This is a genomic window from Paenibacillus sp., from assembly GCF_048976745.1.
Classification (GTDB): Bacteria; Bacillota; Bacilli; order Paenibacillales; family Paenibacillaceae; genus Paenibacillus.
Map to the genome: position 1 here is coordinate 1 of NZ_JBHGUU010000003.1, position 57,671 is coordinate 57,671.

General features: G+C 46.9%; 48 protein-coding genes, 1 tRNA gene and 2 other annotated features (1 of these 51 running past the window's edge). Of the genes, 47 read left to right on the forward strand and 2 right to left on the reverse strand.

Features of this window, described 5'->3' with window-relative positions:
- Nucleotides 1-290 precede the first annotated feature (290 nt).
- Together ACE3K2_RS00640 and ACE3K2_RS00645 are read left to right on the forward strand one after the other, a co-directional pair.
- On the forward strand, nucleotides 291-1,061 hold the full coding sequence (locus tag ACE3K2_RS00640; protein ID WP_421885550.1) for a class I SAM-dependent methyltransferase: 771 nt from the start codon (nucleotides 291-293) through the stop codon (nucleotides 1,059-1,061).
- A 385-nt stretch (nucleotides 1,062-1,446) separates the two neighbouring features.
- Complete coding sequence (locus ACE3K2_RS00645; protein ID WP_421885553.1) at nucleotides 1,447-5,406, forward strand: S8 family serine peptidase; 3,960 nt, start codon at nucleotides 1,447-1,449, stop codon at nucleotides 5,404-5,406.
- 135 nt (nucleotides 5,407-5,541) lie between these two features.
- Here the strand turns inward: ACE3K2_RS00645 and ACE3K2_RS00650 are convergent, their stop codons facing one another.
- Both ACE3K2_RS00650 and ACE3K2_RS00655 read right to left on the reverse strand, forming a co-directional pair.
- Nucleotides 5,542-6,771, reverse strand: a complete 1,230-nt coding sequence (locus ACE3K2_RS00650; RefSeq protein ID WP_421885556.1) for a CynX/NimT family MFS transporter — start codon at nucleotides 6,769-6,771, stop codon at nucleotides 5,542-5,544.
- A 900-nt stretch (nucleotides 6,772-7,671) separates the two neighbouring features.
- A tRNA-Arg gene (locus tag ACE3K2_RS00655) sits at nucleotides 7,672-7,745 on the reverse strand.
- 233 nt (nucleotides 7,746-7,978) lie between these two features.
- Here ACE3K2_RS00655 and ACE3K2_RS00660 point away from each other — a divergent pair.
- The 45 genes from ACE3K2_RS00660 to ilvE form a co-directional block, all read left to right on the forward strand.
- Nucleotides 7,979-8,914 (forward strand): hypothetical protein, encoded by a 936-nt coding sequence (locus ACE3K2_RS00660; protein ID WP_421885656.1) that lies wholly within the window; start codon nucleotides 7,979-7,981, stop codon nucleotides 8,912-8,914.
- Between the two features lie 138 nt (nucleotides 8,915-9,052).
- Entirely contained in the window at nucleotides 9,053-10,393 is a 1,341-nt protein-coding gene (gene tig / locus ACE3K2_RS00665; protein WP_421885558.1) for a trigger factor, read from the forward strand.
- A gap of 379 nt (nucleotides 10,394-10,772) precedes the next feature.
- Nucleotides 10,773-11,363 carry an ATP-dependent Clp endopeptidase proteolytic subunit ClpP gene (clpP, locus tag ACE3K2_RS00670; RefSeq protein WP_036605886.1) on the forward strand — a complete coding sequence of 197 codons (591 nt, stop codon included), beginning with the start codon at nucleotides 10,773-10,775 and terminating at the stop codon, nucleotides 11,361-11,363.
- Between the two features lie 12 nt (nucleotides 11,364-11,375).
- A complete protein-coding gene (gene clpX / locus ACE3K2_RS00675; RefSeq protein WP_253440333.1) occupies nucleotides 11,376-12,629 on the forward strand; it encodes an ATP-dependent protease ATP-binding subunit ClpX in 1,254 nt (417 codons plus the stop codon).
- A gap of 120 nt (nucleotides 12,630-12,749) precedes the next feature.
- Entirely contained in the window at nucleotides 12,750-13,847 is a 1,098-nt protein-coding gene (gene ispG / locus ACE3K2_RS00680; protein WP_017692591.1) for a flavodoxin-dependent (E)-4-hydroxy-3-methylbut-2-enyl-diphosphate synthase, read from the forward strand.
- A gap of 167 nt (nucleotides 13,848-14,014) precedes the next feature.
- Nucleotides 14,015-15,769 (forward strand): ATP-dependent protease LonB, encoded by a 1,755-nt coding sequence (gene lonB / locus ACE3K2_RS00685; RefSeq protein ID WP_421885563.1) that lies wholly within the window; start codon nucleotides 14,015-14,017, stop codon nucleotides 15,767-15,769.
- Nucleotides 15,770-15,855: 86 nt separating this feature from the next.
- Entirely contained in the window at nucleotides 15,856-18,195 is a 2,340-nt protein-coding gene (gene lon / locus ACE3K2_RS00690) for an endopeptidase La (RefSeq protein WP_421885566.1), read from the forward strand.
- A 156-nt stretch (nucleotides 18,196-18,351) separates the two neighbouring features.
- A complete protein-coding gene (yihA, locus tag ACE3K2_RS00695; protein WP_421885570.1) occupies nucleotides 18,352-19,008 on the forward strand; it encodes a ribosome biogenesis GTP-binding protein YihA/YsxC in 657 nt (218 codons plus the stop codon).
- 267 nt (nucleotides 19,009-19,275) lie between these two features.
- Complete coding sequence (locus tag ACE3K2_RS00700) at nucleotides 19,276-19,863, forward strand: non-ribosomal peptide synthetase module (protein WP_421885573.1); 588 nt, start codon at nucleotides 19,276-19,278, stop codon at nucleotides 19,861-19,863.
- 334 nt (nucleotides 19,864-20,197) lie between these two features.
- Nucleotides 20,198-20,599, forward strand: a complete 402-nt coding sequence (speD, locus tag ACE3K2_RS00705) for an adenosylmethionine decarboxylase (RefSeq protein WP_421885577.1) — start codon at nucleotides 20,198-20,200, stop codon at nucleotides 20,597-20,599.
- Nucleotides 20,600-20,938: 339 nt separating this feature from the next.
- The gene (gene hemA, locus ACE3K2_RS00710; protein WP_421885580.1) at nucleotides 20,939-22,324 is read left to right on the forward strand and encodes a glutamyl-tRNA reductase; all 1,386 of its coding nucleotides are present in this window, start codon (nucleotides 20,939-20,941) and stop codon (nucleotides 22,322-22,324) included.
- Nucleotides 22,325-22,338: 14 nt separating this feature from the next.
- Nucleotides 22,339-23,166: a cytochrome c biogenesis protein CcsA gene (gene ccsA, locus ACE3K2_RS00715; protein WP_421885582.1), complete on the forward strand. Its 828-nt coding sequence runs from the start codon at nucleotides 22,339-22,341 to the stop codon at nucleotides 23,164-23,166.
- A gap of 5 nt (nucleotides 23,167-23,171) precedes the next feature.
- Entirely contained in the window at nucleotides 23,172-23,822 is a 651-nt protein-coding gene (locus tag ACE3K2_RS00720; protein ID WP_421885584.1) for a precorrin-2 dehydrogenase/sirohydrochlorin ferrochelatase family protein, read from the forward strand.
- 2 nt (nucleotides 23,823-23,824) lie between these two features.
- Nucleotides 23,825-24,781, forward strand: coding sequence for a hydroxymethylbilane synthase (gene hemC, locus ACE3K2_RS00725; protein ID WP_421885587.1), 957 nt, complete (start codon nucleotides 23,825-23,827; stop codon nucleotides 24,779-24,781).
- A 4-nt stretch (nucleotides 24,782-24,785) separates the two neighbouring features.
- The gene (cobA, locus tag ACE3K2_RS00730) at nucleotides 24,786-26,348 is read left to right on the forward strand and encodes a uroporphyrinogen-III C-methyltransferase (RefSeq protein WP_421885590.1); all 1,563 of its coding nucleotides are present in this window, start codon (nucleotides 24,786-24,788) and stop codon (nucleotides 26,346-26,348) included.
- 101 nt (nucleotides 26,349-26,449) lie between these two features.
- Nucleotides 26,450-27,451 (forward strand): porphobilinogen synthase, encoded by a 1,002-nt coding sequence (gene hemB, locus ACE3K2_RS00735; protein ID WP_421885594.1) that lies wholly within the window; start codon nucleotides 26,450-26,452, stop codon nucleotides 27,449-27,451.
- 27 nt (nucleotides 27,452-27,478) lie between these two features.
- Complete coding sequence (hemL, locus tag ACE3K2_RS00740) at nucleotides 27,479-28,783, forward strand: glutamate-1-semialdehyde 2,1-aminomutase (RefSeq protein WP_421885597.1); 1,305 nt, start codon at nucleotides 27,479-27,481, stop codon at nucleotides 28,781-28,783.
- Nucleotides 28,780-29,694, forward strand: a complete 915-nt coding sequence (locus ACE3K2_RS00745) for an RluA family pseudouridine synthase (protein WP_421885600.1) — start codon at nucleotides 28,780-28,782, stop codon at nucleotides 29,692-29,694. Before hemL ends, ACE3K2_RS00745 begins: the two co-directional genes overlap by 4 nt.
- A gap of 354 nt (nucleotides 29,695-30,048) precedes the next feature.
- Nucleotides 30,049-31,632, forward strand: a complete 1,584-nt coding sequence (locus ACE3K2_RS00750; protein WP_421885604.1) for a LysM peptidoglycan-binding domain-containing protein — start codon at nucleotides 30,049-30,051, stop codon at nucleotides 31,630-31,632.
- 154 nt (nucleotides 31,633-31,786) lie between these two features.
- Nucleotides 31,787-32,068, forward strand: a binding site (T-box leader).
- A gap of 61 nt (nucleotides 32,069-32,129) precedes the next feature.
- Entirely contained in the window at nucleotides 32,130-34,796 is a 2,667-nt protein-coding gene (locus tag ACE3K2_RS00755; RefSeq protein ID WP_421885607.1) for a valine--tRNA ligase, read from the forward strand.
- 78 nt (nucleotides 34,797-34,874) lie between these two features.
- Complete coding sequence (locus ACE3K2_RS00760; protein WP_421885610.1) at nucleotides 34,875-36,251, forward strand: bifunctional folylpolyglutamate synthase/dihydrofolate synthase; 1,377 nt, start codon at nucleotides 34,875-34,877, stop codon at nucleotides 36,249-36,251.
- A 56-nt stretch (nucleotides 36,252-36,307) separates the two neighbouring features.
- A complete protein-coding gene (gene murC / locus ACE3K2_RS00765; RefSeq protein ID WP_421885659.1) occupies nucleotides 36,308-37,627 on the forward strand; it encodes a UDP-N-acetylmuramate--L-alanine ligase in 1,320 nt (439 codons plus the stop codon).
- A gap of 117 nt (nucleotides 37,628-37,744) precedes the next feature.
- Nucleotides 37,745-38,974 carry an SPOR domain-containing protein gene (locus ACE3K2_RS00770; protein WP_421885613.1) on the forward strand — a complete coding sequence of 410 codons (1,230 nt, stop codon included), beginning with the start codon at nucleotides 37,745-37,747 and terminating at the stop codon, nucleotides 38,972-38,974.
- A gap of 145 nt (nucleotides 38,975-39,119) precedes the next feature.
- Complete coding sequence (locus tag ACE3K2_RS00775) at nucleotides 39,120-39,362, forward strand: DUF4321 domain-containing protein (RefSeq protein WP_047841183.1); 243 nt, start codon at nucleotides 39,120-39,122, stop codon at nucleotides 39,360-39,362.
- A gap of 93 nt (nucleotides 39,363-39,455) precedes the next feature.
- Nucleotides 39,456-40,067, forward strand: a complete 612-nt coding sequence (locus ACE3K2_RS00780) for a Maf family protein (protein ID WP_091037560.1) — start codon at nucleotides 39,456-39,458, stop codon at nucleotides 40,065-40,067.
- Nucleotides 40,068-40,104: 37 nt separating this feature from the next.
- A complete protein-coding gene (gene radC / locus ACE3K2_RS00785) occupies nucleotides 40,105-40,794 on the forward strand; it encodes a RadC family protein (protein WP_421885618.1) in 690 nt (229 codons plus the stop codon).
- 183 nt (nucleotides 40,795-40,977) lie between these two features.
- Nucleotides 40,978-42,012 (forward strand): rod shape-determining protein, encoded by a 1,035-nt coding sequence (locus ACE3K2_RS00790; RefSeq protein WP_063568116.1) that lies wholly within the window; start codon nucleotides 40,978-40,980, stop codon nucleotides 42,010-42,012.
- Nucleotides 42,013-42,197: 185 nt separating this feature from the next.
- Entirely contained in the window at nucleotides 42,198-43,070 is an 873-nt protein-coding gene (gene mreC, locus ACE3K2_RS00795; protein WP_421885621.1) for a rod shape-determining protein MreC, read from the forward strand.
- Complete coding sequence (mreD, locus tag ACE3K2_RS00800; RefSeq protein WP_421885624.1) at nucleotides 43,070-43,603, forward strand: rod shape-determining protein MreD; 534 nt, start codon at nucleotides 43,070-43,072, stop codon at nucleotides 43,601-43,603. Before mreC ends, mreD begins: the two co-directional genes overlap by 1 nt.
- Before the next feature lie 74 nt (nucleotides 43,604-43,677).
- Nucleotides 43,678-44,340, forward strand: a complete 663-nt coding sequence (minC, locus tag ACE3K2_RS00805) for a septum site-determining protein MinC (RefSeq protein ID WP_017692615.1) — start codon at nucleotides 43,678-43,680, stop codon at nucleotides 44,338-44,340.
- A gap of 3 nt (nucleotides 44,341-44,343) precedes the next feature.
- A complete protein-coding gene (minD, locus tag ACE3K2_RS00810; RefSeq protein ID WP_024633965.1) occupies nucleotides 44,344-45,138 on the forward strand; it encodes a septum site-determining protein MinD in 795 nt (264 codons plus the stop codon).
- 149 nt (nucleotides 45,139-45,287) lie between these two features.
- A complete protein-coding gene (locus ACE3K2_RS00815) occupies nucleotides 45,288-46,136 on the forward strand; it encodes a peptidoglycan DD-metalloendopeptidase family protein (RefSeq protein WP_421885628.1) in 849 nt (282 codons plus the stop codon).
- Nucleotides 46,129-46,989: a M50 family metallopeptidase gene (locus tag ACE3K2_RS00820; protein ID WP_421885632.1), complete on the forward strand. Its 861-nt coding sequence runs from the start codon at nucleotides 46,129-46,131 to the stop codon at nucleotides 46,987-46,989. Before ACE3K2_RS00815 ends, ACE3K2_RS00820 begins: the two co-directional genes overlap by 8 nt.
- A 107-nt stretch (nucleotides 46,990-47,096) precedes the next feature.
- The gene (locus tag ACE3K2_RS00825) at nucleotides 47,097-48,347 is read left to right on the forward strand and encodes an Rne/Rng family ribonuclease (protein ID WP_421885635.1); all 1,251 of its coding nucleotides are present in this window, start codon (nucleotides 47,097-47,099) and stop codon (nucleotides 48,345-48,347) included.
- Between the two features lie 56 nt (nucleotides 48,348-48,403).
- Nucleotides 48,404-48,488, forward strand: a sequence feature (ribosomal protein L21 leader region).
- Nucleotides 48,489-48,502: 14 nt separating this feature from the next.
- Nucleotides 48,503-48,814, forward strand: coding sequence for a 50S ribosomal protein L21 (gene rplU / locus ACE3K2_RS00830; protein WP_342570894.1), 312 nt, complete (start codon nucleotides 48,503-48,505; stop codon nucleotides 48,812-48,814).
- Between the two features lie 14 nt (nucleotides 48,815-48,828).
- On the forward strand, nucleotides 48,829-49,158 hold the full coding sequence (locus ACE3K2_RS00835; protein ID WP_036605912.1) for a ribosomal-processing cysteine protease Prp: 330 nt from the start codon (nucleotides 48,829-48,831) through the stop codon (nucleotides 49,156-49,158).
- 23 nt (nucleotides 49,159-49,181) lie between these two features.
- Nucleotides 49,182-49,493, forward strand: coding sequence for a 50S ribosomal protein L27 (gene rpmA, locus ACE3K2_RS00840; RefSeq protein ID WP_017692622.1), 312 nt, complete (start codon nucleotides 49,182-49,184; stop codon nucleotides 49,491-49,493).
- 150 nt (nucleotides 49,494-49,643) lie between these two features.
- A complete protein-coding gene (locus ACE3K2_RS00845) occupies nucleotides 49,644-50,381 on the forward strand; it encodes a Spo0B domain-containing protein (RefSeq protein ID WP_421885639.1) in 738 nt (245 codons plus the stop codon).
- Between the two features lie 17 nt (nucleotides 50,382-50,398).
- Nucleotides 50,399-51,709 (forward strand): GTPase ObgE, encoded by a 1,311-nt coding sequence (gene obgE, locus ACE3K2_RS00850; RefSeq protein WP_421885642.1) that lies wholly within the window; start codon nucleotides 50,399-50,401, stop codon nucleotides 51,707-51,709.
- A 227-nt stretch (nucleotides 51,710-51,936) separates the two neighbouring features.
- Nucleotides 51,937-52,374 (forward strand): ACT domain-containing protein, encoded by a 438-nt coding sequence (locus ACE3K2_RS00855; RefSeq protein ID WP_017692625.1) that lies wholly within the window; start codon nucleotides 51,937-51,939, stop codon nucleotides 52,372-52,374.
- Between the two features lie 58 nt (nucleotides 52,375-52,432).
- Nucleotides 52,433-53,719: a homoserine dehydrogenase gene (locus tag ACE3K2_RS00860; RefSeq protein ID WP_421885645.1), complete on the forward strand. Its 1,287-nt coding sequence runs from the start codon at nucleotides 52,433-52,435 to the stop codon at nucleotides 53,717-53,719.
- 113 nt (nucleotides 53,720-53,832) lie between these two features.
- Nucleotides 53,833-54,903 (forward strand): threonine synthase, encoded by a 1,071-nt coding sequence (gene thrC / locus ACE3K2_RS00865; RefSeq protein ID WP_036673546.1) that lies wholly within the window; start codon nucleotides 53,833-53,835, stop codon nucleotides 54,901-54,903.
- Nucleotides 54,900-55,868: a homoserine kinase gene (thrB, locus tag ACE3K2_RS00870; protein WP_421885647.1), complete on the forward strand. Its 969-nt coding sequence runs from the start codon at nucleotides 54,900-54,902 to the stop codon at nucleotides 55,866-55,868. The genes thrC and thrB overlap by 4 nt, the downstream gene beginning before the upstream one ends.
- Nucleotides 55,865-56,737, forward strand: coding sequence for a prephenate dehydratase (gene pheA, locus ACE3K2_RS00875; RefSeq protein WP_421885649.1), 873 nt, complete (start codon nucleotides 55,865-55,867; stop codon nucleotides 56,735-56,737). Before thrB ends, pheA begins: the two co-directional genes overlap by 4 nt.
- 149 nt (nucleotides 56,738-56,886) lie before the next feature.
- A protein-coding gene (ilvE, locus tag ACE3K2_RS00880; protein ID WP_421885651.1) for a branched-chain-amino-acid transaminase crosses the window boundary here: on the forward strand, nucleotides 56,887-57,671 show its 5' portion. It continues 100 nt past the right edge of the window; the window shows 785 of its 885 coding nt (coding positions 1-785); its start codon is at nucleotides 56,887-56,889; its stop codon lies off the right edge, out of view.

A 57,671-nucleotide genomic window follows, 5' to 3' on the forward strand; every position in this document is an offset into this window, starting at 1 on the left:
AAAAAAGAAGCTTCCTTCGGGAAGCTTCTTTTTGCGTTCAAGGGAAGAGAACCCCCACCGGTTCGTCGGAGCATCCGCTTCGTTAGCGCTACTTCGCAGTCTCGACTGCAAGGAGAGTATCCCTCCTGGGACGTAAAAAAAAGAAAACTTCCTTCGGGAAGTTTTTTTGCGTACAGGGGAAAATTGTTTTATTGGTTATACCTATAAATAATATAGCATTTATATATTTAAAGAATAAACAATTCTATGCCACAATGAGGATATCCATAACGAAAGCGACGGTGATATCCATGAAATCAATAAATCAATGGCAAGCGGATGAGTATGACAACAAACTGGCTTTTGTGTCAGGATATGGCAAAAACCTGATCTCTTGGCTTCAACCTCAAAAGGGGGAATACATACTTGATTTGGGTTGCGGGACAGGGGATTTGACGTATGAAATTTCTCTGGCTGAAGCTGAAGTGATTGGTATGGATGCATCGCCGGACATGATTCGCCGTGCGAGGGAGAAATTCCCTGAAATGGAGTTTGTGGAAGGAGACGGTCATCAATTTGAGACCAATAGACTGTATGATGCCGTCTTCTCCAATGCAGCCCTGCACTGGATGCGAAGTCCGCGATTAGTGGTGGATAACATATGGAAGTCATTGAAGCCCGGAGGGCGTTTTGTCGCAGAATTCGGTGGTAAAGGGAACGTGCAGACCATTGTGAATGCAATAGAGGAGGTTGTGGAGCGAAACACGGGCATTCGTGCTTCAGAACGCAATCCCTGGTATTTTCCGTCGATCGGAGAATATAGCCATATTTTAGAACAACGTGGATTTCTGGTGCGTCATGCCTATCACTATGACCGTCCTACCAGATTAGAGGATGGAGAGCAGGGTATAGTAGGCTGGTTGGCTCATTTTGGAGGAGACTATTTTGAAGGTTTCAGTCATGAAGAGATCCAGCAAATGTGTAAGGAAACCACTCAGATTGTGATGCCTTACCTTTGGAAAAATGATGCTCTGTATGCCGACTACAAGCGTCTGCGTATTGAAGCCGTGAAGCAAGTATAATGTTGATTTATGCCATAATCATCGATGTTAAACGAATTATATGAGTGGTTTTTACACTTCTCATACTTTACCTATAGACCAGGATTCTCTTTCTGCTAAAGAGGCTCTTGGTCTTTTTTTTGCTGTCTTATTTTAAAAATGAAATATTCAAACGACAAATAATTACAAATGGATATTTTTATCATACTCAAGACCCATATAAGTAATTTCTATATCATATTTGTAAGTATTTAGAAGGAAAATGTGCTATTTTGATAGAATAATTTACCAAGGGTCAATCTTCTTGCAGATAGGTGGTGAAATTGGAGTGCGTATTGCAGTACGCACAAACAGCAGGAACCCATCATTTGGTGAGGTATTCACATTTAAAAGGAGGGGCAAAGCCTTGAGTAAACGATTGATATCCACGTTATTAAGTGTTCTGATGGTCTTTTCCATTATTCTCCCCGCGGCTGGAGCCGCTCCCGCAGATTCAGGTATTCAGCTTGAGAATTTACCAAGTACGGCCGAAGCCAAACAATGGAGAGAGATTCTTGCAGGACGGGAAGCCAAACTTGCTGCAGATCCATTTTTGGATAAAAGCTTGGAAGGCTTGGGTGGAGAAAACACCCGAGTGATCGTTGAGCTTTCCAATAAACCAGTTGCAGTAGCGCAAGGTGAATCAACCCTCTCCGGAAAATCTTTTACCTCCTCTATGGAAACAAAGGCTGTGACTCAAGTTGAGCAACAACAACAGTCATTTGTACATAGCCTCACTCAGAAGAAAATCAAACATGAAGTATTGGAAGAATATGCATATGCCCTGAATGGTGTAGCGATTGAGCTTAAAGGAAACCAAGTAGGACAATTGCTTCAAATACCTGGCGTGGTCAGCGTATATCCTGACCTTGAAGTTACAATAGCGCCCGAGACAGATGAAGTGAACCCGTACATGAAAGACACAGCCCCTTTTATTGGTGCACCTGAAGTATGGGATCTGGGGTACAAAGGAAATGGCATCAAAGTGGGAGTCATCGATACCGGGATTGACTATGAACACCCGAATTTGCAGGAAGCTTACAAAGGTGGATGGGACTTTGTTGGTAACGACAATGACCCGTATGAAACAACATATCAAGAATGGAAAGGATCGGGCGAGCCTGAGCTTAACGAGCTTGGAAGCCCCTATTACACATCTCACGGTACGCACGTAGCGGGTACCGTTGCTGCTCGCGAAGCGGGGGACTACGGCATTGTTGGTGTTGCTCCTGAAGCGGATATCTATGCTTACCGTGTACTTGGCCCGTATGGTAGTGGTCAAACCTCATGGGTACTCGGCGGAATTGATCGTTCTGTTCAAGATGGCATGGATGTAATCAATCTCTCGTTAGGTAACGCCGCCAACGACCCAAGTTATATCACTTCGGTTGCCCTGAACAATGCCATGCTGTCTGGCGTGACAGCGGTTGTGGCAAGTGGTAACAGTGGACCCAACCGTTATACACTGGGTTCTCCGGGTGCGTCTGCAATGGCTATTACGGTAGGTAACTCTACAGGACCTAGCCAGCTGATTACCGCGGATACTCATTTCTGGATTGGTGAAGAGGGCGAAGAGGCACAGCCTGAACAACAACCGGTGCCGGAGGTTGAACCATCTCCTGAACTGGGGACGGCACCTGGAACAGAAGAGCCTGAAGATTCAGAGCAAGGTGTACCCGCAACTGCTATTGAAGAAAGTGCAGCAGCTGTGGAGGATGCAGTTTCTGACGAAGCTGGGGTTCCGAATGTAGAAGAAGCTACAACAGAGGAAAATACTCCATCTGCGTCACCTTCTGCACCAGTTGAGACTTCTCCTGAAACTGCTCCTGTGGAAGAAGAGTCTGTAATTGCTCCGACTGAAGCTCCGCTGACTATTACAGAGTCGGTTTACCGTCTGGATCTGATGGGATGGAGCCTGTCAGCAGACCCTGAAACTGTTTTGACAGGGAAATATGAGCTTGAATATGCAGCACTGGGTAAGCCAACTGATTTTGAAGGCAAGGATTTTACAGGTAAAGTGGCATTGATACAGCGTGGTGAACTCGCATTTGTAGAGAAAATCGCCAATGCAAAAGCGGCTGGAGCCGTAGCTGTTATTGTATATAACAACATTCCAGGTCCAATCGGTGTAAGTCTGGGGGATAACTTTGAACTCATTCCAACACTGAGCATGTCCAAAGAAGATGGAGAAGTAATTAAGGCTGAGCTGGACGCGGGACAAGCCGTTGAAGTGAGCTTTAGTGATTTTGAACGCAGCCAAACGCCGGGTGATGAGATGAATTCATCCAGTTCACGTGGACCTGCAAAAGTAACACTGGATATCAAACCGGATATTGTTGCACCAGGTACAAGCATCCTGTCTACCATTCCTGCCTACGGCAAGGATGAGCCAGATGCGGATTACGCACAAGCCTATGATCGTAAATCAGGTACAAGTATGGCTACACCTCATGTAGCAGGTTTGATTGCCTTGCTGATCGAGAAGCATCCAGACTGGACGCCATTTGATATCAAAGTTGCGCTCATGAACAATAGTAAGGTGCTGGATACGACGAAGTATGATGTTTTTGATCAAGGTGCGGGCCGTATTCAGGCAGTGAACACCATTGATCCTGCTGCTTTTGTCAAAGTGCTTGATGTAACTCAATACACAGAAAGTGGTTCTGTTGTTGAAAAGGAAAATATCACGGGAAGCATCAACTACGGTAATTTCCTGAGCACAGATGAAAAGACGATTACCAAAACGATTAAAGTTGAAGCGCTGAATGGTAGTGGCGGGGATTACACCATAAATGTGAATCCGACTCGTAATGTTGCTGGTGTATCTGTCGCGGTAGACAAGAGTTCGTTCACACTGAATGGTGAGGAAGAACTTGCAGTGACAATCACCGTTCCACGAGGGGTTACTGCGACTACAGAAGCACAAGGATACATTGAGTTGTCGAACGGAACAAATACCTATACTGTGCCATATGTTGCTCATTTCAACGTTACGTTAAGTGGAGTTAAATATATTGAAACCGTAAAAGGTACTGAAAAAAATCCATTCCACTATCCATTGAAGGCGGATGGTACGTTTGATACGCTGAATGTAGCAATGGAATTCTATAATCCGATGACATTTGCCTTGATTGAAATTTATGATGGTCTTAATCCGGAAGGTGGATATTATCAAGATGGTTATATCGGCTCCATTTTCGGTAACTATTATAATTTCAATGCAAATGCAAGATACAACCTTGCTTGGAATGGCACATATGCGGATTACACGACTGATGAAGTGGCTGAGATTCCAGATGGTTTATATACGGTAGACATCACTACCATTGGTACAGACGGCAAAACCTATAAGGAAGATACGCCCCCATTCTTGGTGAAAAAGACAGCTCCGACTGTAACTGCACCAGAAGCGTTGGAGTTCAAAGAGGATGAGTCTGCTGTTCTTAATGGTAGCGTGGAAGATTTGTACTTCCGTGTTGCTCCTGCACTTGCCAGTGGATGGGACATTGCTTTTGATGCGGCAGCTTCCCTGGAAGCAACGTATGTTGTGAAAAAGGAAGATGGTTCGATTCAAAAAGAGGGTGTTTTTGAAGTACAAGCTGATGGCACATTCAGCCTTCCTTTGGAAGGAATCGAAGCAGGCGAGTATATCGTTGAACTTACAGTAAAAGACCAACAAGGTCTTGCGGGTACAGCCAATACGGTTCTGAAGTTGGAAGCTGTGGAGACTGAACCTGAAACTCCGGCTACCAAGGCTCCGGGCACGCCTGTATTGTCTCATAATAACTGGGTAGGCAACGGCCTGCCAGAAGGCTCGTATATCGTTACCATGAACCTGTGGTGGGGCGAGAACGGGACTAGCTACAAGTTATATGAGGACGGGGTTCTGGTTGATACACAGAAGTTGACTTACAACGCGCCTTGGGCGCAGTTTGCACAAACGAAGATCACGGGTAAAGCCAATGGCACATATACGTACGTGGCCGAGCTAACCAACGACAAGGGAACAACGCGGAGTCAGACGTTGACTGTTCAGGTTACCAACGCATCGCCAGGCAAAGCAGTTCTCTCTCATGATAACTGGGATGGCGATGGCAATTATAAGGTGACCATGAACCTGTGGTGGGGCACCAATGCTAAAGAGTATCGTCTCTATGAAAATGATAAGTTGATCGACACGCAAGAACTCCTTGCGGTATCACCTCTTGCGCAAAGTGCAGTGACTAGACTGTCCGGGAAAGCATCGGGCACGTATACGTATCGGGCAGAGTTAATTAACGCAGCCGGAGTTACCAGCACAGACACGATTAAGGTTAAAGTGAAGTAAGTTCTTCCTTATTAAAGCTGATTCAATTAATGAAATAATTGTTCCATACTTAAATGACCTCCATCCTGATTTACAGGATGGAGGTCATTTTGTTTCTAATATAAATGTTGATTCCCAGATAAATGCGTGATATGACTAACCGATCATTCGATTTTTGCTGGCCTGAATCCCTGTGATGAGTAAAGCAATGGCAAGAATGACCTGGATTAGCAACGGGAGTGTCCATCCTTTTGTCCAGTCATGAAGCATACCGAACAGTAGAGGTCCCACTGCTGCCAGCATATATCCAAAAGACTGGGCCATACCGGACAGACTGGCAGCTTGTCTGGCATCTTTTGTGCGAAGCACGAAGAACATCGTTACCAGTCCAAACGAAGCTCCAGCACCTATTCCTGCCAACGTGACGCCGATGGTAACGAGCGAAGCGATGCCGCTTAACAATAACGCATACCCGACAATTAAAGAAGAACACGTAATCGCGGTAAGAACACGCTGATCTCGTGTTCGGCCGGCAAGGATCGGAACGATAAAGGTAGCCGGTACACTAACCATCTGCATCAGTGAGAGCATCCACCCTGCCGAGGTGGGGCTGAATCCTTGCTCGGCCAGAATTTCGGGAAGCCAGGTAATCGTTGTATAGAATATTAGAGATTGAAGACCCATAAATAAAGTAATGAACCAAGCCAGTGCAGAGGTTCTTAGACGCACGGGTGCTCCTTCGCTCTGGGAGGTCAGATATAACATCCGCTGGCGTCCTGCAGCAATCTGGGGGAGCCACAAGAGAAGCGCCAGTATGGACAACAAGGCCCACACGCCTAACGAAGCACGCCAACCCATAGATGTGGCTCCAGCTAAGGGCACACTGACACCTGATGCGATGGCGCCAAATATGTTCATGGATACAGAGTATAATCCGGTGACGATACCTACCCGCAATGGAAAATCACGTTTGATCAAACTTGGCAAAAGCACGTTGCTTAATGCAATGCCGCATCCCAATATTGCGGTTCCTGTATATAAGAAGAGAACGGAAGGTAACAAGCGTAAGGCCACTCCAATGGTTACGATGATAACAGCCAATAGCAGGGCAGATTCGAGTCCTAAACGTTTGGCAAGACGTGGTGCAAAAGGAGAAACTGCCGCAAAGGCGAGCAAAGGTAGTGAGGTCAGAAGCCCGGCCATCGTATGGCCGATACCTGTATCTGAGCGGATCATCTCCACGACGGGACCTGTTGCTGTAATCGGTGACCTCATCGTAGCGGCGATGACGATAATGCCTGCTAATAACAGACCGAATCTTTTGGATGTCGAAGAATGTTCTTCCTCGGCATGGATGGACGAGTGCTGCTGTATTGAAGATGACATTGATAAAGTCTCCTGTTTCCTAAGAAGTTAATATGTATGGATTGTTACATTATCCACTCCGCAAGCATAACATTCTATGTCAATATTGAGCAATGAAATGAAAAAAGCACCCACAAGAACGTGGTGCTCAATTATCTTGGACCTGAAGAGCTCTAACGAAACCAGGAGGTCTTAAAATGGAGATAACCGCTAATTTTTAGATTCTAACGAACCTCAGCAACGTTAATCAGGCTATGAAGTGCAATTAAGTGAGTTAATACCCCGGAATGGTGAAATAAGCTCTCTAGGACTCGTTAGAATTCCATATGCTGAATTTGGGTCAAATAAAGTGTCCCATGTTCGTTAGGACATCGATACTGCGACGTGTCACCCATGTGTAAGCAAATGAATACGTTTCAGTGCAACGAAATAGAGCGTGTAACGAAGCAAATGCTCCGACGAACCATGGGGTTCTCATCCCCAGAACGCAAAAAAACTTCCCAAAGGAAGTTTCTTTTAAATACGTCCCAGGAGGGATACTGTCCTTGCAGTCGAGACTGCGAAGTTGTGCTAACGAAGCAAATGCTCCGACGAACCATTGGGGTTCTCATCCCCAGAACGCAAAAAAACTTCCCAAAGGAAGTTTCTTTTAAATACGTCCCAGGAGGGATACTCTCCTTGCAGTCGAGACTGCGAAGTTGTGCTAACGAAGCAAATGCTCCGACGAACCATTGGGGTTCTCATCCCTAGAACGCAAAAAACTTCCCAAAGGAAGTTTCTTTTTAATACGTCCCAGGAGGGATACTCTTCTTGCAGTCGAGACTGCGAAGTTGTGCTAACGAAGCAAATGCTCCGACGAACCATTGGGGTTCTCATCCCTAGAACGCAAAAAAACTTCCCAAAGGAAGTTTCTTTTTAATACGTCCCAGGAGGGATTCGAACCCCCGACCGACGCCTTAGAAGGGCGTTGCTCTATCCAGCTGAGCTACTGAGACATGAATTTTTTCAAGCAAAATTGATTTTATCATATGCATACAGGAATATCAAGCATTTTATTTTAAAGTGTTTTTCGTATATGATATTTGGCGGCAGTAACGTTTTTTTCATTATATTTAAGGTTATGTTAGAATATCAGGAGAACTCAAAAATAGATCAACAATCGTTTTAACATATACATCTATTTAAGTTGATTCCAACTGGAGATTCAGGATATAGAGGAGGTGCTCCCATTAAGGAATCCACGACCCCGGAAACCGAGCATAACAACAATATTGTGCTGTTTCCTAAGACGCTGGACTATTACCAGATTCAATTGACAGTTATGCTTGAAAATGAACGGTATGGTGAAGCGATGAAATTGCTTCACTTTTTGCTGCAATGTCAGGGACAGGAAGAGCGCCACTATGATGAATGGCGAGCCTTGCTCGAATGGCTTCAGGCTGCGTTTCCTCAATATGAAGAAACCTCGCCTGCCGTTCTTGAAGAACGAGAAGAGGAAGAAGAGATTAGTGAGGAAGACATGGCACGGCAGCATGCCCGAATGAAGCTTGAACAGGATGATGGCTATGCAGACAAGATGCTTCGCACGGTCATGGAGGAGCCGCTGTCCGAACAGACGATGCTGGCTTTGGAGCAGCTGGCCTATCTTGATCTACCGAAGATTGACGAAGCACTTACGAGTTGGTTAAAAGATAAGTCCCTTCACCCTCTGCTTCAATTCCGTGTGCTGCAAACCTTGCGTCGCCGAGGTGTTCAAGGTATGATCCTGTTTACGAGAGGCGAAGAGCAGGTTGAAGTTGAGATCGATACCGTGCCTCTTAGACCAGAGGAATTCCCGCTCCAAATTGTTCAGATTCTGGAACGAGTAGCAGATCAGACGGAGGTTCATGAACCTACGCTCTTTTATTTTGCCCAGGAACTGTGGATACAATATGTCATGGCGGTGTATGGAACCCGCGATTATATATCGATGCTGGAAGAAAATGATTCCATGACAGATATATGGGCAGCAGCTCTACATATGACCGTTGCAGACAGTTTGGGTGGTTCGCATGATGAGGAGAATACACGCTCAATGTATGCTGTGACAGGCGCGATGCGCTTTCGGCTGGAGCAGGCTTATCGTTCCATGAAACAGTTTGTATCTGCCGGTTTGGACGGTTAATCGAGGCCGGAAACGTTTTCCTTAAACTGTATCAAGGGATTCCCCTTGAAAAAGAATCTAATCTTGTTTATACTAAAATGGTTATTTTGTACGTGATTGCCTACGTGAACATGTGAATTTTGGAGGGGAAAGTATACAATGAAAGCAACTTGGGAAAAGATAGAGAAGAACCTTGGGGTTCTTGAGGTTGAAGTGGATGCGGATCGTGTAACTGCAGCACTCGACAAAGCTTTTAATAAAGTGGTTAAACAAGCAAATGTACCTGGATTCCGTAAAGGTAAAGTACCACGTTCCATCTTCGAAGCACGTTTTGGTGTAGAGAGCCTTTATCAAGAAGCAATCGACATTTTGCTTCCTGAAGCTTATACAGAAGCAATCGACCAAACGGATATTTTCCCGGTTGATCGTCCTGACGTAGATGTTGAACAATTCGCTAAAGGACAAACATTCAAGTTCAAAGCGAAAGTAACTGTGAAACCTGAGGTTACTCTTGGTGAGTACAAAGGAATCGAAGTTGCTGTAGCAAAAGGTGAAGTAACGGATGCAGAAGTGGCTGAAGAACTTGAGCGTCTTCAACAACGTCACGCTGAACTCGTTGTAATCGACGAAGGTTCCGCTGCTAACGGCGACGTTGCAGTAATCGACTTCGACGGTTCCGTTGATGGTGTACCTTTCGAAGGTGGAAAAGCTGAGCGTTATTCCCTGGAACTGGGTTCCAACACATTCATTCCTGGATTTGAAGAGCAAGTTGTGGGTCTGTCCACAGGTGACTTCAAAGACGTAGAAGTGACTTTCCCAGAGAGCTACCATGCAGCAGAACTTGCTGGCAAACAAGCGGTATTTAAAGTGAAAATTCACGAAATCAAACGCAAACAACTTCCTGCATTGGATGATGAGTTTGCTAAAGATGTTAGTGAATTCGATACGCTTGAAGAGTACAAAGCTGATCTGAAAACACAATTGGAATCCCGTAAAGCTGACGAAGCCAAAGCTGCACAAGAAAATGCAGTTGTAGAAAAAGTGGCTGAGAACGCTGAAGTGGACATTCCGGCTGCAATGGTTGAGAGCGAAGTACAAAACATGATGCGTGATTTCGACAACCGTCTGCGTAACCAAGGTATGAACCTTGAAATGTTCCTGAGCTTCTCTGGCCAGACTCAAGCTGACCTGAGAGGACAAATGCAAGAAGATGCTTCCAAACGTGTTCGCAACAACCTGGTGCTTGAAGCTGTAGGTAAAGCGGAAAACATTGAAGTATCTGACGAAGAAGTGAATCAAGAACTCGAGAAAATGGCTGAATCTTACAAGCGTCCTGCTGATGAGATCCGTGGCATCCTCGAAGGTAATGGTTCCCTGGACAGCCTTCGCGATGAAGTGAAACTGCGTAAAACGATTGACGTTCTTGTTGAGAACAGCACAGTTGTTGAACCCGTTGAAGCTCCAGCTGAAGAAGTTGTTGCAGAAGCTGACGAAAAATAAGACAAGCTGTGATCAACTTGTCACTTGAATAAACGATAAGGCACGTGAACTATTGCGTGCCTTATTTTTAAATTATGACATCCATTTTATAGAAAATGAAGTAATTATATGGATGAAAACTAATTTTATTGATCTGTGTACACTTTTTACATACCTATGTACCTCATGCAAATAAAAAACGGCAAGACGGCATAGGATGGCTTCAATTTGCACATACATAGAAAACATGGTTAAATATGATCAGGCTAAAAAAGTAAACAAACGGATGTCTGACCCCTCTTGTGAAAAATGACATTGTCACAGGAAAGTGTTAGAATGAATTTGGGTTTGCTTTACAGGTGGCCTATGTCTAATTACATGTAGAAAAGAGGTTGGTCTCATGAGTCTGGTGCCAATGGTTATAGAACAAACCAATCGAGGCGAGCGGTCTTACGATATATATTCACGTTTGCTGAAAGATCGCATTATCTTTCTAACCAGTGCGATTGACGACGATGTAGCCAATCTTGTCATAGCACAGCTTTTGTTTTTGGCAGCCGACGATCCTGAGAAGGATATCAGCTTGTACATTAACTCACCTGGTGGTTCTGTCACTGCAGGGATGGGTATATACGATACGATGCAATTTATCAAGCCGGATGTATCTACCATTTGCGTAGGAATGGCAGCAAGCATGGGCTCGTTATTGCTAACAGCCGGTGCACCTGGCAAGAGATATGCGCTGACAAACAGCGAAGTAATGATTCATCAGCCGCTTGGCGGCATTCAAGGACAGGCTGCGGATATTAAGATACACGCAGAATGGATTATTAAAACACGTCAGAAACTGAATCAAATATACGTCGATCGTACGGGTCAGCCTCTTGAGAAAATTGAGCGGGATACAGACCGTGATTTCTTCATGAGCGCTGAAGAAGCTAAGACGTACGGCATTATTGACCAGGTGCTCAGTAGACCGATCAATTCCTAAAGGGGTGGTTTCATGTTTAAATTTAACGATGAGAAAGGGCAACTGAAATGCTCTTTTTGCGGTAAATCTCAGGAGCAGGTACGCAAGTTGGTCGCTGGACCAGGCGTGTACATTTGTGATGAATGTATCGAACTTTGCACCGAAATCGTTGAGGAAGAACTCGGTCATGATGAAGAAATTGACCTGAAAGATATTCCGAAACCAAAAGAAATTCGTAATATTCTGGATCAATATGTTATTGGACAGGAACAAGCGAAAAAATCATTGTCTGTTGCAGTGTATAATCACTACAAACGGATCAACACACAAAGCAAGATTGAAGACGTTGAATTGTCAAAGAGTAACATTTTGCTGTTAGGACCTACGGGTTCTGGTAAAACGTTGCTTGCGCAAACGATGGCAAAAATTCTGAATGTTCCTTTTGCGATTGCGGATGCTACGTCATTAACAGAAGCGGGTTATGTTGGTGAGGATGTAGAGAATATCCTGCTCAAGCTGATTCAAGCTGCTGATTATGATGTGGAAAAAGCAGAGCGTGGCATTATTTATATCGATGAGATTGATAAAGTAGCGCGTAAATCCGAAAACCCATCCATCACTCGTGATGTATCGGGCGAAGGTGTGCAACAGGCTCTCTTGAAAATTCTTGAAGGAACTGTCGCTTCTGTACCACCACAAGGTGGCCGTAAACATCCTCATCAAGAATTCATTCAGATCGATACAACGAACATCCTGTTCATTTGCGGCGGTGCCTTTGATGGTCTGGAGCAAATGATCAAACGCCGGATCGGTAAAAAAGTCATTGGCTTCAATACCGTTTCTGAGCAAAAAGATCTGAAACCAGGTGAATACCTGGGTATGGTATTGCCGGAAGATTTGCTGAAATTTGGTCTGATTCCGGAGTTTGTAGGCCGTCTGCCAGTCATCTCCACTTTGGAGCCGCTGGATGAAGATACATTGGTACGGATTCTTTCCGAACCGAAAAACGCGCTTACGAAACAGTACCAAAAACTGCTTGAGCTGGATAATGTAAATCTGGTATTTGAACCAGCTGCATTGCTCGCGATTGCAAAAGAAGCGATCAAACGTAACACGGGTGCACGTGGATTGCGTGCCATCATTGAAGGTATCATGCTTGAAATCATGTATGAAGTGCCTTCACGTGAAGATGTTACGAACTGTGTCATTACCGAAGAAGTGGTTGAGAAAAGAGTCGTGCCTGAACTAAGCCAATCAAAGGACGATAAGCAGGAAGAAAGCGCCTAATAAAGGTCTGAATCCCGTTGAACTCTGAAATATAGACTTGTCAGTTCTCCACTTTGGCAGAAGGCGAATTCATGTCTCTGTCAGGGTGGAGCTTTGACGTTGTGGGGAGAGAAATCACTCATGTATTTAAGACAGGATACACGTCCCGTGAAAGTGGGAAACGTAACGATCGGTGGCAGTAACGAAGTCATTATCCAAAGTATGTGTACAACCAAAACGGCAGATGTTGAGGCAACGGTTGCAGAGATTCTGCGACTGGAAGAAGCGGGCTGTCAGGTGGTACGTGTCACGGTAAATAATGAGGAAGCTGCCGCAGCCATCAAGGAAATCAAAAAACGCATTAATATACCGCTCGTAGCGGACATTCATTTCAACTATAAGCTGGCTTTGCTTGCGATTGAGAACGGCATTGATAAAGTACGGATTAATCCAGGCAACATCGGTAAACGTGCTAAAGTGGAAGAAGTGGTTAAAGCTTGTAAAGACCGCGGTATTCCGATCCGGATCGGGGTAAATGCAGGCTCTCTGGAAAACCATCTTCTTGAGAAGTACGGATATCCTACGGCGGATGCTATGGTAGAAAGTGCATTGTATCACATTGGTATTTTGGAAGAGCTGGATTTCCATGATATCATCGTGTCTCTCAAAGCATCGGATGTGCCGATGGCGATTGAGGCGTATACCAAAGCAGCTCAAATCATTCCGTATCCGTTGCATCTCGGGATTACCGAAGCAGGTACACTGTTCTCCGGTACGATCAAAAGCTCAGCAGGTATGGGAGCCTTGTTGTCGATGGGTATTGGTTCAACGATGCGGATCTCATTGAGTGCGGACCCGGTAGAAGAAATCAAGGTCGCTCGTGATCTGCTCAAAACGTTTGGTCTCATTACGAATGCAGCCACATTGATCTCTTGCCCAACGTGTGGACGTTTGGACATCGACCTGTTCTCCATTGCCAACGAAGTGGAAGAGTATATCTCCAAACTTAAGGTGCCGATTAAAGTATCGGTGTTGGGTTGTGCGGTTAATGGTCCAGGTGAGGCTAAGGAAGCGGATATCGGGATTGCTGGTGCTCGTGGAGAAGGTCTTTTGTTCCGTCACGGTAAGATGATCCGTAAAGTACCTGAAGAAATCATGGTTGAGGAACTGAAAAAAGAGATCGACAAAATCGTCGAAGCCTACGAAGAGACAGGTGTTATTCCTGGTCGTTCGCACTGATTGATTCATATCTGGTTACAACAAAAGCTCGCCAGCGATGGCGGGCTTTTTATATTGTCATATACAAATTCCGCATTGCCCGTTTACGTCTCGTTGAAAAGGCTATACTACCAAGTATTAGCATGATCTCATATGAGAATAGCGACAAAATAGGAGGATGTGAAGACATGGAATTTGGTATGGTCATCATGTTGATTCAGTTATTTTTTGGAGTGGTGATTGGTTTGTATTTCTGGAACCTTCTGCGTGGTCAGAAAACAAACCGCAGTGCCGTTGAGCGTGAATCTCGCAAGGAACTGGAGAAGCTGCGCAAGCTGCGTTCAATTTCACTCACCAAGCCGCTGTCGGAGAAGACGCGTCCAGCTACCATTAACGATATTGTTGGGCAAAAGGACGGGCTACGTGCCCTTAAAGCTGCATTATGCAGTGCAAATCCGCAACATGTTATCATTTATGGCCCTCCCGGAGTGGGGAAGACAGCTGCCGCAAGAGTTGTGCTGGAAGAAGCCAAGAAGAATCCATCTTCTCCTTTCAAACCAGACGCGAAATTCACCGAGCTGGATGCAACAACAGCCCGTTTTGATGAGCGTGGTATTGCGGACCCCTTAATTGGTTCGGTTCATGATCCGATATATCAGGGAGCAGGAGCCATGGGTGTTGCAGGTATTCCCCAACCGAAACCGGGCGCTGTGACGAAAGCGCATGGGGGAATGCTCTTTATTGATGAAATTGGTGAATTGCATTCGATTCAGATGAATAAGCTGTTGAAAGTGTTGGAGGATCGCAAGGTGTTTTTGGAGAGTGCGTACTATAACTCGGAAGACACGCATACTCCTGCTTATATCCACGATATTTTTCAAAATGGCCTGCCGGCCGATTTCCGCCTTGTCGGAGCAACGACACGTTCACCGCATGAACTCCCACCCGCTTTGCGTTCGCGCTGCATGGAGGTTTATTTCCGTCCTTTGTTGCCTGAGGAGATTGGACGAATTGCAGAAGATGCTGTTCAGAAAATAGGGTTCAGTCCATGTCCGGATGCCGTGGATGTGGTCAAGCGATACGCAACCAATGGACGTGAAGCGGTCAATATCATCCAGCTGGCTGCTGGACTTGCGCTGACAGAGAAGCGTGAGACGCTTCAGGCGTCCGATGTGGAGTGGGTGGCGGGTAGCAGTCAGATACAGCCACGACCTGACCGTAAGGTCCCTTCACAGCCGCAGGTGGGGTTTGTTAATGGCTTGGCGGTATACGGACCGAATATGGGAACCATTTTGGAAATCGAAGTGTCTGCTGTTCCGGCTCTTAAAGATCAAGGCCGAATCAACATTACAGGCGTTGTGGATGAAGAAGAGATTGGAGGCGGTTCGCGTACACTCCGGCGAAAAAGTATGGCTAAAGGCTCGGTTGAAAATGTGTTAACCGTATTAAAAGCCATGGGTATTCGTCCGAATGATTACGATTTACACGTGAATTTCCCAGGTGGGACGCCTATTGATGGTCCATCAGCCGGGATTGCGATGGCGACTGCCATTACATCAGCCATTCAGGGACGCCCTGTGGATCATGAGACAGCGATGACTGGCGAGATCAGTATTCATGGTCGGGTTAAGCCTATTGGTGGCGTGCTGGCCAAGGTGGAGGCTGCCTTTCAGGCAGGAGCGAAGACCGTTATTATTCCCGCGGAGAACTGGCAGTCCATTTTTGAGAATCTGGATGGCTTGCGTGTTATCCCGGTAGATACGGTACAGGACGTATTCCGTGAAGTGTTCGCCTGGGTTCCGGAATCACAACAGATGGAACAAACGAAGCTTGCAGAGGAGACAGTTGCACCTGCACCGGAGATTTTTCCGCCGGCATCCGCTTCCTATTTGCGTGCTGACGTGCCTCGTCCAGGACAGGTTACAGATTCGGGAAGCTGCTAAGCGCTTCCCTTCATTGGTTTTTTATGTGAACATTTGATAGAATAATGAATGACTACAACCTGAGAGCCATTGGAGGTGCGAAAGCGATGGGACCGAGCAAAGCGAAAGGTCGTCGTTTTCCTTTACTGCCTTTAAGAGGACTTCTCGTCTACCCGAGTATGGTACTGCATCTCGATGTGGGCCGGGAGAAATCGGTCAAGGCTTTAGAAAAAGCGATGGTAGAAGAACATTTGATTCTCCTATGTTCCCAAGCCGAAGTAAATATTGAAGAACCAACACAAGAGGACATTTTCAGAATCGGAACCGTGGCCAAGGTCAGACAGATGCTGAAGCTTCCGAATGGTACGATTCGTGTACTCGTGGAAGGCTTGGAACGGGCTGAAATTATTGAATATACGGACAACGAGGAATATTATGAAGTACTGGCCAAAGAGCTGCCTGAAGAGGAGAACACCCATCCGGAGACGGATGCCTTGATGCGTACCGTTCTGAACCAGTTCGAGAATTATATTAATCTGTCCAAAAAAGTGACACCAGAGACACTCGCAGCGGTGTCTGACATCGAAGAACCAGGGCGTCTGGCCGATGTGATCACGAGTCACCTGTCTTTGAAGATCAAGGATAAACAGGAAATTCTGGAGACCATCGACGTTCGGGAACGTCTGGAGAAATTGCTGGATATCCTGAACAATGAGCGCGAAGTGCTGGAGCTTGAACGGAAGATCAGCCAACGTGTGAAGAAACAGATGGAGAAAACGCAGAAGGAATATTATTTGCGTGAGCAGATGAAAGCGATCCAGAAAGAACTGGGTGAAAAAGAAGGCCGTGCGGGTGAGGTCGAGGAACTTCGCACTCAGATGGAAGAACTCGGCTTGCCGGACAAAGTGAAAGAAAAGGTCGAGAAAGAAATTGATCGACTGGAAAAGATGCCTGCAAGTTCAGCCGAGGGCGGAGTCATTCGCAACTACGTGGATTGGCTGCTTGGCCTTCCTTGGAGCCAGATGACAGCGGATGATCTGGATATCCAAAAAGCCGAGGATGTGCTCAATGCAGATCATTACGGATTGGAAAAGCCCAAAGAACGTGTGCTTGAATATCTGGCAGTCCAGAAGCTCGTCAAGAAGCTCAAAGGGCCAATTCTCTGTCTGGTTGGACCTCCAGGGGTCGGTAAAACATCACTTGCCCGTTCGATTGCGAGATCGCTGGGGCGGGAGTTTGTAAGAATCTCTCTTGGCGGCGTGCGGGATGAAGCCGAGATTCGTGGCCACCGACGCACCTATGTGGGAGCCATGCCTGGACGTATCATCCAGGGGATGAAAACGGCGGGTTCACTTAATCCGGTATTCCTGCTAGACGAGATTGATAAGATGGCTTCAGATTTCCGCGGAGATCCTTCCGCAGCGTTACTTGAAGTCCTTGATCCGGAACAGAACAATACGTTTAGTGATCACTTTGTAGAATTGCCGTTTGACTTATCCAACGTTATGTTTATAACAACTGCCAACACGGTACACAATATTCCGCGTCCATTGCTGGATCGGATGGAAATGCTCAATATCCCTGGTTATACAGAGCTGGAGAAGCTGCAAATTGCGAAAAATTATTTGTTGCCCAAACAGAAGCAGGACCATGGTCTGGAAGAAGAGCAATTGGAAATTCCGGATGACGCGCTGTTGCGTGTAATTCGTGAATATACACGGGAGTCAGGTGTGCGTAATTTGGAACAACAGATGGCTTCGTTGTGCCGGAAAGCTGCCAAGAATATCGTATCTGGTGTGGAAGGTCAGATTAACATCACTTCAGATGAGATCAAAGACTACCTTGGACCTGGCAAGTTCCGTTATGGCATGGCCGAACTGGAAGATCAGATTGGTACCGTAACGGGTCTGGCATGGACTGAAGTGGGCGGAGATACCCTTATTATTGAAGTGACTGTTGTGCCTGGAACAGGTAAATTGACTCTGACAGGTAAACTGGGAGATGTCATGAAGGAATCGGCACAAGCCGCATTCAGTTACACTCGTTCCAAAGCTACGCAGCTTGGGATATCGCCTGATTTCCATGAAAAGAACGATATTCATATCCACGTTCCGGAAGGAGCGATTCCGAAGGATGGTCCATCAGCCGGGATTACCATGGCAACAGCGTTAATCTCAGCTTTGACGAACAAACATGTGTCCAAGGATATCGCCATGACGGGTGAAATAACATTGCGTGGACGTGTGTTGCCCATTGGTGGTTTGAAAGAGAAATCACTGGCAGCCCATCGTGCCGGCTATAAAAAAATATTATTGCCTAAGGATAACGAACGGGACCTGCGTGACATTCCAGACAGCATCAAGGAAGATGTCGAATTTGTCCCTGTCGCCCATATGGATCAGGTATTGCAGCATGCGCTTGTTGAGCAGGCAGGAATTCACCTATAATCCCCGTATCCGAAAGGTTTGTATGAAGAGTAGACCGTTCTGCGGAGGCTTCGGCATCCGCTGGAACGGTTTTTTTGGTATGATAGAACAATCCATGGCATAATACCATCAGTGGGTTATGCATAGTAAAGGCGTTCAAGAGAGGAAAGATACAATATGAAAGTAAATCAATCTGAATTTATTATTAGTGCCGTTCGGCCTGAACAATACCCCGATGACGGTCTGCCAGAGATTGCTTTGGCGGGACGCTCCAATGTGGGGAAATCTTCCCTGATCAACCGTTTGATCAATCGTAAAAATTTGGCTCGGACGAGCTCAACACCGGGTAAGACACAGCAGCTCAACTATTATAAAATTAATCAGGATCTCTATTTCGTCGATTTCCCGGGATATGGTTACGCTAAAGTTTCCAAAGAGCAACGTTTTGCCTGGGGTAAAATGATGGAGAAATACCTGCTCGGACGCGAAGAATTGAAACTGGTTATGCAGATGGTGGATATGAGACATGAGCCATCCAAGGATGACAAGATGATGAATGAGTGGCTTCGTCATAACGGATTGCCTTTGGTTGTAGTAGCAACCAAGATGGACAAGATCCCCAAAACACGCAGAGCCAAACATATCAAAGTTATTAAGGAATCACTGGGTCTGCGTTCAGGGGATTTGTTTGTACCGTTTTCATCCGAAGAGGGATTGGGGAAAGAAGAATTATGGGATATCATTACCCGCCATGCCCGCATCGATAAGTATGCACCAGAACTGGATGTAGAGGGTGCTTCTGAAGAGGAAGAAAACAGCGAAATTAACGGATAACCGAGATAGTATACTGTTTTAGTGCGGGAAAGTGAGCATGATGAGTGAATCTTTGATGAGATCAAGATTAATCCGGGTTTTTATGGGATTTTGTAAGAATACATCATCTGGGTCCGGAGAAAAATAGCGTCAGGGTAGTGTATAATGAGCATAGGTGCATGTTGCCAACAGTACCAAAAATACCGGCTTTGCCGGCCTGAAGAATTTTGAAATTACTGCTTCATGTGCAGGAAGGCAAAACAATCGGGAAAGAATTGAGGGATTTGTATGGCTCAGCGGTTAGCCACAGAGTATGTTAAGGCCACTATGAAATTGTCAGAACCCCAGATGCATCAATTTTTGCGCTTGACGGAAGACGGCCGGCTCCATCATCGGGTTAAGGTGCTGGACAATGGATGTCAGGAGGTTGTGCTGGGGGATGTAAGTGGAGAAGAGGTTCATTTCCCTTTTGACCGCATAGAAGGATTTTATATCTGTGAGTTATCTTGCCGCTTGGTGAATCTGCATCTGACCAACGTTGTCCGGAAGCTCTTTATGACTTTTAAGGGTGACGGGGTTGTTCATCGAATCTATAAAGGGTTCACCATGACGTATATTTATGCTCAAGGCACTGTCCGTAAAATTGTGGAGAAAACCGGGGAAAACACCCGAGTGATCTATGAATACAAAAATACGTTGCTTGAATTGCAGCATCTGTTCCAGGCCAGAGATGTAGAACGCGAAATCAACCGGGTGTATGCCGAGATTGATTCACTGCTGGATACTAGAAAAGATGCGACTGCGGATCAGCTCCATCAGATTGATCAGAGTCTTGCCCGTTATCAAAAACGGTTGTTTGAACTTGAGGCTTACTAACCTGAAGCTGTATGTTTATACACGTATATGAATGGTCTGAATTCCCTTGTTTCTTCCGGGCTGTGGCACTCGCCAATGCGGAGGTTTCGGGGAATTTTTTGATGTAAGATCAAATATTCCGCATTGAACATATTTATTTTACAATCTTCTGGAAAAGGGTTGATTTCACGCTGATTCAATGTTATTTTTAATCTCGTTGAAAACAATATAGGAACCAGGATTCACTCAGGACATTATATGTTGCGAGAGATTTTTCCCTCGGGAAGTGAATGACGTAGGTCCTAGCGGATGAAATTTTTCAAACATTTTATTCCTAGGAAGGGGGAACCGAAGGATGGAATATTCAACTTTCGGAAGACACGTTGCTGTTGATACTTGGGGTGTCGACTTTAATCTACTGAACAATGCGGAGTACTTGCAAGCCCATATGGTTGAAGCAGCGGAGGCATGTGGCGCGACAGTAATGTCCGTGCAGTCCAAGCAGTTTGACCCACAGGGAGCGACCGTACTTGTGCTATTGTCTGAGAGCCATCTCTCCATTCATACGTATCCTGAGAGAGGTTTTGCAGCAATTGATTGTTACACTTGTGGGGATACCGTTGACCCGCAGCTGGCCATTGACTACCTGGTATCCGTATTAAAGCCTGAAAAAACGTATGCAAAAAAGCTGGTACGTGGATTGGGCGAATTGCAAGTTGAAACACCAGAGATGAACAACCGGACAGAACGGGTTTAATTAAAAAGTACTGCATACACAATGTTCACATATTGGAGGGACACATAACCTCCCAAACTCTAATAGTCATGGAATAATTCCATGGCTATTTGTTTTAATATCCATATCGTTATGAATCTTCATAATCGACACTTTTTAACGCATAAGGGTGAACTTTGGTGAGACACTACAATAAATGACAGTGCATATGATGATGAACATGGGGATTTCATAAACATTTCATAAAAATGCCCCGGTCAAGGCTATGATGTGTGATATAATTAACCATGTCAATCATAAATGGATAGACATATGCAGTAAGCACTTTGATTGGAAATTTATTAGGCAGGTGAACTTGCAATGCACATCGTTGTCGTTGGTTTGAATTATCGCACGGCGCCTGTAGAGGTTAGGGAACGATTCACATTTGCAGAAAAGGACTTGTCTGAAGCGCTGCAGCAGCTCAAGCTGACCAAGAGTGTATTGGAAGGTGTAATCGTAGCCACATGTAACCGTACCGAGTTGTATGTTGTGGTGGACCGTCTTCACATGTGTGGTTATTTTATTCGAACATTCATGGAACAATGGTTTAATGTACCACGGGAAGAATTTACGCAACACTTATATATATATGAAGATGACCAGGCCATGCGCCATTTGTTCCGTGTGATCTGTGGACTGGATTCCATGGTCATTGGTGAGACTCAGATTCTTGGACAGGTGAAACAGGCTTTTCTTAAAGCGCAGGAAGAGAAATCAACAGGTACCTGGTTTAATATGCTGTTCAAACAGGCAGTTACGCTGGGCAAACGGGCACATTCGGAGACTTCCATCGGGGAGAGCGCCGTATCTGTCAGTTATGCTGCTGTTGAGCTTGGCAAGAGGATTTTTGGCATGTTCACAGACAAGAAGGTGCTCATTTTGGGTGCCGGCAAGATGAGTGAACTGACCGTGAAACATCTCTATGCCAACGGGGCATCCGAAGTCATCGTGGCGAATCGTACGCTTGCAAGAGCCGAAGAATTGGCTGCCAAGTTCCGGGGAACACCTTGTACAATGGAGCAGGCATTAGATCGACTTAATGAAGTTGACATTGTGATTAGTTCCACTGGAGCTGAACGTTATGTCATGGATGCATCAGTGGTACGTGAGAGTATGAAGCGTCGTCAATCGCGTCCATTGTTCCTTATTGATATTGCGGTTCCACGCGATATTGATCCGGCGATTGGTGAACTATCCAACGTATTTCTCTATGACATTGATGATCTGGAAGGAATCGTGGAGAGCAACCTGGAGATGCGTAAGGTGGAAGCTGCCAAGATTGAGAGAATGATCGATCTTGAGATGGAGGATTATTACCATTGGCTCAAAACGTTGGGTGTTCGTCCCGTTATCCGTGCTTTGCAGGAAAAAGGGGTCTCCATTCATGAAGAAACGATGGATAGCCTGTTTAATAAACTGCCTGAGCTCGATGAACATCAACGTAAAGTCATTCGTCGTTTGACCAAGAGTATTGTGAATCAAATGACAACAGATCCGATTAATCGGATTAAGGAAATGGCAGGCACGAAGCAAGGTGACGAAGCTCTGCGCATGTTTACTCAGATTTTCGCTTTGGAAGATGCAGTAGAGACGGCCGCAGAAAAAGTGAGTCAGAGTGATGCCACAGCTCTGGCGAAACCAGCCGCTCACCTTAACGAAAACCGGCAAGACCCCGTGCCGGCTTATGCTCCGGCAGGCGTATAAGGCGGGTGGGCAGCTTGACCCTTGCTGAACAAGTCTATGAGGCTTTAATCTATATGTATGCCCTGAGCCTACTGTTCTATTTCTCGGACTGCATTCGACGCAATGCGGGGGCGAAGCGGACAGGCACAGGGTTTCTTGTTGTGGTTTGGGGGCTGCAGGTCACACATGTCATACTGCGCATGTGGACCGAAGGTCATTTCCCCATCTACACCACCTTTGATTTTTTGTTTATATTTTCATTCAGTATTGTGCTGATGTCTCTCGTCATGACTCGCATCCAGCGTTCCGAATTTGTGATTTTGTTGCTGAATGTTGTAGGTTTTTCCGTTACGGTATTAAACCGACTGTGGTTTACGGCCGGAGAGATATCACTGCATAACTGGCAAACAGTGCATGGATTACTCATTATGCATATTACCTTGGCAAATCTAGGTTTTGCAGCGTTAACCGTTGCTACGGTATTTGCCTTGTTATATCTGTTCTTGCACCGTAAGTTGAAGAAAAAAAAGTGGAATGACACGATGCGACGGTTGCCAAGCCTGGAAGTGATCGGTAAGTATATGGATGGCGCTACGCTGATCGGAACACCGCTCCTTGGTGTTTCTGTGATGCTTGCCGTATTATCCATTGTGGCGGAAAGACGCTGGAGCCTGCTTTTGGATCTCAAAGTTATTTCGACAGGTCTTGCCATAGCCATCTATGTGGGTTATTTCGTATCCAAGAGAAGGAAACAGTTCTCTACGATTATCATGGCAAGATGGACACTGATTGGGTACGGATTTGTCATTATAAGTTTTTTATCCAATGCGTATTCAGCGTTTCATCGTTGGACGGGAGAGTGAAAGTGATGGACCGTTACACGCCGATATTTGTGAATACTTCAGGCAAAAGATGCTGTGTGGTTGGTGGTGGACGTGTGGCCGAGCGTAAAATTAAGGGGTTAATGCATGCCGAGGCACAGATTACGGTCATCAGTCCGGAGCTTACTCCCGTATTAAAACAACTGCATCATGAATCCCGAATTCAATGGATAGACCGGTCCTACCGCAATGGAGATTTGCGGGGGGCCTTTCTCGTATATGCAGCGACTGACCGTTCAGAGGTCAATTCCACTGTGGTTCAGGATGCTGAGGCTGCGGGCATATTGGTGAATGACGCGATGTCTTCGGAGCACAGCAGCTTTATTACGCCAAGCGTGGTCAGGCGTGGGAGATTAAGCATAGCGATATCCACAGCAGGAGCGGGACCGGCAGCAGCTGCTGAGATACGTGCTACACTCGAACGACAGTTCGGTGATGAGTATGAGACGTATCTTGAGTTTTTGCACCAGATGAGGACCGAGGTGAAGGCACGCGTATCTTCTTCCAGGCAGAGAAGTACTTTGCTTCGGCAGTTAACTGAAATGCACATTTTAGAAGAGATTCGTACAGGCCATTTCCGGTGGTGGACCGAAGAAGAAATCGGGGACTGGATATCCCGTAATCAGGAGGAAGTGTAGATATGCGTACAATTAAAGTGGGAAGTAGACAGAGCGCGCTTGCGCTAACCCAGACAGGCCATGTCATTCAGGATTTACGTGATATTTGTGAGCGGGAAGGACTAGCTTTTGACTTTGAAGTACATAAGATTGTTACAAAGGGAGATCTCATTCTGGATGTAACGCTGTCAAAAGTGGGAGGCAAAGGATTGTTTGTCAAAGAGATTGAACAGGCAATGCTTGATCGTACCATTGATATGGCTGTGCATAGCATGAAGGATATGCCCTCCGAGTTACCTGAAGGATTAATCAATGGCGCTGTTCCCCGTCGTGCAGATCCACGGGATGCGCTGATCTCCAACGGTGGACTTACTCTCGATCAACTCCCAGAAGGGGCAAGAGTGGGTACAAGCAGTCTGCGCAGGTCCAGTCAATTGAAGGCTTATCGTCCAGATTTGCAATTGGAATCGCTCCGCGGCAATATTGATTCCCGTCTGCGGAAGCTGGAGACTGAAGGTCTTGATGCGATCATTCTGGCTGCTGCAGGGTTGTACCGGATGGGCTGGGAAGACCGGATTACCGAGTACTTGACCGAAACAGCCTGCCTTCCTGCTGTGGGCCAGGGTGCGCTTGGTATCGAATGTCGTGAAAACGATGAGGAATTGTTGCACTTGTTGCAGCTGTATAACGATCCCGAGACAGCATTTCCTGTACAGGCGGAACGCCGTTTTCTCAGTGTATTGAATGGGGGGTGTCAGGTTCCGATTGGTGCTCATGCGGTATGGCTGCCTCAGCAAGATGCAGATTCCCTGAATGGCCAAAACACGTTACAATTAACGGGTATGGTCGGTACACCGGATGGTGGACTGATTCTTAAGGAAGCTCTGACTGGCAAAGACCCGGTTCGTCTGGGAGAAGAAGTGGCTTGGAGATTGATCGAACGGGGAGCAGAGCAGATACTGGCAGAAGTTAGGGGATGAAGACATGGTGGGAAAGGTCTTTTTGGTAGGGGCAGGTCCTGGGGATGCAAAGCTGATTACGGTAAAAGGGTGGGAATCCATCGGTAAAGCCGATGCTGTAGTCTATGATCGTTTGGCAAGTCCGAGATTGTTGAAACAAATGAAACCCGGCGCGGTCAAGATTTACGTGGGCAAGCGCCCGGACCGGCATACGATGAAACAGGAAGAGATCAATCAACTGTTGGTTGATCTGGCTCTTGAAGGCAAGGTTGTGGTTCGGCTTAAGGGTGGCGATCCAACGATCTTTGGACGCGTGGGCGAAGAGGCGGATTTGTTGCACAAAAACGGGATTCCTTTTGAAATTGTGCCTGGGGTAACAGCTGCGATAAGTGTACCTGCGTATGCCGGAATTCCCGTGACACACCGTGACTATGCGTCATCTATCTCTATCATTACGGGGCATGAAAGTCCGGACAAGCTTGATCGTAGCATCCATTGGGATAAAGTGACGAATGCAACGGGCACACTTGTATTCATGATGGGTGTTGCCAAAATTGGATATATCAGCGAACAGTTGATTCGTCATGGTCGTCCAGCGCAAACACCAGTAGCTCTGATTCGTTGGGGAACACGAGCGGAACAGGATACCATTACAGGTACCCTTGAAGATATAGAAGCAAAAGTGATTGCGGCCAATTTCCAACCGCCAGCGGTTATTGTGGTGGGAGATGTCGTAAATCAACGGGAACAATTGAAATGGGCAGAAGCGCTGCCGCTGTTTGGCAAACGAATTCTGGTGACCCGTGCTCGCAGTCAGGCGAGTGAACTGGTGAATCGCATTGAGGAACTCGGCGGGGAACCGTATGAGTTTCCGGTCATTGAGACGGTCATGCCGTCCACTGAATCTGCACAGCAAAGTGTCAAAGACGCCTTCAGTGCTTTAAATACCTATGACTGGGTGTTTTTCACCAGTGTGAATGGCGTGGAGTTTTTCTTCCGGCATTTGGAACAGGAAGGCAAGGATATTCGCTCGATTCATCAAGCGAGAATTGCTGCCGTAGGACCTTCCACAGCAGAGGCCTTGCGTAAACATGGCATCGTTGCAGAGGTTGTCAAAGGTCCTTTCCAGGCCGAAGGCATGCTTGAGGCTTTTGAAAGTGAATTGAAGGAAGGCCAGAAAGTACTGCTTCCGCACGGTGATCTGGCCCGTACGTGGTTACGTGACCAGCTGAGAGAACGAGGGCTTCAAGTCACCGAAGCCATCATCTATGATACGATCCTTGCTGGTGAAGATGATGATGAACTGCTCAAGTTGCTTGAAGAAGGTGGCATTCATGCGGTGACCTTTACAAGTTCATCGACGGTTACCAACTTCATGAGTATGTTGAAACGTATGGGACTGCAAGATCCACTGCCTTTATTGAAAGATGTGGAGGTTGCCTGTATCGGACCGGTTACAGCGAAAACGGCAGAGGCGGCTGGACTGCGTGTTACACTCATGGCAGAGGAAGCAACGATGGATAGTTTGATCACCGTTCTATGCGACTGGAAACGGACAAGCACCAAGGAAGGCGCTCTTCGTAATTAATACACATGTAATATGTTGACATATGAAGCGTGCTGAATTCGACAAGATACCAGCGCGCTTCCCTTTTTGCTCTATTTAACTTTCAGGGAGGTTTAACACATATGAGTTTTCCAATTGTACGGCATCGCCGTTTACGCCAATCCACAGGTATTCGAAATATGGTCAGAGAGACCCATCTAACCGTGGATGATTTTATTCAACCCATCTATGTAACGTATGGAGAAAATGTGAAATCCGAAATCAAATCCATGCCTGGGGTGTTCCGCTTCTCGCTGGATCGTCTGCAGGAAGAAGTAACGGAAATTGCCGATTTGGGAATTCCAGCGGTGTTATTGTTTGGTATTCCGGAGACGAAGGACAGTGTGGGTTCATCTGGCTTTGCTGAAGATGGCATTGTGCAGGAAGCGACAAGATTGATCAAATCCTGGTACCCAGAACTGCTGGTTGTTGCAGATACTTGTCTGTGCGAATTCACGGATCATGGTCACTGCGGTATGGTACACACGGTGGAGATTGACGGTCACATCTGCGGAGATGTGTTAAATGACGAATCACTTGATCTGCTCGTGCAAACGGCAGTGTCCCAAGCCAAAGCAGGAGCGGACATTATTGCGCCATCCAACATGATGGATGGATTTGTACAGGCGATCCGTGCCGGGCTGGACGAGAATGGATTCAGTCATATTCCGATCATGTCCTACTCTGTAAAATACGCGTCGGCTTTTTATGGTCCATTCCGTGAAGCTGCGGATTCCACACCACAATTCGGGGACCGTAAGTCGTATCAGATGGACCCGGCCAATGCACGTGAAGCTTTGCGTGAAGCCGAAACGGATGTGCTGGAAGGAGCGGACATGTTGATGGTAAAACCATCCCTTTCCTATCTGGATGTTATGCGCACCATCAAGGATCAATTTGATCTTCCACTTGTTGCCTATAATGTAAGTGGTGAGTATGCCATGGTGAAGGCAGCGGCGATTCAAGGCTGGATTGATGAGAAAAAAGTCGCCATGGAAATCCTGCTCAGTATGAAACGTGCAGGTGCAGATATGATCATTACCTACTACGGAAAAGACGCTTCACGGTGGTTGGCGGAGAAATAAAACAAATTTACATTAAGGAGGATACGCATGACTGCACAACAAGGTAATCGTCGCAATGATGAGCGCTCACGCAGCGCGTTTGAGGAAGCGAAGCAGTATATACCCGGGGGAGTGAACAGCCCTGTGCGCGCATTCAAATCGGTGGGACTTACTCCGATCTATGCAGAGCGCGGTGAAGGGTCCAAAATTTACGATATTGATGGCAATGTTTTTATCGACTATGTAGGATCGTGGGGTCCGCTCATCATGGGACATGCACACCCTGACGTTGTAGAAGCTTTGCGTGAGACAGCTCTTAAAGGAACAAGCTTTGGTGCACCTACTTTGCTAGAGACCGAGATGGCGAAACTGGTCTGTGAACGTGTACCTTCCATCGATATCGTGCGGATGGTTAATTCCGGTACGGAAGCAACCATGAGTGCCATTCGACTGGCACGCGGGGTAACCGGACGCAGTAAAATTCTGAAATTTGAAGGATCATATCATGGACATGCGGACAGTTTGCTGATCAAGGCTGGTTCAGGTGTTGCAACGCTGGGGCTGCCAGATAGTCCAGGTGTGCCTGAAGGCGTAGCTGTGAATACCATTACGGTACCTTATAACGATTTGGAGTCTGTGAAGCTTGCTTTTGAACGTTATGGTGAAGAACTGGCCGCTGTGATTGTGGAACCTGTGGCAGGTAACATGGGGGTTGTACCTCCTGCTTCCGGTTTCCTTGAAGGCTTGCGTAGTTTGACAACGCAATATGGCAGCCTGCTTATTTTTGACGAAGTCATGACCGGTTTCCGCGTAGGGTTGAACTGTGCCCAGGGACGGTATGGGGTTACACCTGACCTGACTTGTCTGGGTAAAGTGATCGGTGGCGGACTCCCAGTTGGTGCTTATGGTGGTCGCCGGGATCTGATGGAACAGATTGCCCCTACAGGACCGATCTATCAAGCAGGTACACTAAGCGGGAATCCGCTGGCTATGGCAGCAGGATATACCACGCTCAAATTGTTAACACCAGAGGTCTATGACCGTCTGGAGACACTGTCTGCACGTCTGCAAGCCGGATTCGAGAAAAATGCAGCTGAGTCGGGTGTTGCAATAACTATTAACCGTGTCGGTTCCATGGTTTGTCCATTCTTCAGTGCCGTTCCAGTAACCAATTATGATATTGCCAAAGAAAGCAATCTGGATCAATTCCGTCGTTATTTTGCGGCCATGATTGATCAAGGTGTGAGTGTTGCGCCTTCGCAATACGAAGGCATGTTTGTCTCTGGTGTGCACACGGAGCAGGATATTGACGATACGATCGAGGCGAATCGTAAAGCTCTTCAATCGCTATGACGATTAAAAGTTGGAAACGCCGCGGGGAATGGCTTGAGCTGATGCCAGGGAAAGCCGTAACAGGTAGTTCGGACAAACAGATGGCTGCGGAGCAATGGCTATTGTCCGAACTTCAGTTTCCGGAGAAACTGCTCCGTCAGCTGAAATCAAACCGAGGAATACAACTTGCAGGGGACCGGCTTCGGCTGGCCCTTTTTGCGTCCCAGACGATCGATGTTGAACCACGTTGGGCGGATGTGGACGTATTGTATGAGGATGATTTCTGCCTGGTTATGCACAAACCGGCAGGCATGAAACTGCATCCGGATGGAAGCCGTGTTGATCAGGCGATCACGCTGGATCATGTGGTTGCCTCCTATTATGAGATGAACGGAATACAGGCGAGCGTACGCCATGTTCATCGACTGGATGAGGATACAACCGGACCTGTCCTGTATGCCAAAAATGCTTTTTCCCTCGCCAAACTGGATGAAGCGATGCGCCGCAAAGAGATTGGTCGCCATTATGTAGCTATCGCAGGGGGGCAATTATCCCGCGAACTCCACAAAATTGATGCTCCGATCGGCAAGGACAGACATCACAAACAACGCAGACGTGTCTCGGAAGGTGGTCAAGAAGCGGTTACTCATGTGGAGATCGTCGAGGTGTGGGAACGTGCAACCCTTGTACGATTGAAGCTGGATACAGGACGAACACACCAAATTCGTGTACATCTGAATTACGCGGGACATCCGCTCATTGGTGACGAGTTGTATGGTGGGAGAGCGGATGCCATTGGTCGGCAGGCGCTTCACGGAGAAGTGTTGAAGTTTAACCACCCGTTAACTGGAGCGATGATTGAAGTGAATGACCCTTGGCCTTCTGATTTCACACAATTGGCAGAGCGAGAGAGTAAATTTATCAATATATAAGTTGGACTAACTATTTACACGAAAACGGAGAGGACAGAAACAACCAGAAGAAGCGAAGCGTTCGCCTAAAAGCTTTCTGAAAGAAAGCTGCTTTGGAAGCATAAGCTATTCCCGGATTTTCCTTTTATAAAAAGGGATGAAAAAATCTGGGGATAACAGTGATCGGAAGGTTATTCTGTCATCGAAGTGGCTAGGTGCAACATTGTCTATTTCGCTTTATATAACATGGTTTTTCAAAAGGTGGCATGCTCATCTCATTCAAGGCATATAGATGGGGTAACGAAGGATTTGGACCATGGATCAGTCCCATGAGAAGGATCATGGTGAACATATGCCGAAAGGAGGACGCCACCTTTGTTGAATCAACCTTATGGTTTGCGGTTCGATATTTATGAGCGCGTTCATTTGTCTGAGGGAGTCCCTGCGATTGAGGAATTGGAGGAAATTGAACTATACCCGCGCATTCAAGTCATAGGGCAGGATGATCATGCCACGTTAAGAGGGCATCTTTTACTTACAGGTGCGTACAGAGGAGAAAATGAGGCTTCAGAGGAGCTCAAACATTTTATTCCCGTGGAGATCACAGTGCCGCTGAACCGGGTCAGGTCGATTGAAGATATTTCCATCGAGATCGAAAATTTTGACGTGGATCTGTTATCCAATCGCAGTCTGAACATTACTGGCGTGTTGTCGCTGCGAGGCATCGAGGGTTTTCCTGTTGAAGAGCCACAAGTGTGGTCAGCAGATGAGTTTACAGTTGTCCACTCACCTGATGCTCAGCAATCCAACCGTTCCGATGAAGCAGAACAGACAGGTAGCGACCCCAACACATTTGCACAAGAGTATCTGCTCCAGCGGAGTGAGGAAGAGAGACTTGCGAATGCAGCAGAACTTGCATATGGTGCTCCGGAATTCGCTGACCTGTCCATAAGGGAAGAGACATTAAGGAATAGCGAAGAATGGCAGCAGGAATATGCGAATTCGTCATCGGCCGAGCCGCTTCAATCTGAGGAACAAAGTGCGGAGTACGCTATCGAAAACAGACAACCTGATGCAAACGAAGATCCCGCATCTCTGACAGCAAATGGAGATGAATTGGCATCTCATGAGCAATACAGTGAACCTTCGCCGATCTCGTCATTTATGGCTGAGACCGCTGATCGGTTAGCTTCTTATCCTGAGTCGGAACCATTGCTACCTCTGGAAGAAGAGTCTTCGGCGTGGTCCGAGCCTTCCGTGGATGCATTGCCTGCGAACCCGAGAAGTTCAGATCAAGCAGTCCTCGAGCCTAGTGCTCAATCATCTAATGAGTTGGCAGCACCAAATGTACCGGACGCACCAGATGTATGGCACTTCGAATCAGCGAGATCTGTACCTCAACATGAGAATCAGGAAGTTGCTGATGTTCCGGTCGAATCACAGGCGGAGAACTGGCAAGGTGTATTTGCTGCGTCCGAACCAGGCAACGCTGAGGAGGACCGCCCGTCTTTTGAAGCGACTGGGGTAGACGAGTTCGTGCAGAACGAAGCATTTGTTCCTGAACCTGTGGCTGAGACGGAAGACAAGCCGGAGCTGAAGGTTGCTTTTGGCAGCAAAAAAGAGTCCGCACCACGGCAAGAAGAGGGCGTAGGTATCTCTTCCTTGTTATCCTCTGGCAGAGCGACACGCGATGTTGAAGTGGAGCGAGGCGACGAGGTTCCTGCTGGTGTGGTACAGGAAGAAACGTATCCTCCTGATGATGTGGCATGGAAGAATCTGTTCCTGGGAACGATTGTCGACCAGACCCCATTCCGCAAGGTGAAACTGTGTATCGTCCAGCGAGAAGATACACTGGATGCCATTGCAGATCGATACCAATTGAGCACGAGGGAACTTCAGTTGTATAACCGATTATCTGAACAAGTTGTGGAAGAAGGTCAGATATTGTACATCCCTTAGTCGTAGTTAAAGCCTTCGTTACAACCCGTGATCCCCTTGAGGATTGCGGGTTTTTGCATAATTCGCCCTAAACCTGCATTCCAGCGCTCTTTATCCGCTGTTGTCAGGTTGACTATCGCGCACGAGCAAGGTATGATGTGTGTAGGTTTTTTGAAGAACAACGTGGAACGGGAGTAGTAGACAGTATGACCTTTCAGAGAGTGGAATTGCAACGCTGTGAGATTCCGCAGGAACCAACTGATCGAAGTCGCCCGGGAGTTGCCTGTTTGAATACAAGGAATGAATGTGATGTATCGTCATTTATTTCTGAGGTAGGATGGGCCGGTCGCAGCCGTTATCTGCTTGAAGTGTCACGTCATGTACAGAGGGTGAAGTCTAGCTTGCTGTCGGCGTGAAACAAAGGTGGTACCGCGAAAGCTAACCTTTCGTCCTTTGATGGATGAAAGGTTTTTTTTGTTTTTTTTGGCGAAGATGATGAAGTAACGGAGGAATGACACATGTCTGAGGAAAAAAAATCAGCTGCAACAGAAATGCCGACCACTTACGATCCTAAGGCGGCAGAGGACAAATGGTACTCCACCTGGATGGAGCGCGGATATTTCAAAGCCGGTCAACGTAAAGATGCCGAGCCGTATACGATTGTAATTCCACCCCCAAATGTGACCGGGATGCTGCATATCGGGCATGCGCTCGACTTTACACTGCAGGATATTCTGATCCGCACAAAACGGATGCAGGGCTACGACGCACTGTGGCTTCCGGGTTCCGACCATGCAGGTATTGCTACCCAAACCAAAGTGGAGCAGAAGCTGCGTGAAGAAGGTCTGACTCGTTATGATCTGGGACGGGAGAAGTTTCTGGAGAAAGTATGGGACTGGAAAGATCAATATGCCACGACCATTCGTCAGCAATGGGGTAAAATGGGGTTGTCGCTTGACTACTCACGTGAACGTTTTACGCTGGATGAAGGTCTGTCCCAAGCGGTTCGCAAAGTATTTGTTCAACTGTATGAAAAAGGCCTTATTTACCGAGGCAAACGCATCATTAACTGGGACCCGGTGAACCGGACAGCTCTGTCCGACATTGAGGTTGAATATAAAGAGGTTCAGGGTCACTTGTACCATCTGCGTTACCCGCTCAAAGACGGAAGTGGCTACGTTACAGTGGCAACAACGCGTCCTGAAACGATGCTGGGTGATACAGCGGTTGCTGTTCATCCGAAGGATGAGCGCTATGCAGATATGATTGGTAAAGTACTTGTACTGCCTATCATTGGACGAGAAATTCCAATTATCGCTGATGATTATGTGGATAAAGAGTTTGGAAGTGGTGCAGTTAAAATCACGCCTGCGCATGATCCGAATGACTTTGAAGTAGGTCTTCGTCATGATCTTCCTCAGATTACGGTCATGGACGAGAGCGGCACGATGAATGCAGAGGCTGGCAAGTATCAGGGACTGGATCGCAGTGACTGCCGCAAGCAGATTGTTGCTGACTTGAAAGAGCAGGGTGTATTGATCAACATTGAGGATCACACGCATCAGGTTGGACACAGTGAACGTACCGGCGCTGTTGTTGAGCCGTATCTGTCTACACAATGGTTCGTTGAGATGAAGCCACTTGCAGAGAGAGCGATCAAGAAACAACAGAGCGGCGAAGGGGTTAATTTTGTTCCAGACCGTTTTGAGAAAACCTATCTGAACTGGATCGAGAACGTTCGTGACTGGTGTATTTCCCGTCAACTGTGGTGGGGACATCGTATTCCTGCCTGGTATGATGAGGAAACGGGCGAAATCATCGTATCTGCTGAAGATCCGACAACGCTACCAGAGAATGCTGGACGCAAGCTCAGACAGGACGAAGACGTTTTGGATACTTGGTTTAGCTCCGGCTTATGGCCTTTCTCCACACTAGGCTGGCCGGAAGATACGGAAGACCTGAAACGTTATTATCCGACAAGTGTACTTGTGACAGGGTATGACATCATATATTTCTGGGTTGCACGTATGATTTTCACTGCACTGGAATTCACTGATGAGACTCCGTTCAAGGATGTGCTGATGCATGGTCTTGTTCGTGATGCAGATGGACGCAAAATGTCCAAATCATTGGGCAACGGCGTAGATCCGCTGGATGTGATTGAGAAATACGGCGCAGATGCAATGCGTTACATGATCTCAACCAGCAGCACGCCAGGTCAGGATCTCCGTTTCCGTTGGGAAAGGGTGGAGCAGGCTCGTAATTTTGCCAACAAGATCTGGAATGCTTCGCGCTTTGCATTGATGAATCTGGAAGGTTTCACCTATGAGGAACGTGACATCAGCGGAGAGCTTGGTACAGCGGATTATTGGATTCTGCACCGCTTGAACGAAACTTCCCGCGATATTACGCGTCTAATCGAAGCGTATGAATTTGGGGAAACGGGTCGTGTGCTGTATAACTTTATCTGGGATGACCTGTGTGACTGGTACATTGAGTTTGCTAAGCTGTCCTTCTATGGGGAAGATCCGGTTGCCAAGAAGAAAACACAATCCGTGCTGGCTTATGTGCTGGATCAGACCATGCGCCTGATTCATCCGTTTATGCCATACATCTCCGAAGAGATCTGGCAGCATCTGCCACATGAAGGTGAGACCATTACGCTGGCAGCATGGCCGGTATATGATCCTGCTTTCGAGAATCCAGAGGCTGTTGCCGAGATGAACCTGCTCATGGATACCATTCGTGCAGTTCGAAACATTCGTGCAGAAGTGAACGTGCCGATGAGCAAAAAGATCGAGTTGATGGTCAAAGCAAACAGTGCTGAGACGTCCAGCATTATTGAGCGTAACAGCCATTACATCAAACGCTTCTGTAATACGTCCGAGTTCGACAGTGGGCTGGATCTAAGCTCACCAGATAAGGCAATGACTGCGATCATTACGGGGGCAGAACTATACTTGCCATTGGCGGGTCTTATTGATATCGAGCAGGAAGTGGCTCGTTTGGAGAAAGAGTTGCAGAACCTCGAGGGCGAAGTTCTCCGTGTAGAGAAAAAGTTGGCGAATGAAGGCTTTGTTGCCAAAGCCCCTGCCAAAGTTATTGAGGAAGAGCGCGCCAAGCAAGCAGATTATTCCGACAAACGGGATAAAGTGATTGCAAGAATCAAGGAACTGAAAGGTTAATATATTTGGGTCGGATGGAGAGCCATTATGCCATCCGGCCGCTTTTTTCACTCAAACTCGGGACCGAAGGTGAATCAGATGACGGAATTAGACGGGACAGATGCAGCAACTCCTTTACTTACGTATAACGAGGCCGTGGACTGGATCAATGGCCTTATTCCTTTTGGCATCCGACCTGGATTGGAACGAATCGAGAGTCTGATGTCCATGTTAGGCAATCCACACCAACGTCTCAAATTTATTCACGTCGCGGGAACGAACGGTAAAGGTTCGACTTGCGCTTTTTTGACGTCAGTGCTTCTTCAGGCTGGATATGATGTGGGTACCTTTACGTCGCCATATATCACCAAGTTTACAAACCGTTTTCAATACAACGGTGAGGATATTCCTGAAGACACCCTGCTTAAACTCTCGAATCGATTACATCCACTGGTCATGGAAATGGCCTCCACTCCGCTGGGATCACCCACGATGTTTGAGGTGTCCACAGCTCTTGCGCTTCTGTACTATGCAGAAGAGTGTTACCCTGACGTTGTGGTATGGGAGACGGGGCTAGGGGGAAGGATGGACGTAACGAATATTGTCGCACCTGTTGTGTCCGTCATCACCAACATTGGCATGGATCATACGGATGTGCTTGGAGATACGATTGAGCAGATTGCTGGAGAAAAGGCAGGTATAATCAAGCCGGGAGTACCCGTAGTGACTTGCGCGACTCAACCCGAAGCTGTGAAGGTGATTCAGGAGAAAGCACAGCAGCTTCAATCAAGCGTGTATTTGGCTGGAGACCAATTCTCTTATCATAGACTGGACAGCAATGAGAACGGACAATCCTTTCATTTTACAGGCCCGTTTCGTGATCTGGACGTTCGCATACGCATGCAGGGTTCACATCAATGTGACAATGCAGCGGCCGCACTTATGGTGCTTGAATTGCTTAGACAATACATGGCATTTATGCTGGATGACAACGATATTGCACTTGGACTGGAGAATGCTTTCTGGGCAGGAAGATTCGAGAAAGTCGTCGATGAACCCCGAATTGTGCTCGATGGAGCACATAATCCGGAAGGGGCAGAGTCGCTGGCCAAGAGCATTACGGATGTCTATCCTCACAACAAGTTAATTTTGATGATGGGTATGTTGGCAAATAAGCATCACGAAGCGTATTTGCAGCATATACTGCCACTAGTGGATACGCTGATCCTGACCGAGCCAGATTTCCGACGCAAAATGGATGCAGCCGAATTGCTGCAGATTGTCGAACGGGTACGTCCCGCCATTGCGAAGCAGGAACTGGAAATCATCGTCGAGCCCGAATGGGCAAAGGCACTTGATCTATTGAAGTCACGGACGGAAGCGGAAGATCTGGGGGTGGTCTCCGGCACACTGTACCTGATTGCGGATGTGCGGGCAGCCCTTTTGCATCAAACCGATTCTGAAAAAGGTTGGTGAAAGTTTTGTTAAATACATCGGAACACGTTCATTTTATAGGGATTGGCGGATATGGCATGAGTGCCATCGCAAGAGTTATGTTGGAAATGGGATACACCGTAACCGGATCGGATGTCGCTTCACAGGAGTTGACCGAGAAGTTGGCAGCCAAGGGAGCGAAAATATATATCGGACATACGGCAGAGCACGTTACTGGAGCAGACCTGGTTGTCTACTCTACGGCAGCGCCTGCTGATAATGTGGAACGGGTAGCAGCTGCAGAGCTTAACATTCCGATTTTGCATCGTTCCCAGATGCTTGCACGTTTGTTGAACGAACGTAAAGGTGTGGCTGTGGCTGGAGCTCACGGTAAAACAACCACCTCATCCATGATTGCACTTGTTATGGATAAATGTGATACGGATCCGACCTATATCATTGGCGGAGAAATCATGAATGTGGGCACCAACGCCAAGGCAGGCCAGGGCGACTGGGTAGTCGCTGAGGCGGACGAGAGCGATGGATCATTTTTGCAGTACCACCCATGGCTCGGTATTGTAACCAATATTGAGGCAGATCATTTGGAGAATTACAACAGTGATTTTGAGGAGCTCAAAAAGGCTTATGTGCAGTTCTTGAGCCAGATTCGTCCGGAAGGAACAGCCATTGTGTGTTCTGACGACGAGAATGTTCAAGCAATTTTGCCAGAACTCAAGTCACGGGTTACAACCTATGGTATTGATCGTGCTGCGGATTATACGGCAACGGATATTGTACTGGGTGATCGCCGTATCTCCTTTACGATGAATCATCAGGGTGCTGCTATGGGGACCGTGGAATTATCAGTGCCGGGTAAGCATAACGTTTATAATGCGATGGCTACTGTGATTACTTGTCTGGAAGCAGGTATTCCATTTGAGAAGATTGTGGCAGCTATTATCCAGTTCCACGGAGCCAAACGCAGATTCCAGGTATTGGGCGAGGCACGTGATATGCTGATCATCGATGATTATGCTCATCACCCGACTGAGATTGAAGCTACCATTAGTGCGGCCAAAGCAACAGGCAAACGCATTATTGCAGTATTCCAGCCACAGCGTTATACGCGTACGTTCTTCCTGCTGGATGCGTTCAGTCGTGCTTTCGCGGAAGCGGATGAGGTACTTATTACGGATATTTATTCTCCTGCGGGAGAAAAACAGATCGAAGGGGTAACCTCAGCCCGACTGGTTGAACTAATCGTTCAAAACAGTAATGCTTCTGCACGTTACCTCCCTACGAAAGAAGAAGTTGTAGCTGATCTGCAGCATCGTCTGCAACCAGGAGACCTTGTGATTACGATGGGTGCAGGTGATATTTGGAAAGTCGGCGATACACTTGCCAAAGGTTTGAAATAAATCAATTGAGAAAACGCCTGTCTTCGATTCGAAGCAGGCGTTTTTTTGCGCTTTATGGAATGTATTCTGCCTTCTCTGCATATAGCTGATATAAATGGGACAAAGGAGAGGGTACGGGTGAGCAATGCTAGAATGACGTTTCGCTTCGGGGATCATGAGTCGGACAAGCCTGAAAACAAGAGGATATCTGCGTCCAGTCCAGTGGTTACGTTAAGTGAAGAATTACCGCAGCATCAACCGTTAACGCCCAAACAGATGGATACGACCCCGTCATGGACGCCTGAGGATATCCCCGGAGACTGGGGAGAGACGGTGCTGACAAGCTCTACTGTACCTGAACCTGAGGAGCGGGTGAGTCATGATTCGAACTTGAACTTGGATGAGTCGCAGTATTTTGGGAACCGTTCTGGTTACGGTTATGTTAATCATTCCGATAATCCGGAGGAAGAGCGTCGTGATCTGTCCAATATACATGATGATCAAGGCCACGACTGGCTTGCAGATTCCGAGAACTATTCCTATAAACGCAATCGCCCTCCAAGGGGATGGAAAATGATTGGTTCTGTCACCGGGGCACTTGTTACCGGAGCACTTTTTGGGATGGTTATTCTCTCATTTTTTAATAAAGAAGGAGCCGTCAAGCCAGGTGATCTTCTGCCCGCTAATCAGGCAGTTTCCACTGTTACTGGTCAGGGGGGGGCTGCGGGTACAGAGCAGCAGCTACAGACAGCGGCGACTGGCGGCACGTATTATGCACTTCAATACGGCGTGTTCAGTTCTCCTGAACGAGCTGAGCAGGCCAAGCTTGAGCTGGCTCAGGCAGGTATAGCCGCAGGTACCGATCCTGAAGATGGCAATCGAGTATATGCGGGCATCTCGGCTGATCGTGAAGAGGCCAAGTTACTTAGCTCCAGGTTAAAAGCTCAGGGAGTCGAACTGTACGTCAAGGAGATCGTTAATCCTGAGATCAATCCGGCTATATTCGGTGGCAAGCAAGAGGATGTGCAGCTATTCTTCACAAACAGTTCTGCACTGATCGAACAATTGTCTACCTTGTCCATTCAGCAGTTGGGACAATCCGTACCGACAGCAGTTCCTACAGAAATGATGACTGCGATTCAGAATAAACACCAGTCATGGTTAACCGGTTTGAACAGCCTCTCTCCCGGCCTGAGTGCAGAGGTACAACCTATTGTTGGTGGAATGGAGAAATCAATGAACAGTGCAATTACGGCTATTGCAGAGTACAACAAGAACCCGGATGATGTGCACATGTGGTCCGTGCAGTCCGATCTGATGGAATATGTACTACAGCAGAAAAAATGGCTCGAAGCGATTAAGCAATAACACGCTCTTTCCCATAACAACGCTTGGAAATACCCATCCGGCAAGGAACTGGAAATAGTTCCCCTTGCCGGATTTGTGTTTGTATTGACGTACAAAACCCCGTATAATAATGTGGGTGTCAAAAAATGGCGAGGGAAGATTACCGATGAAAAAAAACTTCGGCATGTTATTGCTGTTTCTGCTGCTCGGCTGGATGGCCGGAGCGTGGATCGCCAAGGCACTGCAGCCTGTTAAGGCAGTAGCCTTTCTTACGAAAGCCACGACCATACGTTGGTCACCGCAGGCTGATCTGGATATTATCAGTTATGATATTTCACTTCAATTTCAAATGAGCCTTCTGAGTCTGATCGGTATGATTGCCGCTGTGTGGCTGTATCGCAGACTGTAGGAGAATGACGAGTTATGACGAAAAAATTAAACCAGTGACATCTACTATCGTGATCCGGACAGGATGTTGCCGTGGCATAAGGAGCCGTTCATTTTGGATAACACTCAACAGCGCCCTATTATTCTGGCCTCCACATCGCCTCGGCGCAAAGAACTGATCGCATCACTCCACCTAGCGTTTGATGTAATACCTAGTCATGCCAATGAAGATACACCACCAGAGTGGACACCTGAACAGACGGTACAGGAGCTTGCTTTACGCAAGGCACTTGCCGTGTATCGCGGGCTTGAAGGCCGTGAGCAGGAAGCCATTATTGTTGGTAGTGACACCGTTGTTGTTCTGGATGGTGAGATTCTGGGCAAACCCGTAGACGAAGCGGATGCTGAACGTATGTTATCCCGGCTGCAGGGCCGTGTACATCGGGTGTTTACGGGCGTCGCTTGTATTGATGCGGGCAATGGACAGTCGTTAGTTCATTACCGCCAGACCGATGTAACGATGAAAGAACTGTCGGATGCTACCATCCGTGCTTATGTGCAGACAGGTGAGCCTTCAGACAAGGCAGGATCGTATGCCATTCAGGGCATTGGTGCTTCACTGATCGACCGCATTGAAGGATGTTATTTTAATGTGGTTGGGTTGCCGCTATCCTTGCTAAGTGATATGTTGGACGGGTTCGGCGTACATGTGTTGCCACGAACATGAATGAAGCCAAATGTTGTGAAATGAAAAGAGGGAACATATGGAGTCGCCTCAATACATGATGCGCGACATCCCCCAGGAAGAACGCCCGAGAGAACGCATGATGGAATACGGGGCGGGCGCCTTAAGCCATGCTGAATTGCTGGCAATTTTACTTCGAACAGGCACAAGACAGGAATCGGCGGTGCATATGGCACAGCGGATTCTGACCGAGGCGGGTGGCATTCGCTCGTTAATGGATCTGAGTCTGGAAGAATTGACTGCGATGAAAGGGATCGGCAATGCCAAGGCTGTGCAACTGAAAGCTGGCATTGAGCTGGGGCATCGGATTGCTAAGAGCAGACTCACGCAGTCGACTTCAATTCGTACACCGCGTGATGCAGCAGATATCCTGATCGAACAATTACGTTATTTGCAAAAAGAACATTTTGTGTGTCTCTTTCTGAATAGCAAAAATCATATTATTGCCCAGGAAACACTCTCCATGGGCAGCCTTAACGCTTCAATTGTACATCCGCGTGAAGTGTTTCGGGCTGCCATCAAATGCAGCAGCGCATCGATTGTGTGCGCACACAACCATCCGAGCGGTGATCCTACGCCCAGTGCGGAGGATATCCAAATAACCAAGAGACTGATTGAAGCAGGCACTATCGTTGGCATTGACGTGCTTGATCATATTATTATCGGAGATGGAACGTACGTAAGTTTGAAGGAGAAGGGCTTAGTATAATATAATGGTTGGCGTTGATGTTTTCCTATGAATGTTAACGGCGTTGTCCGTAAAAGATAGGTTCACTTTACTAATGCAAAAAAACAAATGCGAATATTAGCTCCACGTGTTGCGTGGGAATGAAATTATCACGCTCTGGATCAAATAGAGCGGCTTATATGAGGCAGAAAAGGAGATTATGTTATGTTTGGTGGTTTTACGAAAGATTTGGGTATTGACTTGGGGACAGCAAATACGTTGGTTTATGTACGAGGAAAAGGAATTGTGGTGCGCGAACCTTCGGTTGTTGCTATACGGACAGATACAAAAACTATCGAGGCAGTAGGTGAAGCTGCCAAAAAAATGATTGGTCGTACACCAGGTAACATTCGTGCCATTCGTCCAATGAAAGATGGCGTTATTGCCGATTTTGATACAACGGCAACAATGATTAAATATTTCATCCGTGAGGCACAGAAACAGCGCTCCATGTTCCAACGTCATCCAAACGTGATGGTATGTGTACCATCCGGGATCACAGCAGTAGAACAACGTGCGGTTGAAGATGCAACAAAACAGGCTGGAGCACGTGAAGCCTATACCATTGAAGAGCCTTTTGCAGCTGCAATTGGTGCAGATCTGCCTGTATGGGAACCAACGGGTAGTATGGTTGTAGATATTGGTGGCGGTACAACGGAAGTGGCTGTTATCTCTCTTGGTGGTATTGTAACGAGCCGTTCGGTTCGTGTAGCAGGTGACGAGATGGATGAATCCGTTATCCAGTACATCAAACGTCAATACAATTTGATGATTGGTGAGCGTACATCGGAGCAATTGAAGATGGACATCGGATCAGCAATGCCATTGGAGCAAGTAGAAACAATGGAAATTCGTGGACGTGACCTCGTTACAGGTCTGCCGAAGACCATTACGATTACTTCGGACGAGATCAGTGAAGCGTTGGCTGATACGGTGAATGCGATTGTTGAAGCGGTAAAAGTAACACTCGAGAAATGCCCGCCTGAACTTGCCGCCGATATCATGGATCGTGGAATCGTTCTTACTGGTGGTGGCGCGCTTCTACGCAACCTGGACAAGCTTTTGGCTGGTGAAACAGGCATGCCTGTCATTGTGGCTGAGAACCCGCTGGATTGCGTAGCAATCGGAACAGGTAAAGCGCTAGAGAATATTCATTTGTTCAAAAGCAGAAGCAGTTCGGCAGTTCGTTCCAAACGTTAATTGGTATTTGCCTAACTTGGCATAGCGACTAAGTGGCAAGGTATCGTTATAGAGTACCCGGTTAACCCCGGGGATGAGCTATTACCCGCTTAACAGGGGAGGATCAGCTGATATTCTCGCAGGGACTACAGTTCTGACAGTCTCCCCGCCGGGCATGGCTCGGAAGAGAATATGGATGTTAGAGGGTGTTCGAACTGTTTAAACTGCTAGGCAACAAAAGACTTTTTGTTTTGCTGGTGGGCCTTGTTACATTTATCGCGTTAATGGGCTTTACGCTCAGTCCGCGAACCACTCTATCCTGGCCGGAGAAATTCCTGAAGGATTCAGTTGGATTTGTACAATACGTATTTTACAAGCCCGCTTCCTATGTAGCGGGCTTTTTCAAAGATGTAGCGAACATGCGTACGGTATATCAGGAGAATGAAGAGCTTCGCATCGCGATGGGTCACTATACCCGGGATCGGCTGAAGTACAATGATATGGAGCAAGTGAATGAGCAGCTTCAGAAAGCGCTCAATTTCACCGAAGAGCAGAAAAATCGGTATAATTACGGTTCACGGATTGCTCAGGTGATCAGTGCCAATTCGGATCCAAACAGCAGAACGATTAACATTGATATCGGTGAAAATGCGGGAATTAAGCCGGGGATGGCCGTGACCTCGCAGGAAGGGCTGGTCGGCGTGATTAGTCATGTCAGCTCATATACATCAACGGTTAATCTGTTAACGTCGATGGACGCCAACGATCCGACATCCAATGCTATTGCAGCAACGGCAGTAGGTAAGGAGAAAGTATTTGGTATGATTGAGAGTTATGATCCAAAGACGGGCATGCTCAAGATGACCAAAATCTCAGAAGATTCTAATATCCAGGAGGATGATGAGATCATCTCCTCCGGAATTATTAACAATTTTCCGAAGTACATGCGGATTGGGAAAGTGAAGAGTGTTGAGAAAAGTGAGTATGGTTTAACCAAAACAGCTACAATTGAGCCATACGCAAGCTTCCTTGATTGGAAAGAGCTGATTGTCATTATCCCACCTGAGGTAAAAGAATAATGGTAACGCGCAAACAAGTTTTGTTCCTGTTACTATTCGTTTTGTTCATTGCGGAAGGTACAATTTTGCCGCTGCTCATTCCTTCTGGCTGGAACATGCGTATTTCTGCCAATCTGGTCTATATCGTCATTTTGTTCATCGCTGTATACCATCATCGGCACACGGCACTAGTGCTTGGTATATTTTTTGGACTATTACATGACGTCGTATTCTATGGCGAGATGATTGGACCTTATGGATTTTCGATGGGATTATCGGCATATATGATGGGACTCATTTTTCAAGCACCGCGTGCACCACTGCCGGTTATGGTATCGGTTGTCATTTTGGGAAGTCTGCTTAATGACACCATGCTATTTTTCCTGTACAAGCTCTTCCAACTTAACCACGTGACCTTTGACTGGGCGTTGATTGAATACATGATTCCTAACTTGTTCATTCATTTTGTGTTTGCCTTGATCATATATGTCCCGCTTCGGAAACAACTGGAGCGGATCGGCAAGAGACGGAGCAAGACAGAAGAAGCTTCCTAAATACATTTATGGAACGCAAAGCAGGAACTTGGGGCCCCGGGCACGAAATGTAATGAGATGGGAGGGACAGGCTTATGACGGTAAAATCGAATCACGTAACGATTAAAGGCATCCGAGACGGCCTGGTTTTCCTGTTGGACGATCAATGTGAATTCGAGGAATTGCTCTATGAGCTCCGCTATAAGCTGGAACACAGCCATCAAAATATTTTGACCGGACCGATTGTTCATGTGGATATCAAGTTGGGTGCCCGCGAAGTGACAGAGGACCAGAAAGAAGCAATCCTTGATATATTAAAACAAAAAGGGAATCTGCTTATTCGATCCATCGACTCACCTGCACTCCAACCGGAGGTTAAAGGACCGCCGCCGATTGTAACCATGTGTGGTATGGTGCGTTCAGGTCAGGTGCTTCATCATGAAGGAAATCTCCTGTTTCTTGGGGATATCAATCCGGGGGGCACAGTGACGTGTACCGGAGATATATATGTGTTGGGTTCACTCAGAGGTATGGCTCATGCCGGAATTGGCGGGGACGAGGAAGCGATCATTGCCGCTTCGGTATTTGCACCGACGCAGCTGCGGATTGCGGATATCATCAGTCGTCCTCCCGATGAGTGGGAGAGCCGAGAGACCGGAATGGAATTTGCTTACTTACAGGACAATCAGATGCAGATAGACAAAATGAGCAATATCGTTCGGTTACGCCGAGATTTTAATGTGTTTAAAGGAGTGTAGCTCATGGGAGAGGCGATCGTGATCACTTCGGGTAAAGGCGGCGTGGGTAAAACAACCACCTCGGCAAACATCGGGACAGCGCTGGCGTTGCTCGGCAAAAAGGTTTGTCTGGTAGATACCGATATCGGCCTTCGTAATTTGGATGTCGTGATGGGACTCGAAAACCGTATTATTTACGATCTGTGCGACGTTGCGGACGGCCGCTGCCGTCTGAATCAGGCTTTGGTCAAAGACAAGCGTTTCGAAGAATTATACATGTTGCCTGCGGCGCAGACGAGAGACAAAAACTCGGTGTCACCAGAACAGGTGAAGGATATTATCCTTGAATTGAAAAAAGATTTTGAGTACGTCATTATTGATTGCCCAGCCGGGATAGAGCAGGGTTTCAAAAATGCGGTAGCAGGAGCAGATCAGGCCATCGTGGTCACTACACCGGAAAATGCTGCAGTACGTGATGCGGATCGTGTCATCGGGCTGCTGGAGAGTTCGCACATTCAATCACCGAAGCTGGTGGTGAATCGAATTCGCAATAATATGGTTAAATCGGGTGACATGTTAGATATCGATGGTATTTTACAAGTACTTAATATTGACCTGATTGGTATCGTGCCTGATGATGAACTGGTCATCAAAGCTGCCAATTCAGGAGAACCTACGGTCATGAATCCGGATTCACTTGCCGCGATTGCGTATCGGAATATCGCACGACGCATTCTGGGAGATACGGTCCCATTGATGCAGCTGGAGCAGAAAAAGGGTGCTTTTTCCCGCTTCAAAAAGTTCTTCGGCATGGGTTAACTCGTTAAACGAACTTATTCATAACCTGAATACATGACAGCCGTGGCTTATAGCCCGGCTTTTTTTGTTACCTGCTGGCAGGCTTGTTCATATTATCAACGACCTCCTCATAGGATGTAGTAAACAAGCCTCGGCGGGAGGATAATTCCATGAACACGAAACTCAGAATCAAGCAGAGACGAGAAGAACGCATTCGGCGACTGATGGATGGTGCTACTGTGGAGGTCTTACAGGAGCAAAAAGTAGGTTCACTGTTGGACAAGAATGAGATCATGCACCGGAAACCATTTACGCCTAGTGATGGGATACAAGAAAGAGATCCAGAATGGTTGTGGAAAAAAGAGAATGGCCATTACGTTCCAGGGGGGAATTCGAGATTCAACCTCTTCAAATCACTACTAAAACGGACGGTCATTAGCGCTTTGATATTTGGCGGAGTATGGGGTCTGTTTCAATTAGATACATCGTGGACGACATCACCCAAAACAGTCATTACCAATGCACTCCATCGAGATATGGATTTTGCCTCTGCATCAGCCTGGTATGAAAGACATTTTGGAGGAACACCTTCGTTTCTTCCGGTCCTTGGACATACGACGGATGCCGTGAACGGATTGAAAGTAAGGCAGTTACTTGGAAAACCAATCTCAGGCACAGTGGTTCAGCCATTTGCACTGAGCATGAAGGGAATTGAGATCGTTCCGGATGCCGCAGGTGCAGAACTTATACAGGTCGCAAGTTCTGATGCTGGGCGTGTGATGGAGGTTATCGGCGATGAAGCAAGTGGGTTCACAGTTGTCATCCAGCATACAGGCAATGTCACGGCAATATACGGTCGGCTGAACGAAAGTGAAGTGAGCGTGAATGATTGGGTGGAAGCGGGGAATCCAGTGGGGAGTCTCAAGGCTACGGGTGGTGAACAACCGGCCACGCTCTATTTTGCAGTCAAAGAGGGGGAGGAGTACGTAGACCCGGCGGAAGTTGTTGCCCTTGATTAGGGTGTGGGGAGTCCGTATTACCTTTCATCCTTTTTTTGTAATCATCATGATGGCCTCCCTTCTGACTGGACATTTTATTGAACTGATTACGTTGTTTGCCATCGTATTCATCCATGAATGTGGACATGCTGCTGCGGCGACCCTTCTGGGCTATCGTGTCTTGTCGATTCAGATGCTCCCTTTTGGAGGAGTAGCGGTTATCGAAGATGGAGGTACGATCACGGCCTACCGGGAGATCATGATTGCTCTGGCAGGTCCATTACAAAATATGCTGATGGTGGGTGTGGTTTGGCTACTGCAGTATGGCAACCTGGGCGATCCGGTTTTTCTTAACTACATTATTCAGGGGAATTTGCTCATTGCCCTTTTTAATCTGCTGCCCGTACTTCCTCTGGACGGAGGTAAAATTGTGCAGGCGCTTGTCAGTCTGTGGGCACCCTACTATACAACATTAATGTGGACTTACAAAATTAGCATCCTGTGTAGTGCAGGGGTTATTTTGTATGCTATCAGCCGATGGTTTACTGGAGACTACGGCTTACCGTTAAACATTCTGTTAATCGGCCTTTTTTTGTTCTATTCCAACCTGACGGATTACCGAAATGTGCCTTATCGCTTTATTCGTTTCCTCATGAATCGAGAGGGTGCGTTTGCTCGTCACGCGGCTACTGGCAGTTTGGCGCAGCCAATAATCTCATTTCCAGCGAAACCTTTGGACACTATTTTGCGTCTATTAAAGAGAGAAAGATACCATATGGTATACGTGATGAACAGACAGGGACGAATAATGGCAGTATTGCCTGAGCAACGCATTATCGGTTCCTATTTTCAACAAAATAGCGATAAATTGTAGTGTTCTGGTGGACCTGTTCGGAAATGGGTTAATACATGTACAATGAAAATTGTAAAGAGAGCTGAAATGGATGTGGATGAATTGAATTGTCTTCTAGAGGTGAAGCCATGAAACAAATGATCGTACATAATGAACATAACCTCATGCAAATGGCGCTTCTGGAAGAAGGCAAAGCTGTGGAATTTACGGCGGAGCGTACACGTGAGCGTGGACTGCTGGGTTCCTTTTTCAAGGGACGGGTAGTTAATGTGTTACCGGGTATGCAGGCTGCTTTTGTGGATATCGGTCAGAAAAAGAATGCGTTTCTGTATGTGGATGATGTGTTACATCCCCATCTGGAGAAACAGCCCAAGGTGAAGCCTTCCATCTCGGAGTTGCTTCGTCCGGGTCAGGAGATCATTGTTCAGGTTCTTAAGGAACCGGTAGGAGGCAAGGGAGCCCGGGTGACGACTCATTATTCACTTCCGGGCCGCTGGCTTGTCTACATGCCTATTGCCGACTATGTAGCAGTATCCAAGAAAATTGCCCGTGAGGGGGATCGTTCCCGCCTTAAGGCACTTGGAGAGCAACTGAGGCGAGATGAAGAGGGGCTTATTATTCGAACCGTATCTGGAGAAGAGCAGCATGCAGCCATTCAGGCTGACTTGGAAACATTACGCGCACAGTGGTACATGATTCGTGAAAAAGCGGACAGCTTGCCTTCGCCAAGTCTCTTGCATCGGGATCATAGTATGGTACAGCGAATCATCAGAGATGTGTACACGCCTGGCAGTGATGAGGTCATCACCGATAGTGAAGCACAAGCCCGTGAGGTAAAGGCCTTACTGGAAGAGATGAGTCCCGGTCATCAACCCAAAGTACAGGTGTATCGGGGAACAGAATCCATCTTTGCTGCCTATGGTGTGCAGGAACAGTTGAACAAGGACTTTGCCCGTAAAGTGTGGCTGCCCGGTGGCGGTTATATTGTCATTGACCATACCGAAGCTCTGACGGTAGTGGATGTGAACACAGGCAAATATACAGGAGCTGGCGGTAACAGTCTGGAAGAGACCGTGACGGAGACCAACATGCAGGCAGCAGTGGAGATTGCTCGTCTGATGCGCCTGCGGGATATCGGTGGCATGATTATCGTCGACTTCATTGATATGGAGGAAGCATCGAATCGGCATGAAGTTGCGTCAACTTTGGAAGGTGAGCTCAAGAAGGATCGAACCAAAGCGTTTGTAATGGGTTGGACCAAGCTGGGTTTGCTCGAACTTACTCGTAAGAAAGTGCGTGAAGAGAGTACGTTGCCCTATGTGGAGCCGTGTTCTTCCTGTCATGGAACGGGAAAAAGATATATTTCACCTTTGCATTGATTTTTGATATATTGCATGATATAATCTTCAAGTATGTGTTTAGCCTATTGGTCTTGCACATGCTGTAACCGCACTGGCCGGGTATAAGAACAGTTCCGCAAGGAGGCTGTCACCTGAGAACGGGCGAGTCTGAGACATGAGGAGGTGCAAGGCAAATGTACGCAATTATTGAAACAGGCGGCAAACAGTACAAAGTCCAAGAGGGCGATGTTCTGTTCATCGAGAAATTGACTGCGAACGATGGCGAAAGCGTAACGTTCGACCGTGTCCTGGCTGTATCTAACGATCAAGGTTTGACAGCAGGTACACCGTTGGTTTCCGGAGCTACTGTAACGGCTAAAGTGGAGAAACATGGCAAAGGACAAAAGGTTATCGTATACAAATACAAACCTAAAAAGAACTACCATGTGAAGCAAGGTCACCGTCAACCGTACACTAAAGTAACTATCGAAACAATCAAAGCGTAAAGAAGGTGCGATAAGTGATTATCGTTCAAATCTTTCGTGATGAGGACGGGAACATCGAACGCTTTTCCATTGAAGGGCATGCTAATTTTGCCAAGCGGGGAGAAGACATCGTATGTGCCGGGGTATCCGCTGTTACAGTGGGTACGGTGAACTCGATTGAAACATTGACCGGTGTCGAAATGGATGCCAAGATGAAGAATGGCTTTTTAAGTGGTTCTTTACCTTTGTTAGAGAGAGGGGAAACTTGGTCCCAGGTACAATTGTTACTCGAATCCATGGTGGTTATGCTCTCTAATATTGCAGAGTCATACGGGAAGTATATTAAAATACAGCAATTCAAATAAGCAAAGAAGGAGGACAACCAATCATGTTGAAATTAAATCTTCAGTTATTCGCATCGAAAAAAGGTGTAGGTTCCACGAAGAACGGACGTGACAGTAATGCTCAACGTCTGGGTGTTAAACGTGCTGATGGTCAAACTGTAACTGGTGGTAGCATTCTCGTTCGCCAACGCGGAACGAAAATTCACCCAGGAACTAACGTTGGCATCGGTAAAGATGACACTTTGTTCGCGAAAATCGACGGCGTTGTAAAATTCGAACGTTGGGGACGCGATCGCAAAAAAGTAAGCATCTATCCTGTTAATGTTGCTCCTGTAGCAGCGGCAGTAGAAGCGTAATATCGGCATTCCGCCTAAGGAGCCTTCGGCATTTTTGCCGAAGGTTTTTTGTATTCAACGGTTATTCGATAATGAACTGGCAGAAAAGACATGTTATACTTGGTTATGGTGGGTGTAGACCAACCGAGTTTTGTAGAACGGGGAGAAGCCATGAAATCTTGGAAAAGAGTGCCGTGGATTGCGGCATGTTCACTTCTGATTCCTTTGGTTTTCGTTATGTTGTATCCGGCGATGATCTCAAGCGTCGTATGCGCATTGTGGTCCGTCGCAGTATTGTTTATTTCTGTAAATGCGATGAAGAAACAGGCGGAGGCGGAACGCAGAACTATCATACAATCCATGGAAAAGACAGCAATTGCTTCATTAAATCATCATCGACACGACTGGATGAACGACCTTCAGGTGTTATATGGATATCTTCGGCTGGGCAAACTTGATAAATCCTTGCAATGTGTGGAAAGAATAAAAGAGCGGGTTACGGAAGAGAGTCGAATCTCCAGATTGGGTATTCCCTCCCTCGTATTTTATCTTCAATCTTTTCGGGCCAGTGGAATGGCGCTGGAATTGCATGTGGAAATAGAAGATGAGTTACAGCTTAGTGCTCTGGTCTCTCCCGAGGATGGCGAGTCACTTACCGGGGCGATTGCGGATGCAATCAGGGCCTATCAATATGGCGGCGGCCGGTCTTCTTGGGGAGAGGTTCGCAAACTGACCTTGAACTTCGGACAGGATCATGGAGATGTGGTTGTCCGACTGGATGGGGATCAAACACCCGATCCGGAAACACTGCGGCAGCTTACTGCCGTACTCAAAGGAAAAAAAGTCAGAACGGAGCAGTTTCCGTCTGAGGACACGTTTATACAATTCAGAATGCCGTGTGGAATATAGGAAGAAGGGGTTAACCAATGTTTGTAGATAAAGCGAAGATTTATGTAAAAGCCGGAGACGGAGGGGACGGTATTATTTCGTTCCGTCGTGAGAAGTATGTACCAAACGGCGGACCTGCCGGGGGCGATGGAGGCAGAGGAGCTGACATCATTTTCCGCGTGGATGAAGGTTTACGGACGTTGATGGATTTCCGTTACCAGCGTCACTTCAAGGCACCGCGTGGTGAAAAGGGACGTAATAAAAGTCAGCATGGTGCAAACGCTGAGAACATGATTGTGCGCATTCCACCAGGAACTGTCATTTTGGATGAAGACAGTGGAGAAGTACTGGCAGATATGACGCGTCACGGTCAGCAGGTTGTTATTGCTCGTGGTGGTCGGGGCGGACGGGGCAACATCCGGTTTGCCACGCCGAACAACCCTGCGCCTGAACTTGCTGAGAACGGTGAAGAAGGACAAGAGCGTTACATCGTGCTCGAATTGAAAGTTATGGCGGATGTAGGTTTGGTTGGTTTCCCGAGTGTCGGGAAATCCACATTGCTTTCTGTCGTTTCGTCAGCCAAGCCAAAGATTGGTGCATACCATTTCACAACGATTACACCGAATCTGGGTGTAGTTGGTGTAGGCGAAGGTCGTAGCTTCGTTATGGCCGATTTGCCTGGTCTGATTGAAGGCGCACATGAAGGAATCGGACTGGGACATGAGTTTTTACGTCATGTCGAGCGTACCCGTATTATCATTCATGTGGTGGACATGTCGGGTTCAGAAGGGCGCGATCCATTTGAAGACTGGCAGAAAATCAATGATGAACTGAAACTGTACAATCCGCTTCTGGCTGAGAGACCGCAGGTTGTGGCAGCCAATAAAATGGATATGCCGGACTCCGAAGCAAACCTGGAGCAATTTTTGCAGCAAGTTCGTGAGGTGCAACCTGATATTGAAGTGATGCCTATTTCATCTCTGACTCGTAAAGGGATTCAAGAGCTCTTGTATCGTGCCGCTGATCTGCTGGATCAGATTCCGGATGAGCCAGTGGTTGAAGAGGTAGCGGACGTATCTGAACGTAAAGTGTACAGCTTGGACAAAAAAGAGGACGATGGTTTCCGTATTGTGCGTGAGAATGAAATATTCGTTGTTGAAAGTGCCAAGATTGATCGCATGATGAAACGGATGCAATTGAATTCGCATGAAGCTATTTTGAAACTCGCACGTACACTGCGTTATATGGGTGTGGACGCTGAGTTGCGTAAGCGCGGAGCTGTTGAAGGCACCATCGTGCGTATTGGAGACTTTGAATTCGAATTTGTGGAAGGCAGCAGTTACTACTAAGTAGCTGTCTTTCATGGAGAGACATATCGATATAACAACGCAGAGAAGTGGGAAGTTGACCCGCAACTCTGCGTTTTTTTGCTTTTTCCTGACATGGGAGAGGAATAAACTTGTATACTGTGAGGAACGTATTTCAAAAATAGGCGTGTCATGTATTGCCCTTTTGTCATAGATCCTATATAATGTCCACTATATGAATACATGAGTCTTTGAGGAGAGGACGTTCTGTGAACGAACGCTATTACTTAGTACGGGAAGATATTTTACCAGAGGCTGTGGTGAAGACCATGCAGGTCAAAGAATTACTGGCTTCTGGTGATGTTAAAACAGTGCATGAGGCGGTTGAACAGGTCGGATTAAGTCGGAGTGCCTTTTACAAGTACAAGGATGGAATTCATCTAATCAATCAGCTTGAGCGCGAGAGAATTGTAACGATCTCCATAGATCTGGAGCATCAGTCAGGGATCTTGTCTCGTGTGCTTGGACATGTCGCTGGTTATGGAGCCAATGTGCTCACGATTAATCAGAGTATCCCGCTTCAGGGAAGAGCCAATGTTGTCATTTCAGTGGAAACGACACATCTTCATGGTGAAATTGGTGAAATGCTGGATCGAATGCAAGATATGCCTGGCGTAAGACGCACGCGTATTGTAGGCCAAGGTTAATTGGGCTTTAACATACAGGACTGACAGACAAGAATAGACATTAGGGGGTAGATCGTTAGTGAAGCCAGTAAAAGTCGGATTGTTGGGTCTGGGAACTGTCGGAACGGGAGTCGTTCGCATTTTGGAAGGGAATCAGGAGGATCTGAGCAGTCAGGTTGGATCGCCGATTGTCATTGAGAAGATCGCAGTCAAAAATACAGAGAAAGACCGTGTTATTGCTGTAGACCGTGCCAAGCTCACTGAAGATCCTTGGGAAGTCATTCGTCATCCAGATATTGATGTCATCGTTGAAGTCATGGGCGGCATTGATCAGACGAAGGAGTATATTCTTGAAGCGTTGGAGCGTGGAAAGCATATCGTAACAGCGAACAAAGATCTCATGGCACTACATGGTACAGAGATTTTGGCGAAGGCGCAGGAAAAGCAATGTGATGTGTTCTATGAGGCGAGTGTTGCGGGAGGGATTCCAATCATTCGTACGTTAATTGAAGGTTTCTCTTCTGACCGAATTACCCGCATTATGGGGATTGTGAACGGAACAACGAACTTTATTCTGACCAAAATGAGTCAGGAAGGTGCATCCTATGAAGAAGTCCTGACGGAAGCACAGGCGCTGGGATACGCTGAATCGGATCCAACCTCGGATGTGGAAGGACTTGATGCAGCTCGCAAAATGGCAATCTTGAGTACACTCGGTTTCCGCACCAATGTGGAGTTGAAGGATGTAACTGTTAAAGGGATATCCTCCGTAACCCGTGAAGACATAACGTATGCCAGAAGACTGGGCTATGAGATGAAATTACTTGGTATTGCGGACAGGATTGACGATGAGATCACGATTAGTGTACAACCGACTATGGTTAGACAGAATCATCCAATTGCTTCAGTCAACGGTGTGTTCAACGCAGTATATGTACACGGTGAAGCTGTAGGGGAGACCATGTTCTACGGTGCGGGTGCGGGAGAACTGCCAACGGCAACTTCTGTTGTAGCTGACATTGTGGCGGTTACCAAAAACCTCAAACTTGGCGTGAACGGTCTCAAAGCCATTGTGCCATATAAGACGAAGCGACTGCAAAGCGACGAGCAAATCGTGTCGAAAAACTTTATTTTACTACACGTGGACGACAAAGCCGGTGTATTGGCACAGATCACACAAATTTTCGCAGAATACGATGTCAGTCTGGCCTCGGTTGTTCAACAGCCGAATGAGCACAACCCGGATGCCGAGATCATTATCGTTACGCATAATGCAAGTAAGGCAAGCATGGATAAAGTGTTAAAACATTTTGAATCACTCAGCGTCATTCGCCGCATTAAGAGTGTATACCGGGTCGAAGGATAATTTTCCATATCCCATACTGCATCTCAATTATTTCAGTTATAGTACAAGTTCATTATATCGGTATCATCAGGTCATCATATCAGATTACTAAAACATAAAGGAGTTTACCCACAATGAGATATCAAGGACTTTTGCAAACGTACAGAGAGCACCTTCCAGTTAATGAAAATACACCCCTGCTTACGCTTCAGGAAGGAAATACACCGTTGATTCATGCAGAGAATCTGTCTGAAGAGCTCGGCTTAAATGTATACTTCAAATATGAAGGTTTGAACCCTACGGGATCTTTCAAAGACCGCGGTATGGTTATGGCTGTTGCTAAAGCGATGGAAGAGGGCAGCCGTACGATCATGTGTGCATCCACAGGTAATACGTCAGCAGCTGCAGCGGCCTACGCCGCACGTGGTGGCCTCAATTGTATCGTGCTGATCCCGAATAACAATATTGCACTGGGTAAACTTGCCCAAGCCATGATCTATGGTGCCAAAGTGATTGCGATCAATGGTAACTTTGACCGTGCACTGGAGATTGTGCGTGAGATCACAGCCAAACATCCGATCACGCTTGTAAACTCTGTGAATCCGTTCCGGATTGAAGGACAGAAGACAGCGGCGTTTGAAGTAATTGAACAACTTGGCGAAGCACCTGACGTTCTGGCTATTCCAGTCGGTAATGCGGGAAATATCTCGGCGTATTGGAAAGGATTCAAAGAATATAAAGAGGCAGGTAAATCCAGCACACTGCCACGCATGGTTGGTTTCGAAGCTGAAGGTGCGATGGCCATTGTCAAAGGTGAACCGATCCTTGAACCTGAAACGGTAGCAACAGCGATCCGAATCGGTAATCCGGCGAGCTGGAAAACGGCAGTAGCGGCAGCTGAGGAATCTGGCGGACAGATTAACTATGTAACGGATGAACAAATCCTGACAGCGTATCGTACGCTTGCTTCTAGGGAAGGAATTTTTGCTGAACCTGCTTCTGCGGCCTCTCTTGCCGGTGTATACAAACTGAAGAGTGAAGGGTACTTTAAAGGCGGAGAGACTGTAGTTTGTGTACTGACAGGCAATGGACTCAAAGATCCTAATATTGCGATCAAAACAGTAGCGACTGAGCCGCTTGTTGTTGAAGATACAGAAGAAGCAGTCATGGCAGCCATTGCACAACTGGAGCAGCAATCTGTATGAGTTTGCGTGAAAAGGTAACCGTAAAAATACCTGCAAGCACAGCCAATCTCGGTCCAGGGTTTGATACCCTGGGGATGGCATTGTCTCTGTATGCCTGGTTGGAATTGAAGCCTGCCGAGCAGACGACATTTCATCTTCACGGCGAACATCTGACAGGCCTGCCTAAGGATAAATCGAATCTGATCTATGAAGTCGCACAGATGGTATTTGATGAAGCTGGGGTATCTGTACCTGAGTTGGAGATTTCCATGTATTCCGATATTCCGCTTACGCGGGGACTCGGGAGCAGTGCATCCGCCATCATTGGTGCGCTAGCGGCAGCAAATGCATTAATCGGCGCCCCTTTATCCGATGCGAAACTTCTGGATATGGCCACATCCCTGGAGAAACATCCTGATAATGTGGGAGCATCTCTATATGGCGGTATTATTACAGCTGCATGGAATGGTCAGAAGGTAGATCATATACGTATTGAACCACACCAGGATTTACAGGCTTTGGTTATTGTACCTGAATTCCAGCTGTCTACTTCAAAAGCAAGAAATGTGATTCCTGAGCAATTTGGCATGTCTGATGTTGTGCATAACATTAGCAGATCCTCATTGCTCGTTGCCGCGTTGGCGAGTGGGCGATTGGATATGATTCAGAAGGCGATGTCAGATCGAATTCATCAACCGTATCGGGCAACATTGGTGCCGGGCATGGCTGAGATATTGGAACATGCTGTCGAACATGGAGCACTGGGAGCTGCCCTCAGCGGAGCTGGACCGACCGTATTGACTTTGGTGGATCGTCATGACACCCGAAAAACAAATTTGGAACAATATTTGCTGGACACGATGGAGCGGGAGGGCATATCTGCTTCTGCACTGTGGCTCGATCCGGATTTGGACGGTGTAACCGTACTGCCTGATCAAGAAGAACGTCCTTTTCTGGACAGAATCAAAGGGGAAGTTAAAGCATGAAACGAATTGCAGTATTACCTGAAGGCTCAGTTTCTCATGAGGCGATTGATTTCCTGTTTAACAGTGAACCGTTAGATTTGCAACACTTTAAGCTGATTTCGGATGTTTTTCGAGCAACAGATAGTGGAAAAACACAATACAGTGTCATTCCGATGGAAAATACAATTGAAGGCTCCGTTAGCCTTCATATGGACTGGCTTGTGAATGAAGTGGACATTCCAATGCAAGCGGAGTGGGTATACCCATCCATCCAGAATGTTATTGGACATGGGTCTGAATTTAGGACGGAGAGCGGCGAATATGATTTCGGTAAAATTACCAAGATCATGTCTCACCCTGTGGCTATCCCGCAGTGTCAGAACTTTATTCGGCTGCATTCACCTGAGGCGAACCTTGAAGGTGTGAACAGTACAGCCGAAGCTGTAGAAATTGTGAAAAAAAATCCGGGTAAGGGCTGGGTAGCCATCGGTACCAAGCTTGCCGCTCAGAAGCATGGTCTGGACATTATGGCTGAACGGGTTACAGATCATGACAACAACTATACCCGTTTTGTGCTCATCGGCCATGAACCTGTGGACATTCCTCGTGAACCGGATCATGTAAAAACCAGCTTGCTGGTGACGTTACCAGAAGATGCACCGGGAGCGTTGCATCAGGTATTGTCGGCATTTGCCTGGCGGAAGCTGAATTTGACCCGGCTTGAATCTCGTCCAACGAAGAAACAATTGGGCAGTTACTATTTCTACATTGACGTTGTGGAAACGGTGGATTCGGTATTGCTCACCGCCGCCATGGGAGAGATTGAGGCGTTGAATTGTCAGGTGCGCGTACTTGGTAGCTATCCTTGTTATACATATCCTTCGAGGTAATCGACCTTTATGCTGGTTGTGAATGTTAGAAGGTTGTCATAATTCTGGGTAGAATGAACAAGTAAGAGCTTGTCATTTGGTATACAATGGACGGGTTAATAACGTTTCGGAGTATAGGGAATGGATATTTTATGGAGGTGCAGTCATCGGTGGCAGAACAATGGATCTATTTGGATGGTCAGTATGTGACCAAAGAGAACGCAACGGTTTCAGTATATGATCATGGATTTTTGTATGGAGACGGGATTTTCGAAGGTATTCGGATCTATAACGGAAATATTTTCAGATGTAAGGCCCACTTGGATCGTTTGTATGATTCGGCCAAATCCATCAGTTTGAACATCCCGCTGTCCATGGATGAGATGCTGGAAGTGATGGCTGAAACGGTGCGACGCAATGATATGCGTAATGGTTATATTCGTCTTATTGTATCGCGTGGCCCTGGTAATCTGGGGTTGGACCCGCTTCGTTGCCCCAAGGCATCCGTAATTATCATTGTGGAGCAATTGGCGATCTATCCAGAGGAAGCGTATCTTACTGGATTGAAAGCAGTGTCTGTATCCCAACGCCGGAATATTCCAGACGCCTTGAATCCAAAAATTAAATCATTGAACTATCTGAATAACATCCTGGTTAAAATCCAGTCTAACTATTCAGGTGCCGGAGAAGCGATTATGTTGAATTCCCAAGGTTACGTTACTGAGGGTTCAAGTGATAACATCTTCATCATCAAAAATGGTGTAGTGTACACGCCGCCTTGTTATCTCGGAGCACTTGAAGGGATTACACGTCAAGCCATTATCGATCTATGTGGCGAACTGGAGCTTGAATTAAAAGAAGTGCCATTCACCCTGCATGATGTGTATATCGCAGACGAAGTCTTTTTCACCGGGACAGCTGCCGAAGTTATCGCTGCATATGAAGTGGATGGAAG

Coding starts and splice junctions, on each gene's coding strand:
- thrC (WP_036673546.1), top strand. CDS start 53,833: ATGAGATATCAAGGACTTTTGCAAACGTACAGAGAGCACCTTCCAGTT.
- pheA (WP_421885649.1), top strand. CDS start 55,865: ATGAAACGAATTGCAGTATTACCTGAAGGCTCAGTTTCTCATGAGGCG.
- thrB (WP_421885647.1), top strand. CDS start 54,900: ATGAGTTTGCGTGAAAAGGTAACCGTAAAAATACCTGCAAGCACAGCC.
- speD (WP_421885577.1), top strand. CDS start 20,198: ATGGAATATTCAACTTTCGGAAGACACGTTGCTGTTGATACTTGGGGT.
- tig (WP_421885558.1), top strand. CDS start 9,053: ATGAAAGCAACTTGGGAAAAGATAGAGAAGAACCTTGGGGTTCTTGAG.
- minD (WP_024633965.1), top strand. CDS start 44,344: ATGGGAGAGGCGATCGTGATCACTTCGGGTAAAGGCGGCGTGGGTAAA.
- ACE3K2_RS00790 (WP_063568116.1), top strand. CDS start 40,978: ATGTTTGGTGGTTTTACGAAAGATTTGGGTATTGACTTGGGGACAGCA.
- ACE3K2_RS00845 (WP_421885639.1), top strand. CDS start 49,644: ATGAAATCTTGGAAAAGAGTGCCGTGGATTGCGGCATGTTCACTTCTG.
- ACE3K2_RS00755 (WP_421885607.1), top strand. CDS start 32,130: ATGTCTGAGGAAAAAAAATCAGCTGCAACAGAAATGCCGACCACTTAC.
- ACE3K2_RS00760 (WP_421885610.1), top strand. CDS start 34,875: ATGACGGAATTAGACGGGACAGATGCAGCAACTCCTTTACTTACGTAT.
- ACE3K2_RS00745 (WP_421885600.1), top strand. CDS start 28,780: ATGACGATTAAAAGTTGGAAACGCCGCGGGGAATGGCTTGAGCTGATG.
- hemL (WP_421885597.1), top strand. CDS start 27,479: ATGACTGCACAACAAGGTAATCGTCGCAATGATGAGCGCTCACGCAGC.
- yihA (WP_421885570.1), top strand. CDS start 18,352: ATGAAAGTAAATCAATCTGAATTTATTATTAGTGCCGTTCGGCCTGAA.
- ACE3K2_RS00775 (WP_047841183.1), top strand. CDS start 39,120: ATGAAAAAAAACTTCGGCATGTTATTGCTGTTTCTGCTGCTCGGCTGG.
- murC (WP_421885659.1), top strand. CDS start 36,308: ATGAGTGCCATCGCAAGAGTTATGTTGGAAATGGGATACACCGTAACC.
- minC (WP_017692615.1), top strand. CDS start 43,678: ATGACGGTAAAATCGAATCACGTAACGATTAAAGGCATCCGAGACGGC.
- ACE3K2_RS00640 (WP_421885550.1), top strand. CDS start 291: ATGAAATCAATAAATCAATGGCAAGCGGATGAGTATGACAACAAACTG.
- ACE3K2_RS00825 (WP_421885635.1), top strand. CDS start 47,097: ATGAAACAAATGATCGTACATAATGAACATAACCTCATGCAAATGGCG.
- hemA (WP_421885580.1), top strand. CDS start 20,939: ATGCACATCGTTGTCGTTGGTTTGAATTATCGCACGGCGCCTGTAGAG.
- cobA (WP_421885590.1), top strand. CDS start 24,786: ATGGTGGGAAAGGTCTTTTTGGTAGGGGCAGGTCCTGGGGATGCAAAG.
- lonB (WP_421885563.1), top strand. CDS start 14,015: ATGGAATTTGGTATGGTCATCATGTTGATTCAGTTATTTTTTGGAGTG.
- ispG (WP_017692591.1), top strand. CDS start 12,750: ATGTATTTAAGACAGGATACACGTCCCGTGAAAGTGGGAAACGTAACG.
- ACE3K2_RS00815 (WP_421885628.1), top strand. CDS start 45,288: ATGAACACGAAACTCAGAATCAAGCAGAGACGAGAAGAACGCATTCGG.
- ACE3K2_RS00650 (WP_421885556.1), bottom strand. CDS start 6,771: ATGTCATCTTCAATACAGCAGCACTCGTCCATCCATGCCGAGGAAGAA.
- lon (WP_421885566.1), top strand. CDS start 15,856: ATGGGACCGAGCAAAGCGAAAGGTCGTCGTTTTCCTTTACTGCCTTTA.
- rpmA (WP_017692622.1), top strand. CDS start 49,182: ATGTTGAAATTAAATCTTCAGTTATTCGCATCGAAAAAAGGTGTAGGT.
- clpX (WP_253440333.1), top strand. CDS start 11,376: ATGTTTAAATTTAACGATGAGAAAGGGCAACTGAAATGCTCTTTTTGC.
- ACE3K2_RS00700 (WP_421885573.1), top strand. CDS start 19,276: ATGGCTCAGCGGTTAGCCACAGAGTATGTTAAGGCCACTATGAAATTG.
- clpP (WP_036605886.1), top strand. CDS start 10,773: ATGAGTCTGGTGCCAATGGTTATAGAACAAACCAATCGAGGCGAGCGG.
- hemC (WP_421885587.1), top strand. CDS start 23,825: ATGCGTACAATTAAAGTGGGAAGTAGACAGAGCGCGCTTGCGCTAACC.
- radC (WP_421885618.1), top strand. CDS start 40,105: ATGGAGTCGCCTCAATACATGATGCGCGACATCCCCCAGGAAGAACGC.
- obgE (WP_421885642.1), top strand. CDS start 50,399: ATGTTTGTAGATAAAGCGAAGATTTATGTAAAAGCCGGAGACGGAGGG.
- ACE3K2_RS00720 (WP_421885584.1), top strand. CDS start 23,172: ATGGACCGTTACACGCCGATATTTGTGAATACTTCAGGCAAAAGATGC.
- mreD (WP_421885624.1), top strand. CDS start 43,070: ATGGTAACGCGCAAACAAGTTTTGTTCCTGTTACTATTCGTTTTGTTC.
- hemB (WP_421885594.1), top strand. CDS start 26,450: ATGAGTTTTCCAATTGTACGGCATCGCCGTTTACGCCAATCCACAGGT.
- rplU (WP_342570894.1), top strand. CDS start 48,503: ATGTACGCAATTATTGAAACAGGCGGCAAACAGTACAAAGTCCAAGAG.